Source organism: Kaistella polysaccharea, from assembly GCF_020410745.1.
Lineage (GTDB): Bacteria > Bacteroidota > Bacteroidia > Flavobacteriales > Weeksellaceae > Kaistella > Kaistella polysaccharea.
Genome location: NZ_CP084528.1, coordinates 2595215 through 2652885 on the forward strand (window position 1 = coordinate 2595215; position 57671 = coordinate 2652885).

The window sequence follows — 57671 nt, forward strand, 5'->3', positions numbered from 1 at the left end:
ATACCACCTCCTATAGTACAAACCCATAAATTTAATTTAGTGGTCGGAGAAGTTGGACTAATTCCTCCTCTTTTTGAGTTTTTCATGGTATCTCTTGTGCCCCAAGATGTTTTTGTGGTAGATTTTCGTACTACATCATCTAGTACAAACCTAATTCCTACATTGGCTTTAGTGGTAGAAAATATGGTAGGCACTTGATTGTAATCAGAATTTTGCGCATTGAAATCATTGTTTAGAACATCAATTTGCGATTGAATTTGAGCTTCAGAAATATTTTCCGCAGCGGTATTGTACAATACGTTTACTACTACTGGAATTTCAATGACGCCATTCACCAATCTACTAGCAAAACCCTCTTTAATCTGTTGCTGAGTAAAATTTTCGATCTCCATCATTTTGATGGCAAGTGCAGGATTTTCTTTAATCTGTTCTTTTAACACATCATCTGCCGCACAATTTCTTTTAACGAGACTCGAAGAAGTGGAAGAAAGATCTGCCACATTGTCTGCTGGAAGATCACGCTCGTTGGTACATCCAACAAGTGCTAAAGAGAAAAAAATCCCTGATAGAATGATTTTTGTTTTCATATATTTTTTTAAAAATTAATTTTGTAAATATATAATTATTTACAATATGTCGTTAATTAAATTTAATCTTTTTACAAAAGATGTTTTGAAACTACAATAATATAGTATGAAAAGTCCTTTTTCTATAAAATATTGATAAAATATAAAGTGTTATTAATAGGCGATTTCATTGAATATTTCTATATAAAAGAGGGTTATTGAAGCAAAAAATGAAAACTAATAATCAGAATAATATTTCAAAGCGACTTTTTTTAGTAGAACGGAGTTGCATTTTGAAAGATGTGTTAGATTTTGTTAAATTATAAAGAGTGTAATTATTTTAAGAAATGGCAGGTATCATCACTTTAGAAATAAAAGGAGAAAATAATGAAAGTATAGGAAATTTTTTTTCGCCGACGAAAAACTCAGGATGATAATAAAAAACGCCGAAAATTAAAATTTTTGCATTTTCCGAATGATCGTTTTTCTTCCGATTTATAAAGAGCAAAAAAAGAGAATTTCCATAAAATTGGAAATTCTCTTTTTTTTGATAAAAATTGATATTAGAAATTAATGGTTGACTTTTATACGCGCCCACATACTTCCATTCTTGGTCTTTGTTTGAATTAGTTTTCCTTCAGCGGTCACTTTTTCTAAGAGGGCTTCACTCTCAATTTTTGTCAAACCGGATAATTCCGCAAATTCTGTTTTTGTCAAAGTGGGATATTTTGCAAATAAAGAGGTCCATGAAGAATCGTATTCTTTTTTAACTGCTTTTGGAAAGGTTTTCAAAATGGCATTTTCATAATCCTGATACGGGCGGAAACCGTAAACAATTTCCTGATTATTTTGGCTGTCTGTAAAAAACAAGGTAGGAAAACCTCTCACCCTCATGTTTTGCGCTAGGGCTAAATCTGACTGAAACAGATCTTTCGCCCGGCTTTCGTAATCTTTTTTAAGTTTTATCGCATCCAGCCCATTTACCGTTGCGGCCTCACTCATGTGTTCCCACTTCGTAATATTTTTCTTTTCCAGAAAAACCATTTCTCTTAAAGTTCGCATAAAGGCAATCGCTTTGTCGTCATCCTGCATTTGCGCTGCCTTAAAAGCGATCGACGGCGGATAGGAAGAATTCAACGGATCTTCCAGCCACAGATCACCATCAATCGGCATATCATAATATTCACTTACTTCGTCCCAATGATGGGCCACATCAGAAGGTTTGCTGATGCCGCCACTGTTGTATTTCCAGTCTGGTAAAAGACCACCCATGCGGTAATCGATTTCAATTTGATCGCCGTATTCGAGTTTTAATTTTCGCAATTGAGGTTCAATTCCCCAACAGGAAGAACAGATCGGATCGGTAAAGTAAATGATTGTTACAGGCTTTGTTTGACTTAAAATGAATTCGGTTTCTGCAGAACCTTCTGCGGTTGGTATTTCACAAACCCCTGTTTCTGGATCACATAAGAGTGGATTATTAAATGTATTTTCCATAATTAAATTTTTTTGACAAGGACAATCGTTTGCTGTTAAAAATTTTAAAAGGAAAACAGCGTGGTTGATTTTATCAGGTTTAATATAGTAACTAACTTTGTTACACTTCCGTATAATATCTTTCGGTCCCAATCCGGGCAAGCACTTTTACACTCATAATCGATTAAGTTTTATTTTTTTGAATTATCAGGAAATAGGGTGAAAAAGAGTTGCTTTTTAAATTAGTTTTTTTTCAATCCTTTTGTCAGGGATCAACCACATTAGAGCGACTATAAAATAGAGACTGACACTGATTACCGGAAAGAAAAAGGATAACACGATTCCTGAAATATACAGAACCGTAGAAATAATTTCCTTTGTTTGATTTTTCATCGCCTGACCGATTTTTGAATTTTTCCCTTCCAGTTGAATCGAAATTTTAGATAGCACCGTCCAAGACAAGGCACACATTAAAAGATTAAAACCATAAAGCGCGACAGGATTTTTATCAAAATCATTCTCGCCCATCCAGGCACTCGTAAAGGGAATTAAGGATAAAAAGAAAAGCAGCATCAAATTACTCCACAAGGTTTTACCGTTCACTTTTTCTATGGCCTGAAACAAATGATGATGATTATTCCAGTAAATCGCCACATAAATAAAACTCATGATGTAAGACAAAAATTTGAAAATCAACGGTTTCAGGGTTTCAAAATCGGAACCTGTCGGAACTTTTAAATCCAGCACCATAATGGTGATGATAATGGCGATAACCCCGTCGCTGAAGGCTTCTAATCTTCCGGAATTCATGATAAACCTTTTTTAAAGTCGGAAATTTTCTGATCCAATTCCGCCTTGAACTCGGCGTTGAGGATTTCTGTGTTTTCAATATCAAAATTTTCTATAAATTTCGGTAATGAAAAAGTATCACGGATATCCGCGCCAAATTGTGGGAAGAATTTGTGAGCCGTCGCCATCACATTTCCACCTCCATAACCACCTGGAGAAGTTGACATCAACAACATCTGTTTATCATGAAAAACTTTTACATTAATTCTGGAAGCCCAGTCGAAAACATTTTTAAAAGCAGCGGTGTAACTGCGGTTGTGTTCGGCCATGGAGCAAATGATTGCATCACATTCTTCAATCGCTGTTAGGAACTGGTAAGCCTCCTGCGGATACCCATCTTTTTCGCGGTCCACCGAAAAAATCGGCATATCAAAATCTTTAAGATCCAAAAGATTGATGTCGTGTTCAGTAAACCGTTTCAGGACATATTTTACAAGTTCTTTGTTTCGTGAGGTCGAGGAGGAACTTCCTGCGAAGGCTAATATTTTCATAGATTTGGTTATAATAATTTACTTTTGGTGGCTTCGTCGTCTTTGTTACGATCATATATGGATCTTGGCAGCGGTACATATTCCTGATCATCTTCCGGGACTAATGGAAAGGCGACATGATTTTGCTCGTACCAGTTTTTCTTTGCTTTTTCGAGCATTTCTTTATCAGAATTCACAAAATTCCAGAACATAAAACGTTCTTCGGAAAATGGTTCGCCACCGAAAATATAAACGGAAGTTTCGCCCGTCGTCTCAAATTCACAAAGCGTTGCATTTTTCGCAATCAGCAATTGTTTCGTACCGAATTCCTGACCGTCAATTTTTACGGTTCCGTCCATCACATACATTCCGACTTCGCCAAAAAGATGTTCGCCAATATTTATTTTTTGCGCATTTTTAGTTTTAATTTCTAAAAAATATAACGGACTGTGCACGGGAACAGGCGATTTCTTACCAATAATTTCACCGGCGATCAGTTTATATTCAACACCGTTTTCCTCCCATTCCGGAATTTCAGATTTACCGATATGAAAAAAGGTGGGTTCGCTTTGTTCCAATTCTTTCGGAAGTCCGATCCAGATTTGAAAACCATGCAAAAACATAGACGATTCTCGCAAATATTCCGGAGTTCTTTCAGAATGAACGACTCCTTTTCCCGCCGTCATCCAGTTCACTTCCCCAGGTTTAATTTCGATGGCATTTCCCATACTGTCGCGGTGAAAGATCGATCCCGACAAAAGGTAGGTGAGCGTAGAAAGGCCGATATGCGGATGCGGCAGCACGTCGAGATTCTGATATTCTTTCAGACAGGTCGGTCCCATGTGATCAATAAACACAAAGGGTCCAACCGCTCTTTTTTCGCGGAACGGCAACAGTCTTCCAACTAAAAAATTGCCGATATCTGCCGCTTTTTCTTCTATAATAAGTCCTACGTTTGATTGCATTTTCTTTATTTTAATTTAAAATTAAATCGTGTCGTAACCGTTAAAATGAGGATCTACAATCCTTTTCCATTCCGGATGTCTTTTGATATAGGCGAAAACGTAAGGACAGAACGGAAGTAACAACTTGCCTTCCTTTTCAATGGAGTCCAAAGTTTTCTCTACGACGGCAGCGGCCGCTCCTGTTCCGGCTAATTTCGGTTCTGCTTCGGTATGGACCAGAGCAATCTGGTTTCCAAAATCGCCATAATTGATAAAGGCTAAATGACCGTTGATTTCAATTTCAAAACGTTTTTTTTTTTTCGTTTTTTACGAGCGGGATATTTTCAAATTCTGTTTTCATAATTTTTCATTGTGTAGTTGATTTGAAAACAAAAATACAAAAATAGCATCCAGTCATCCATTACCCTATGATAAATAAATCGGATACAAAAAGGTATAATCGATAATGCTCATAGATTGCATTTTAATTAATGGATATGATCTTTGTAGCCGGTCTTCATCTAATAAAAATGAGCTTTTTGAAAAAATCCTGAAGTTTTAATTTCAGGATTTTTTCTTTTTTTATGGGTGGAAGATTTTAAATTTCTTTTTGGAAATCAGATTGTCGAAAGATTTCCATTATCATTCAAATATTGGTACTCAAAATTACGGTGTTTTAAGCATTCTATAAATTGCTTGAAATCAGTTTTTAAGGATCTGAATGAGTGTTTTACTGGTACAAAGGTTAGTTGAGTAATTCAAATCATTCTTGATCTAATCACTTTAAAATCGCGATAAAATTTATTTTTTTTAAATCTGATTGGCTGCATCGTAACCAGTTTTTATGGCTTTTGAGATATTAGAAACTTTATGATGATCACCTACTTTATATACAGAAATTCCGTTATCTGTTAAAATTGTTGTGTCGAACTCCACAGATCGAGAGCCACTTGCCATAACAACATAGTCGTACAGAACACTTACAGATTGCCCATCTTTATTTTCACAAAGTACGTGGTCCTTTTCAATAGCAACTACTTTGTGGGAAGTAAGCAATTGAACGTCATAAGTTTGGAAAAACTCCATCATTGTAGGTAAAATTGTAAGGCTTACATCTTCTGCAACTTTATCTCGCATATCTACTATTGAAATTTTACAGCCTTGCTCCGCAAGAAATTCCGCAGTTTCACAACCAACCATGCCGCCACCCACGATGACAACTTTACCAGAAACATTTTGCTCTCCGGCAAGTATTTTCCAGGCATCACGAACATTTGGGCCGTCGATTCCCTTGATTGGAGGAATAAAATTAGATGCTCCTACAGCAACTATTACTGCATCTGGTTTTAATGCCAGTATATTCTCCACACTTGCTTCTTCTCCTAGTCTTAGGGAAACACCTTCATCTTGAATTGCATTCGAAAGATCTTCAGTCGCTCGGTCTAATTCTATTTTTCGAGGCGGTACATCTGCTATATTTATTTGGCCACCAAGTATTTTTTCTTTTTCAAACAAAGTTACGTGATGTCCTTTTTTTGCCGCCACTCTCGCAGCTTCCAGACCGGCTACACCAGCACCTATTACCACGACGTTTTTTTTAGCAACAGTAGGAATGATGATTCGTGATTGCTCATAACCGGTTTCTGCATTTACTGCGCAGATCATAAATTTACGATTCATGACAGAATCTACACATTCATTACAACTGATACATCTTCTAATACTTCTGCTATTTCCATCGGCTGCTTTATTGATCCAATCAGGATCTGCAATCAATGCGCGACCAAGACCAATCATATCCGCTTTATTATCTTGAAGTAAGCCTTCCGCCATTTCTGGATCTATGATTCTGCCGGAAGTACTTACAGGTATTGATACTGCCTGTTTTACCTTTCCGGTGATATCAGCAAAAAAAGAATAAGGTTGTATTCCCATTGGTGGAATAGTATCTGCCAAATTACCGGTATGATTAGCCTGCGCAACGTGGAGCATATGAACGCCGGCCTCTTCCAGCCATTTTGCAAATAGTGGCGCGTCGGCTTCATCTATACCACCTTTTCCACGCTCTGGTGTTACGACCGCTAATTTAAATTCGATAATCATTTTGGGCACTGCTTTTTTCAGAGCATCAACAACCATCAGAGCAAAGCGGGTACGATTTTCAAGCGAACCACCGAATTGGTCTGTTCTCGAATTCATTTTTGTACTGCACAGCGAACCCACTAGTCTATCACCATGAATCTGAATAACATCTACGCCAGCTTTTTCTGCACGAATCGCGCAGTCACACATTTTATCTATAATTTCCTGCAATTTTTCTTCGGATACTTCATTTACAAAATGCTCCATATCATGATGCAATCGCGCGCGTACCTGATCTTGTTCGCCATTAGCAAACATTTGATTAATAACATCTACATCATACTCTGGATGAAATATTTGAACTCCGATTTTCGTATCATATTCATGTACGCTCTCACAAAGGCTTCTGAAACTTTCAATCTGGCTGTCATCATAAAGTTTTGGGGTTGGTGCAAAACTACGGATGGGCGCTACGTCCCCAAGAACAATGTAGCCCACACCGCCTTTCGCCAGGCGTGTATAAAAAGCTTTACTTTGAGAACTAATACTTCCATCTTTTTCTTCATAGCTTGTAGTTAGTGGTGGAAGCAGAAGGCGATTTTTAAATTTCACACCAGCGATTGTGATCGGTTCTAATATTTTCATCATGATTTTTATTTCTTTTGTATTAATCATAAAAGTCAGGTAATGCACTGACTTTCATCTAATTATTTAAATTTCTAAATTGGCTATTTGATTCTATTGACTTTCCCTAATTTAGATATATCAGTTTTTACTTCTGCGGGGTTGCCATAATAATTGATGTTGCCTAACCCTTTCATTGTAATATCGATGCTTTCTTGAGCATAAACAGATAAATTCTCCACTCCTTCGCTTACAACTTTTACCTTTTTTGATTTAAATTCTGAAGCATCTATTTCACCTAATCCTACCGAATTAATAGAAGTCATATTTGAGGTTCCTTTTATTTTAATGGAGCCAATAGACTTAGAAATTAAGTTGAATTTTTCTACCTGGCAATCGTCTATTATAATTTCCCCAACCCCTTTATTATTAATGCTTAATTCATCACCAATAAATTTATTCTTAAAGCGAAGGGTGCCAATACTTTCAAAGTTTACTTTCGATAAGTGAGGAGAACCTACTTTTACAACAAGTTTCTTTTTGCCGGTAAACTTTTGCTTATTTCTTAATTTTATAGAAAGCACTCCATTGTCATCTGATACTTGTAGGCCATCAATTAAAATGGAGCTGCCTGAAATATTTAAATAAGCGCTATCGGATTGTTCATAAAAGACTTCACCGATAAGTTCTAAATTCAAACTTGTAAATTCGGAAATCTCATAAGTCTTTGAAGTATTCGAATCTGACGTCAAATCATTGCATGACACCAGGGAGAATAGTATAAAAACCGCTGTAAATAAAATAATTGCTTTTTTCATGTTTTGTAGTTATTGTTTTTTTAATATAGATTTTTTCTTCTGTCAATTATTTTATCTAAAGCATACCATTAGTATTATTTAGTTTCGAACTTTCAGAACCAACCGAATAAAAAAATTAAGATTTATTCCATTTGTCTATTGTTTTCCTAATTTCATCAGATAAATGTGTTTGAAATTCATGCAAGTGTCTTAAGTCATCGTTGAACTCTTTGCTCTTGGACTCCGTTCTAAATTCTAATACATCTTCCAAAAGCAGATTGAAGGAGCTCATGCTTTTTTCAAATCCTTTTTTCCAACCATCAACATCGATCATAAAATATCGTTTCCGATCACCACTGAAAGTTCGGTAAGTGAGCGTACCTTCTTTCAAATACATATTCAGGGCATTACTAACCGAGCTTTTTCCAGCACTTAAAAATTCTACGATATCATCGAAACTACGATAGGGAGGATCTGATAATAACAAGTAGGCAAATACCCTCCCTTCAATGCGTGTCCTACCATACTTTTCTATGGATACACCTAACTTTTCTACCTTATCTTTTAGTACTGCTTCATTATTCATTACACAAATATAGTAAATATTGTTTAGTTCTGAAAATACAGAACTAATAAAGAATTTAAAGTGTCGAAATGAGATTTAAATATTAAATAACTTTTTTGATACTTGTCACGTAAATGTCACAATATAATGCTTTATTCTGAAAATTTAGCTGCAGCCAAATAAAATAATAATTGGGGTTTTGGAAATAAAAAAAATAGACTATTAAGACTATTTATAAATATATCAGTTGTTTGTTAAAAGTTATCCCTTGGTTAAAAAAACAAATAAAGATTATATTTTAATTAATCAAAGAGGAGAAGAATTCCAAGTTGGAGCTATACAATGTGCTTAGGAAAATCTGTGGTACGAATGCAACCAAAATAATGTCTGGTTTGGTAGGTTGGAAGATGGTAAAATTTTAAACGTGAAATGACAATTGTAGTATAACTAATTTATAAAAGGTTCGTCGTATCGAAATTTGAGCTAGGGAAGAAATTTTTAATTCTTTCCAATAAAACAAGGTAAAAGTAAAGTATACAGCTTTACCACAAACTATTATAACCAAAAAACAGGGCGTTTAATCCCTGTTCTAAGTCTTTTAAAATTGTAAAAATCTGATCTACAGACTTTTTTTGTAGAGAGGATGGGATTCTCATCTATAATATTTCTAAATTTACTAAACTATCATTTTCTTTTATTAATAAGGGTTATAGGGGTTTATGAATTTTAAAATGTTTCTTAAATATCATTGCATATCATAAAAAATGGCTGTAGATTTGGCTGTAAATATTTTTTTATGATTAACATTAAAAGAAAAATAACAGTTGATATTGAAAGAAGAAAAAAGAAAGGTGTAGTTGTTAATGAAAACGCACCAATATTTATTCGTCTAACCTTTTTATCTAATAGAATAAATTTTTATAGCGGTTTCAGAATAAATATTTCTGACTGGGATTCTGAAAAAAAGGAAGTCATTTCTGGTCGGACAAATTCTAGTGAACAAACTGCTGAAGAAATAAACATAAAAATTGACAACTACAAATCTGCAATTCAGTCGTTCTTTTACGAATGTCAAATCAAAAATCAGATACCAACTATTGAGGAGGTCAAGGATGCTTATGAAAAGATAAAAAATGATGGTGTAGAAGTAAAAAGAATAAAAAAGTTAAAGGTTGAATTAATACAAGTTGAACCTAAAAAAGAAATATCATTTTTTAAAGTATTTGACGAATTCACTTCCTATAATGGAAAAATTAATAATTGGACAACTGATACTTATGCAAAGTTAAAAACTCTTAAAACTCACTTGGAGGCGTTTAATCCAGAACTTAGATTTGAGGATTTAACTTTAGAAGGATTAAGCAATGTTCTAACTTTTTTTAGCAAAACATTAAAACTTCGAAATACAACTACCAAAAAATATATCGAAAATATTAAGTGGTTCTTGAGATATGCAGTGAAAAAGGGATATACAGAAATTAAATCATTTGAAGATTTTCAACCAAAACTTAAAATCGCAAAGAAGAAACTCATTTTTTTAACGGAATCTGAAATTTTACAAATAAAAAACTATAAGATACCTGAATCTAAATTATATTTAGATCGAGTTCGCGATGTTCTTCTTTTCCTTTGCTATTCTGGTTTGCGCCATTCAGATGCTTACAAATTAAAGAAATCAGACATTAAAGACGGTAGATTTGATGTTACAACTCTAAAAACAAACGATAGCCTTGTAATTGAACTTAATAAAACATCTCAGGATATTATTGATAAATATAAAGATATTCCTTTCCAAAATGATAAAGCACTTCCGGTTATTTCTAATCAGAATATGAACGAATATTTGAAGGAACTTGGACAGTTAGCAGAAATAAATGAATCAATTACAGAAACATATTTCATAGGTAATGAAAGACACGATGAAACTAAACCCAAGTATGAACTTTTAAGTAGTCATGTTGGAAGGCGTTCTTTCGTGTGTTTATGCATTGCTAAAGGTATTGGTTTACAAATTATAATGAAGTGGACAGGGCATGCCGATTATAAATCAATGAAGCCATATATTGAAGTTGCAGATTCAACAAAAGCGATTGAGATGCAAAAATTAAATTTTTAGGAAATGAAAACAAGTGAACATTTAGCCTTCCTACAAAGAATAGCAACTGGTTTTAATACAGTTCGAAATACAAGTGATGTGACAAAGGGTTTATTAGACCATATCATATTTTTCTGTAAAATAGATGATGCTCTAGTTTATGAAGATTTGCTGCGAAGCGAAAATATTCCACTTCTTTTAAGTGAATATAAAGTACTGATATCAGAGATTAAGAAGAAATTTAACGATAGTCAAAGTTTAATACAAGAGTTTTCTGTAAGTGTCTTCTTTGAACAATTACTGCTTCCTTATGATTACAAAATTGAGATTGAAAGCAAACGACTTGAGTCATACAGAAATGAAAATAGATTGCTGAAAAGTCAATTAGAATCGTGGAGTGTGAAATATTCCGAAGAATCTGTTGAGATGAAAAATTTAACCAGAGATTTCGAAATTGCTAATAGTGAATACAATTTTCAGAAGCAAAAACTTGAGATTGTTCAAAAAGAAAGAGATGAGTTTTTTGAAAATAATTCTAATATTCTTTATTTCAGTTTCAGTCCATTTCTAGAAAAAATGGACATTATAGAAAAATGGATACTGCGACTTTCCAACTCAAATACTTTTTCACAAATTATATTTAAGGATGAGGATTCCATAGAATTAGCCTATTCGATTTTAGTTAAAATGAGTCTATTGAAAACTGTTTCACTGCCAGAATTTTATAATCAGATTACATTAAATAAGGTGCTTAGTCTCGAAAAAAACCCGAGTAAGGATAAATATATTGCTTATTCAATAAACAAATTGAAAGCATTTATTGTTGACAATAAAAAAGAAATATGGGAGAAGACGATTGTAGAATATTTTCAAATCCAAAATTTTGATAAAATAAAGACTGTTAACCAAGATCACCTAAAAACTAAAGATCATGAAGAAATTGATTTAAAAATAAGCAATTATTTTGAAAGTCTCAAGAGTTAAAATAGTCGCAGAGAGTCTTGAAATTTATTATTCTCTAATAAAATAGATGCAAATGACCTCATAAAGTCCTATTACATTTTTTTGCATTTTATTTTTATTTTTTATTTTATAACGCATTGAATATCAGTATTAAATTATTGATATTTTTTTTATTTCCATTTTTCTCCATTTCGAATTTTATGTCTATTTGCAATATTTAGAACAGGCATATTAATTATTAAACTTTAAATAAAATTCAAAATGAAAATCGAAAATCTTTTAGAGAAGCCAATCTGGCAAATGACAGGTCAAGAATTTTTGGCATTAAATGAACAGTGTAGAAGTACGGTTCAAGATCACCAAATTGTTTCTATTTCTGAAAACCCCTTAAGTAAAAAGTATGTTTACGGAATTCGTGGAATTGCAAATCTTCTCAATTGCAGCATTGCAAAAGCAAATCGTATAAAAAAAAGAGGAATTATTGATGACGCTATAATTCAGGAGGGACGTTCTATCATGGTTGATGTCGAATTGGCTTTAAGTCTAATTAAAAACAATATGTAAGATGGCGCAAATGGAAAACGCCCGGTTACCCGACGAAAATCACAAAGGCGCATCATTTTTTGACACAAAGAATGATATTGAAAACTTTCATATTTTCAACGGATTAAAAGAAGATTTCAAACTTGTTTCAGGAAAAAACATATTTCCAGGAGGTATATTCCCGCCGATAATGCAAAAACTAATAAGAGAATTAGAAAGTACCTTAAACTTTTCTCCAGATTATACATCGGCTTCAATTCTTTATGCTGTTTCAGTTTCGATCGGCAATCGAATCCAACTGAAAGTAAAAAATAGTTGGCTGGAAAAATCAAATTTATACTTGGTTCTTGTCGGTAGAACGGGCGATGTAAAAAGCCATTCGGTTTCATTTTGTCTTAATCCTTTAATGAAATTGGATAAGGAGAATTTTGAACAATATCTCCATAAAAAGAAAGAATATGAACAACTGCCAGTAGAAGAAAAATCTAAAACTACAGTTCCTTTTCTTCGTCAATTATTGCTTAATGATTTTACACCAGAAGCATTTGTAAAAGCCCATTATTTTAATCCGCGAGGAATTGGTTTATATACCGATGAAATTGCAGGCTTCTTTAATTCTTTCAATCAATATCGGAAAGGAAGTGAGGAAGAATCCTATTTGTCCGCTTGGAGTGGAAAACCCATTATTAAAAATAGGATTTCAGGCGAGGAAATGAGAGTTGATAATACAAAAGTAGATATTATCGGAACCATGCAGGAAGCGATTTTATCGAGTGTTTTTCAGTCAAATAAAATGAAAAATGGTTTTATTGATCGTCTTCTCTTTGTGTTGCCATATAAATATGTTGACAATAAATGGAATGATCTCGATTTAGATGAGAAATATATTGAATGGTATTCAGAATTTATCAATGAAATTTATAACCTGGCCGAGAATTCAGAAGTGATACTGGAATTTCATCCCGAAGCAAAGGATTATTTATACAAATGGCAGAACTGCCAAAAAAATGATTTTGATTTTGAATACCAGAGAGGCGTTTCCGTGAAACTCCAACAATATGTTTTGAGATTTTCAATTTTAATCGAAGTGGTTCATGCGGTTTGTAATGATGAAAAACTTCAGTTGATCTCTTTAAAAACCTTAAAATCTGCAATTAAATTAAGAGATTATTTTTTTGAAAATGCAGTCCGTGTTTTTGAAATCATCGACAATACTTACTATGACTCACTCACAGAAATACAAAAAAATGTATTTGATAAACTTCCGCAACAATTCAAAACAGGAGAAGGAATTGAAATAATTTCTAACGATGATTTGATGAAGGAAAGAAGTTTTAAAAATTTCCTAAAAGATGAAAAACTTTTTAAAAAAATTACCCATGGAATTTACGAAAAGCAAGTTTTTTAGAATCAACTATAAATTCTGAACTGCACTCTTTGCATTTTTGCATTTTGAGTTATAATGTATTGATTGTCAGCATTGTGAGGACGCATTAAAGTGCAACAAAGTGTAGGAAGTGCAAAATGCAACTATTTGAAAGTGCAGCAAAATGCAACGAAAGTGCAATGAAAAACACAGCTCAATCAGCCATGAATAAAGGATAGTGCAAAAAATGTAAATAGTGCAGGCATGAAAAGATACCGGTATATTTTAGACCCAAGTTCAAAGAAATATAAATGTCCCAGTTGTGAGAAGTTTTCGTTTGTGGTTTTCATTGATACGGAAACAACTGAAATCATGGAAAATTACGGAAGATGTGATAGAGAAACAAAGTGTGCATTTTTTTATCATCCTACGAAAGATGGATTTCAAAATTGTAAATATTCAGAGGTTATGGATAGTCATTTTTATGAAGTCTCACCTTCGTTTCATAAAAATGATTTGGTTGAATTATCAATGAGCAATCATAATAATTTCTTGAAATATTTAAAATTTTTATTTGGGAGCTCAATAGCAAATTCAGTTCAAAAAAAATACAAAATTGGAACACTCTGCGAGTTTAATAATGGAACAATTTTCTGGCAAATTGATGAGCGAAAAAAAGTAAGAGCAGGAAAAGTAATCCAATATTTTGAAACCGGCAAAAGAACAAAAAATATTACATGGATGCATCAATTTTTGAGGACGAAAAATGAAATTTCAGATTTTAATTTATCTCAATGTTTGTATGGTTTGCATTTAACCCAGAATGATAAAACAAGCATAATTGCTCTAGTAGAATCAGAAAAAACCGCTTGTATTATGAGTGTAATATTTCCAGGTTTTTTATGGTTGTCCTGTGGTGCAAAAGGAGAATTTAAATTGAAGAAATTAGAACCCATAAAGCACCGAAAGATTATTGCGTATCCTGACTGTGAAATTCAAAAAAATGGATCAACCACTTATCAAGAATGGAAAAGAAAAGCAGACGGTTTTAATGCAACTGGATTTGATATTTATGTATCCGATTTGCTTGAAAAAGAAGTTGCAGATGAACAGAAAAATGAAGGGATTGATATTTCAGATTTTTTCATGAAGAAATTATACAAAAAGATATAAAAACAGTTTATATATCGAGATGTGCTGTTTGCGCTACAAATCGTGCCGACTTTGCATCTTATCAGCATCCCGCTTTTTCTCCCGATGGTCAAAAAAGGAAAAATTGCTTTGCAATTTTAAAATAAAAAGTACAAAAATTAAATATGAAAAATAAAGAATTTAGGTTCAGAGTTTCGCCTCTTGAACATCAAATTATCAAAAACAAAATCTCGAAAACTGGACTATCAATTTCCGAATTTACGAGACGACTTGCTTTGGGTTTAGAACTCAAAAATAAGTTGACAGATGATGAAATGATATGCTATAAAAACTTGTCAAAATATACTGATAATTTCCGAAGAATTTCAAATTTATTTAAACTTGGCGATGTTACCGGATTGAAAAATGAAACGTTGGAAACATCAAGAATAGTTAAAAAACATCTGGAAAAATTTAGATAAAATGATAGGTAAAGCAAAATCTTGTGTCGGTGGTTTTTCGATTTTTAATTATGTAATTGATGACGCAAAAGGAATCGAAATATTACGAAATAATCTGTGTGGAGAAACTCCAATTGAACTTTTTCAAGAGATGAAAATCATGCAGAATCTGAATCAAAAAGCCACCAATAAATTAATTTCAATGATTCTTTCTCCGCACGTAGAAGATGGAGAAAAATTAAGTCTAACACAGCTGCAAACCATGACAAACGAATTTTTGAAAGAGTTAGAAATTGATGTGGAAAATTCTCAATTCATTGCCTTTTTCCACACAGAGAAAAGACATCGGCACATTCATATACTTTTCAACAGAGTAGCTGAAAATGGGAAATTGTTGAAAGATAATCATATCGGTAAATTGGCACAATGGGCTGCACACAGGGTTGCTAAAAAAAATGGATTGATTTCAGCAAAACAAATAAGAATTGATAAAATAGTAGAAACAGAACAAATTCAATCTGGTTTTAAAAGTTTACGAAAGGAACTTTATCTAAAGCATCTTAATGTAATGGCAGCAAAACCAAAAACGATGGAAAAATATTTATCTGAAATGCTTAAACAGGGTGTGAGCTTTATTCCCACAATTAATAAGCAAGGCATACTACAGGGTTTTAGAGTTCGAGATATGGAAAGTCACACTGAAATGAAAGCGAGCGAAGCCCACCGCAATATGGGACTTAAAATCCTCTTAGATTCTGGGTTGTTTTTTCAGGATAAAAATTTTGATTTAAGTAATGCAATGGTGGAAATAAATAAATTTAACATTCAAAAAGTTCAAGAGGAAACAATTATTGCTGAAAAAAGAAACACCAATTTTCCTTCACAAAATATTTTTGCATTTAGTCCCAATATTGTTGATCACACTGAAGATGAATTAAAAAGAAAACGTAAGAAAAAATTTAGAAGATAATATGGCACAAAAACTAAAATCACAAGATCTGATGGAGCTATTCAATGCGAAACTTGATGTAGCAATTGAGAAATTCGATATGAATGAAAAAATAATTACCACAGTTAATAAAAAGTTGGAAGAAATTAATAATTCATCTCTGAAAGTTGACTATGAACCCCTAGGTACAGTAGTTCAAGAAAACGATAAAATGTTTAAAGAGCACAGAAGTGAATTATTAAATCTATTTGAAAAGCAGATTTCCACAATGAAAGTTGTTGCTAAAGAAAAAGAGAAATATCAATTGTACTTTTATGGTGCTTTAACCATTCTTTTGTTTTTGTGTACCGGTTTTCTCTCCTATGGTATCGATCAGTATCATAAAAAAGAAGATGCTGAAAGAAAACTAAAATTCTATGCAAGAGAATCATACCGAATGAATACGTATTTGAAAGAAAAGAATCTTACAGAAAAATATGAAAATTGGCTTGAGAGTAAACAAAAATAACAATCTGTAGAAGACCAATCTATTAAAATCTGGAAAATTAGCAACATCAAAGCAACTGAGCAGAATTAATTTAAAGAGACTTTTTTAATCACCAAAATCTTCATTTTCTTCCTGTTTTACAGAAAGAGCAAAGGTATCGCCAGCGAGCCCATTATATCGCCCATCCCAAATAAAACTGAATTTTTAGTGTTTAATTCGGAAATCAGTTGCAGCTTTTCTTTCAGTAAAACAGCAAGCACTTCGGCTTTTGAGGAATAGGTTTTAAGACTTTATCAAAGGAATTTTCTAAGTAGTGAAAACTCTTTGTTTTCAGAGAATCCGGAATTTTGAAATGTTCTGTACTTTGAGAAAAGCAAAAGTTTAAGGAAAGGCTTAATAGAAGGAATAGAATTTCTTCATCGTTGTTTTACGCTGCTAATCCGTAAAGATAGAAAATTATCTTTTTGGGAGGATGACCTCGCTGCAGGAATCCTTTCGTGTGGGAACCTGATCCGCATAAAATTTGTACTGCGCATCTTTTGGTGCAAAGCAACAGAGGTCAGCCAGCAACTCCAAATGAATATTCTTAAAAGATAAAAATTAATTAACACGTGCAATTTGCGCAGCTTACTAAGGTAATCTGCGTGTTTCGGAACGGGGCTGACGGGGGGGGCAACAAAAAGGATTGGTGATGAAGCGAGGTTTATTATTTGAAGGCGCCAATTGGGGAAACTTCGGGCAGCGGAGCCTGACGAACAGTTGAGCTGTTCTTTTACTTCCGCGGAACGCAGCCAAATTTTGTGTTCTGTGGTTCTGATGTGGAATAGATTTTTGATGTCTTCCAATAATTCTGTTTTGAATTTCTGAAGATCCTCTTTGGTTAGAACTTCGAGTGCCATACTGATTAAAAATTAATGAAGCGACAAACTCACTGGGCGGATTATCACCTGTGATTTGGAAAAGTGGATAGCAAGCCAACGCTAAGGCCAGCGCTTTTCCTGACCACTTTCCAACATCCGACAACGACAGCACCAAATTATCATGACCTTCTCCCAAAAAACAGTATCAATTAAAAGTAGAGATTTTTCGATAAAATAATTAATTTTAAACAAAGAAAAATCAGATGAAAAAGAGCAGATTTACAGAAAGCCAAATTGTTTTCGCATTGAAGCAGTCCGAGACGGGAGTAAAAGTAGAAGAAGTATGTCGAAAAATGGGCATCAGTGAGGCAACTTTTTACAATTGGAAGAAAAAATTCGGAGGCTTGGGCATAACGGAACTTCGCCGTTTACGTCAACGGGAGGAAGAGAATAGCCAACTTAAAAAGCTGGTAGCGGATTTAAGTTTGGATAAGCAGATTCTTCAGGATGTTCTGAAAAAAAAATTCTAAAGCCAGTTCAGAGGCGTGAACTGGCGAAAGGGATACAGCAGGATTATCGGGTTTCTCAGCGAAGAAGCTGCCGTTTGGTATTTTTACAGTCCAGTGTTTACTATTACCATCCGCACCGGAGAGATGATACGGCACTTAGGATGCGCCTTATAGACTTTCCAACATTCGTGTACGGTATGGCGTGCAGCGTTTACATATTCTTCTTAGGCGAGAAGGCTGGAACGACAATCACAAAAGGATCTACAGAATCTATTGTGAAGAAGGTTTGAATCTGAGGAGAAAACCAAACAAAAGAATAAAATCTGCACGCTCCCGGGTTCCTACCAATGGCATTGCTTCTAGTTTACACGAGTGCTGGAGCATGGACTTTATGAGCGATGCCCTGTTTGACGGCAAGAAATTTAGGATCTTAACTTTAGTGGATAATTATAGCCGTAAATCTTTGATTCTTCATTCCGGAATTTCCATTAAAGGAGAGGATGTTGCTTAAATATTAAAAATTATTACCTTTGAGCAGCAAGCCTATCCCAAGCGTATTAAGATTGATAATGGACCAGAGTTTATCAACAAAGCATTCGACAGATGGGCTTATGAAAGAAAACTAGAATTGGAGTTTTCCAGACCGGGAAAGCCTACGGATAATGCATTTATAGAGAGCTTTAACGGATCATTAAGGGATGAATGCCTTAATGTGAGTTGGTTCTTATCGCTGGAGGATGCACAGCAAAAGCTGGATGTTTGGAAAGAGGATTACAACAGGTATAAGACCTCATAGTTCACTTGGGAATTTAACGCCAAACGAGTTCATTAAAAACAGTCAAAAAATACAAATTTCTCTACTTTAGACTGTTCCATATATCGGGGGGAGGTCAGTGAACGATTTTTTTTAACAAAAAAACCCTAAAAAGCAATATTAAAATTACTTTTTAGGGTTTAAAAACTGTGTAATTTGCAAATCACAAGTTACACAGACTTGTGCAAAAAATTACTTAATGTTCAAAGGAATAATTTCTAGTCATCAAATCTACCTTCGGTAATTATTATATAATTACTTGGGTTATCTTCACTATATAACTTTAATTCGAAACTACCTTTAATATCGGTATCCGTTTTATGGGTAATAATAATTTGTCCAGATGCATTATCTTTTGATAAAAATTTCTGTCCATTATAAATAAGTGTAGCTTGAGTTGTTTGGTTATTCAATGGAAATAAATTACCATTACTTTGAAAAAGGTCAAAAGTCCCTATCGCATAATCTTTGACATATAAGATAACTTTAGTTTGCGTATCCGAATTTTGGGCTATGATTAATAAATCTTTCCAATTATTTATACCTTTATCAATATAAAGACCCTTATTCGTTGGTGATGAGTTTAAATCTGAATATTTAGGAGTGAATAAATTTCCATTTATTTTACAACTAAAAGTTTTGTTTCCTGCAGGCACATCTGCTCTGTCACCACAATTAATGAGAAAACCTAAAACCAATACTAAAAAGATATTTTTCATAATACTAATTTAATCAATTATTATTTTTTTTGTAATCACTTTATCACCCGCTTTGACTTTTAAGATTTGAACTGACCCTTTTAATGCTTTACCGTTGAGGTTAATTTTATTAGAGTTAAACACCACATCTTTACCTTGTCCATACATATCAAATAATTGTACATTTTCAACTCTTTGCACAGGAGTTAATTCACAAGGCTGAACAATTTGATATTCATTAGTTGCTATTTTGTTTACTTGTAAACAAGGATCTGTATTTTCGGGATAAGCTGTAAAAAATACTTCACTTATACCACACGAATTAGTTATCGTCGCTTTGCCCTCCACATACCAAGAATACTCATAACCTGACGCAGTTGCATGAAGACTATTATTAGTGAAATTTAAATTTCCATCTCCTCCAATTTTTTCCCAAGCAATATTTGTTACATTTTGAGTATTAATATTTATTTGTGCACCAATTAAATTGACTTTGACAAAATTAGAATAATTCACTAATTCAACAGAAACAGAAGGAACGGTAACCAAATCTTTAGTAATAATTTCGCCATTGCTTAAATATGCTTTAATCCATCCCGATGAATTGTGGTTATCTATATTTGACTTTACTTTTATTTCGTCATTTGTTGAAGACAACACTTGCAAGTTACTTGAAACTGTCCAACTGTTAGTTAAATTATAACATGAAGATTTAGCTTTATATGTGCCTTCTGTCCCATAACAAAGGGTATTTTCACCATCGATACTCAATTTGGTTAATCCACAATCATTATAAACTGATGGAAGTTGTTGATTACCCAACACCTCATTCATCAACCAATTAACACCTTCCGTATGGAGAGAGGCATGCTCTTGATTTGAGACTGGCGCATAGTAACTATCAAATGGGGTTTCGCCAGTACACACTAAATTTCTACATCCAATTTTTTATTTATATAGAGGATTTCCTCTAAAGGCGAGGGCACTTTTGGTTGGAACAAAAGTATTATCTCCAGTTAGATTAAGGTAAATATGATCAATAAATATATCTGCTACAAATAGTGCTAAAGGAGCAAAAATACCAATTTTGGTTTGTAAAATAGATTGAAATTGATAAATACTCGTGATTGGAAAAGTTGTTTGGATGGTTTCTTCAATTCTTCCCTTTAAACGTAAATAACCACCGGGAGAATTATCTAAGCTTCCGACATTCGCATCTGTATTTGTAAACTTTTCAATTTCATCTTGTACATTGGCTCCCCACCAATTCAATTTTAAATATCTAAATACTCCTTTACTGCCATAATCTGGGGTATAATTTACATAGCCAATTCTTCGCAGAAAACCTATAAATCCTGTCAAGTCAGCATGCATCATATTCTCGCCAGCTTGGGATTTTGGCTCACCTAAAACACTTCCATTTATACAAGCAATATTTCTACTGTTTTTCGGGAATCCCATATTGTTTAACTCCCTTTGAAATCTGTCCCTAAAATTAGGAGCACCAAATGCAAAACCATCAGAATTAGACAAATAATGATTTATTAACATTTGTTTAGCTGATGGACTTTCTAAAGCCTGTTTCGCCATGCCTATATTAAAGTATTGCAATGCTTTTTGCGCTCCTATAGGAGCGTTTGCACCGTTATGCGGACCATCAAATGAAATAAATAAATCGGTGTTGTGTATCTCATTATTTTATTCCATTTCTCTCAATGCATATTGCACTATAAGGGCGCCCATACTCGGACCAGCTATTTTTATTTTATTAGAACTACCATTTGCACTTAGTTCCACATTTAACTTATTCAAAAGCGATTCGACCACTTTCGCATTTCTTTCAATATAATCAGTACCACCATCACGATAATTATCAATATATGATCCTATTGGAACATAGTTTCCATATTCGTCATAATCATAATATTCATAATAGTAAGTCCCTGAAATATATTTCGGAAAATTTACCACTATAACGTCAAATCCTTGGTTCAGCAAAGTAGTATGTAAACTGGTTCCGTCATATTGCATTTGTGATAATATATCAGGTATCTTTCGTGAATCATTTGGATCAAAACCATCAACAATGATAAATGGTTTCATTAATTTTGTATTTGAAGAAAAAATTTGATATTCACCTTCTCCAAAACAATTACCTCCACAATCAGCTAATTCATCATACCCTTGGAATGGTTTGGTTGCCTTGACAGGAATAATTGGGGATTGAGAATTTATAGACACTATTTCTTTGAGTTGAGTTGAAGTGTCAATTAAGAAATCAGCATATGTTGTATTTGTAGCACCATCTTTATATGTTGCTTCGAATTTTATTTTTTTATTTCCAGGGCTTAAAAAGTTCACTCGAAAAATTTCCTTATTGATTTTACCATTTTTTACTAGGTTAACTTTTTGGTTTCCTTCAAAAGTTGCAACCATTTCCTTAATTTTATTTTTTGAATTATTAAGGAAAATTTTTCCAAATTCAAATTGTAAGTTAAGACTATCGACTTTACTAGAATTTAATGCACTGATCACTAATGATTTATTATCAATATAAGCATTATTACCCTTTATATGATGAAGCTTACCATTTTTCAATTCCATTAAAGGTTTTTTGGGAGAAAGAGCAGTGCTATCAATTGTTGTAAACTCTATATTTATAGCACCTATAACTATAACACCTTGCATTTCCTTTGCCAAAGCATATTTATTTATTGACGATATATTTTGAAAATCTGGTTTTATAGAAGCTTGATAACGTTCTTCCCAAGATCTTAAAAAGTGATTGTAATTCGAAATATTATCTCCCGTATTGAATTTATCCAATTTAGCTAAGTGAGGCACCCTATCATATAAAATCCCATTCTTAAAGATATCTTTATCATTTTTAATTATTTCATCAAGGATCTTATCCATATACTCTTGGTAAGTTCGTTCATTTTGATGACGAGGCAAATTTTGAGAATTTACAATTATTGAGTAAAATGTCAGTAGAAAAATAAACCATTTTTTAGATTGTAGTGCTGTTTTCATAAGTTATAATTATTAAATAATAAATTGGTTTTAAAAAAATTAACTTTATAATATTAGCCTTCATCCGCATTGGTCTGCCCCCCTATAAATCGGACTATTTATTTTTAGGTATTGCTAATTTACATTTTTCTGAATTACCTTTGCATTGCAAGGAACAACCGACGGAGATTTTTTATACCGTATGTTGTGAGAAGTATTCGGCGCCGTCCCTCTTTTTATAAATTTTTACGTGCTCATTTTGTGGCAAGGAACTGCCCTCTGGCTCATTATTACCCGTATGTTTAGCCACTTCGTGGTAGGGGATTTTTAACTTGAATTTTTTTTTTCTATTTACTTCATCTACTGTTTTTTCTATTAAATTTTTCTCGTGCAGATCCCAAAATGCCATCGGTGGAAGATCTGCCACAGAACTATGCAAACGCCTGGTGTTGTACTTTTCATAAAATAATTCCAGATTATTTTCCAGTTCCTGCAGATCCCAAAACAGATAAGGTTGTAAATGTCTGCCCAGAATATTATGAAAACTCTTTATATGTCCGCTCTCCTGTGGGGTATAAGGGTGTGTGAAGACCTGATTTAAATGGTTTTCTTTAAAATATTCTTGTATCAAAGTGGCAGAGAATCTTTTATCATTATCATTACGAACTTCTATTTGTATCTTCTCTTTCAAACAGTTATGAGCCTGTAGATATTCCTGAATCACATGATCCCAAAACAGTTTTACATCATTCTTTTTTATGGAGTATTTGGTAATTCTATGCAAAATAACTCTGGTGTAAGTGTCTATTAAGGTAAGGGTATAAGCATGTTTTTGTACAGATTCTATCCATGTCATTTTAATGTCCATTTCCAGTAATCTTAAAGGTCCTTCTGGCAAAAGTTTGCGGTATTTGGCAAAAGTTTTCTGCGGCCTTTTCGCTTTTTCCTGGAGCAATAGATGCTTTTTCATCAAACGATAGGTTTTCTCTTTGTTAATAAGATAGCCTTTCATTTTAAGTGCTGTGGTTGTCTTTTTATAACCATAAATGGTGTCTGGATCTTCTTGGAGAAGGATGATCTCGTCTACAACTTTTTCGTTCAGCACTTTTTCTCCATCTATATTTTCAGTGACTAAACTTGGTTTTCTGCCTTGTTTTGTCTTTTTAGGTTGATAATAATATTGATGTTTAGAAATTTTTGTAATTGCAAGTGCTACATCTCTTTTTAGACCTTGTGAGTTGTAGCGCATTACGAGTGCTTTTTTTTCTCCAAGGCAAACTTCTTTTTTAGCAAATCATCTTTAAGTTTTCCTGCCAGATCCTTTTCTACAATGATCTCCTTGAGCATCTTATTCTCTTTCTCAAGTTCCCGGATCCGTTTGAGCTGCCCCGGCGTCATACCATGTACAAAGTGTAAAGTTCGGTGTAATTGACCACCTAGATTCGGTTTAAAGTGACCATGTAAATTCGGCTAAAATTAACATCTCTTTTTTTTGCGGTAAAAACGACTGTTTTTCATGTGCTAATTTGTATTCAAATATAATTAATTTTCCTCTGTGTTTATTCCTCTTTTTTTGCGCATCGATTCACCCTTTAATTCGAGGCGGTGAGATTGGTGCATTAGTCGGTCTAAAATAGCATCGGCTATGGTTTTTTCACCGATAATATCATACCAACCCTGAACCGGGATTTGCGAAGTTACAATTACAGAACCATTGTTATGACGGTCTTCAATGAGTTCTAGAAGAGTTATTCTGTTTTGACTGTCCAGTGTCTGGAGTCCAAAGTCATCCAATATAATCACCTCTTGGCGTTGTATTTTGGTCAATTCCCGAAGATAAGAGCCATCTGCTTTTGCCATTTTTAATTTAGCAAACAATTTATTGGTGTTAAAATAACTGACCTTAAAACCCTCTATACATGCCTGATAACCCAATGCGGTGCCTAAATAACTTTTGCCCACACCCGTACTTCTGGTGATTAAAATGTTCTCATTCTTTTCTACAAATTCGCATCCAGCTACGCGCAGCACCAGGTTGCGGTCCAAGTTTCGGGACTGCTCGAAGTTGATACTTTCAATATTCGATTTATAATGGAATCGCGAGTTCTTGATGCTTCTTTCGATGCGCCTGTTGTGCCGTTCATCCCATTCTGCATCGATCAGCATCGAGATAAACTGATCGAGCGTATAATGATCTGTTTTACCACTTTCTATAGCGGTTTTAAACGCATGATGCATGCCGTAAAGTTTCATTTGCTTCATTTTGGTAACGGTAGGTTCGTTCATGATTTTTAAAATTTAATTTTGTTAATGTGTAATTGCTAGTTATAATACTGTTTCTCCCGGATATTCCCATGGATTGGAAGTTGCTGTTCAGACTCTGATTTTTGCTCAAAATCAATCTGGTCTAAATTGTTTTCTAAAATTTTCTGGATGGTTTTATAGCTGTAAATTTTAAAGTCAAGGGCACATTTGCAGGCATTGATCAATCGCTCTCTGCCTACCTTTTTTTCGAAGTTTAATATTCCCATACAACTTTTATAGGCTTGTTCAGGATGATTTCTACTCTCAATAATTTGGATAATATATTGCCCAACAACGGAATCAATTTCACAGGCCCAATCGATAAACCGCGAAGGACTCCAATCAGACACAAACTGATGCGTACTGGCTAAATGTTCAGCATTGGTGGTATATATGTAAGGTTTGTAATTGCGCCTATGAATGGCAATTCTGTTGTATTTGTGAAAGATTTCTACGGCGGAGGAAGTGTATAAAAGTTTTACTTTTTTCTTGAGATATTGATACGGAACGCTGTAATAGTTTTTGTCCTGACTCAACAGAACGTGCCCATTCTGCATCACCGTTGCATGCGACTGGTATTTGAGTTCAAACCGCGCTTTTGGAAGTGGATGAAGGCTTTGCTTTTCATCCTCTAAAAACAACTCTTTGCGGGAGTAAGGACGTGCAGTGAGTTTGCTATCGTTGTGTATCTTTAACAGATCCCAAATTTGTTGGTTTAATTCTGCTAATGAATAGAATGGGGTTTCTTTTAAATGGGCATAGATCCTTCGGTACAAGATCTTCACGGCGCCTTCCACCAAAGATTTATCTCTAGGCTTATAGGCTCTGGCAGGTAAAACGGTGGTCCCATAATGATCTGCAAGATCGGCGAAGGTTTCATTAATGGTGGGTTCAAAACGGCTGCTTTTGATGACCGCAGATTTTAAATTATCAGGAACAATGGCCGAGGGAACGCCTTGAAAATAGTGCATCGCATTTTCTACCGAACGTACAAAATCTTCCTTTTGCTGGCTCATTGAGGCTTCTGCATACGTATACTGGCTCGCTCCCAAGATGGCCACAAAAAACTGAACGCTTTTGATCTCGCCACTCTTTTTATCAGTAATAGAGAGGGTTTTGCCGGCGTAATCCACATACATTTTATAAACCAGCTTTGCGATTCATGTGCATCACAGGATTCACCCGCTTTGCCCATACTTTGTAGTGATGCCGGAATTGGGTGATCTGAAAACCATCGGGATACAAAGCGATATACTGCTCCCAAGTACGATAAATAGTGACTCCTACCTTTTTTAATTCCCGTTCCATCACCGGAAAATAATCCTGCAAAGTCTGTAATTTGGGACTCACCGATTCCTCAGTAGTATGACAAAACAAAAGTTCAAGTTCTGCGTCTGTCTTTTCGTTAATGATTTCAAAACTTAACACAAGGACTTCAAATAACGAAATATACTTCTTTACGGTGTTTCTGGAAAGCGATAAGTAATTGCTGATAAACAACTTACTCTTTCCGTTGCTATAAAATTTAAGGACTTTTCTAATTTTACTCATGTCGGTTGTTTTATTGGCCATAATCCGTATTTTTTATACGAATTTATGACGCTAACAACATGAAAAAATCAATCGTTTTTAACTGAAAAAATCACCCAAAATCCAGGTGGTCAATTTGCTCCGAATCCAGGTGGTCAGTTTGCTCCGAATATGGGTGGTCAATTTACTCCGAATCTGGGTGGTCAATTTGACCGTTTTTTTCACCAAACAATATATCATCATCTTTAGACAAGTAAAACCTAATGATTTATAAAGCGGAAGTAACCCAATAAGAAGATAGGTCTGCAGTGATATTTTGAATTCCATTTCTTTCGCTTTATCAATTACAAATCTGAGCAAAATTTTAGCATACCTCTTATTAACTGTATTTTCGCAAATATCTAATATTTTTATTTTAGACTTACCCAAATTTAGGATGTTTATGCTGGAGTCATTTGTAGGATGATTTCCATTCAAGATAAATGCAATTTTTGATAGCAGTTTACAACGCTACGCTTTGAAACGGTTGCCAAAATAAGGTTTTCGACTGCAAAATATATTTTTCAAATCTAAGTTGAAATTTAATATCTATTCAATCTTATCTAATGTAATATCAAAAGGTATCATACAAAACAAACAGCCAAAACTCAACAAGTTTTGGCTGTATTTTTGGCTGTAATAATCATAAGTAACTGATAACCAAATGAAATTGTAGAGAGGATGGGATTCGAACCCACGGTACAGTTGCCCGTACACTAGCTTTCCAGGCTAGCTCCTTCAACCACTCGGACACCTCTCTGTTTGAAGACTGCAAAAATAGCGTAATTAATTGAATTCTAAAAATCGAATTCTAAAAATTATACAAAGAAAAGCCCCCTATTCTTTGGAGCGGGTTGGGGTGAGGATTATTCAGATACTTCACCACACAAATTCTTCACGAAATTCTCCCCAAAACTTCCCTCGTAATTCGGGTTGTCTAAAAGATGCATCGCTTTCGTAATCGCACTTTCCGCCGTAATATCGTTTCCGCTAATTGCGCCGATTTCTCTAAAAATATTAGAATTTGTATATTTTCCAAAACTAATTCCACCCGACACACATTGCGAAATCACAACGATTTCAGTTCCATTTTGTCGCAGCGCCTGCAAAAGTTTCTTCGTTTTTGCAGTATTGAAAATCGTACCCGACCCGAAAACCTGCAATACCAAAACTTTCACTTGCGGAATCTCTGTGAAATGATTCAAATGCATTCCCGGGAAAATTCGCCAAAATAAAACATCCTGGGAAATATGCGTGTCCACCGTAAATGGTTCGTCTGTTTTACAACGCCATAAGAAATCTTTTTCAATATTTAAATGAACTCCAGACTGCCCCAAAGTCGGGTAATTCGGAGTTTGATACGCATCAAAAAACTCTGCAGAATATTTCAAAGTTCGGTTTCCGCGGAGGAGCTTATATTCAAAATAAACCACCACTTCCTGAACCACTGCTTCATCTTGGTCATATAAACTGGCGTAATACAAACTGGTCAAAAGATTCTCTTTCGCGTCAGTCCGCAGATCTCCAATCGGTAATTGTGAACCTGTCAAAATAACGGGTTTACGCAAATTTTTCAACATAAAACTTAAGGCAGAAGCGCTGTAAGACATCGTATCCGTTCCGTGAAGAATTAAAAAGCCATCGTATTTTTCGTAATTTTTACCGATATAATTGGCGATCATCTTCCATTCTTTCGGACCCATATCCGACGAATCCAAAGGTTTTTCAAACGGGTACACTTCAACTTCACACTCAATCAATTTCATTTCCGGAATCTTCTGAAAAATATTTCCAAAATCGAAGGCCATCAAGCTCCCGGTTTCGTAATCTTTTTCCATACCGATGGTTCCGCCGGTATAAATCAGGAGCACTTTTCTTTTCATGTTCCAAAAATACAGCATTTCACAGAATAACAAAAATACCTTTTTGGGCGATTTTTTTAGATTTCCCTCTGCTGAATCCTTTGCTGAAAATCTAAAAAACCGGGCTCTACGCTGCAATTCCTCATGCAGCCGCGTACAAAAAGATCGCTTATTTTGCCGGCGCTTATTCCGGGATTTCCACTGCGATCCCTATCGCGACGATTCGACTGCAAGAGCGCTGTTAGAACTCGAAGCTCTAACAGCGCTAAAAAACATACTGCTACAATTCAACTTTTCGGCGCTCGCTCCGCTCGCGCCTCTTCATTCTATTTTCTAAAATAATCCTTATTTTTGAACCCATGAATAATCAGAAAATCTTCGAATATCTCCAGCAATTTCTTACCGACGAACGGCTGCAAAAAATCAATCATCTAGCACCCGAGAGTTCCGATTGTGTTTTGCCCGTAATTGAAGATGTTTTTCAGTTTAGAAATGCAGCGGCAATCGTCCGGTCTGTCGAAGCCTGTGGATTTCATAAAATTGTGGCGATGGAAAGTGAGAATGAATTCAACCCCAATCTTCGCGTAACCAAAGGCGCGGAAACCTGGGTAGAAGTAGAAAAACTTCCGCACCATTTAGATTCTATTAAGGAAATTAAAAATCGCGGATATAAAATCGTGGCTGTTTCACCAGAAAAAAATGCAACATTACTTTCTGATTTTCAAATCACCGAATCTGTAGCGTTGGTTTTCGGAACCGAAGCAGCTGGAGTTACTGAGGAGATTTTAGATTTCGCAGATGAAACTTTAGCCATTCCGATGTATGGATTTACCCGAAGTTTTAATGTTTCTGTAGCAGCGGCAATTTGCGTGTATGAATTAAAACAGAAATTAATGAAATCAAATCTTGATTATAAACTATCGGAAGAGAAGCTGTGGGAAATGAAAGTTCGTTGGGCCGTAAATTCTTTGCAAAGTGGCGAACAAATTTTAGAGAAATATTTAAAAGAGAATTTTTAAAACTTATGGATTATGTATGATCAACTGGTAGAAAATCCTTTATTTAATATCACTTTTTTTGGCGGACTCATCTTTATGCTAGCTGGATTTATACAATTTCAATTTCCTCCGAAAAAGATTAATTCACTTTATGGATATCGTACGAATAGTTCCATGAAAAATCAGGAAAGATGGGATTTCTCGCAAAAATTTTCCGCAAAAGAATTAATGAAGTTGGGTGGTTTATTAGCAGGAAGTTCATTACTTGCTTTAATCACCAATTTTAATGATTCCATCAATTTAATCATTGGATTATTTTTGATGGTTGCAATGGTAATCATTCTATTTTTCCGAGTTGAAAAGGCAGTAAAAACAAAATTTAGAAATTAAATTTTTCAAATTAGCACATCATCACATCATCACATCATCACATCATCATCTCATAATTCCAGGCTGCAACAAAAACTCCCGCCGTTTCCGTGCGTAATCTTTGTCTTCCCAGCGAAACTGCTTTCACGCCTTTTTCGGCTAACAATGAAATTTCTTTATCAGAAAAATCACCTTCCGGCCCAATTAAAAAAGTAATTTTTTCATTCTTGGCATGCTGAGGTTGCCGAAGCATTTTCAAATCAATTCGTTCTAAATTTTCATTACAATGTGCGACATATGTGTTTTCTGAATCGACCTCTTTAATAAAATCAGAAAATTTAGTCAAGTCATTAACCACTGGAAAATGAAATCGCAAACTTTGCTTCGACGCAGCAATACTTTGTTTCCGAAGTTTTTCGATATTGATATTTTTCCGCTCAGTTTGTTCAGTTTGCAAAAAAGTGATTTCAGCAATTCCCATTTCCGTAGCTTTCTCTACAAAAAATTCGATGCGGTCAATATTTTTTGTTGGCGCAATTGCAATATGAAGTTTTGTGGAAAAATTGGGCAGATTTTCTTTAATTTCTAAAACATCAAGTGAAACTTTTTTACCTTCGAAAACAAGATTTCCTTTGGCGAGATTTCCTTTTCCATCGGTCACGAAAATTTCTTCACCTGAGCGCATTCGCAAAACTTTTACGATGTGCGTTTGTTCTTCAGTATCGATCATAACCTGACCATCGTCTATTTTCCCGTAAAATAATTTCATTTGAAGTAATTTATTTCTTTGAAACCCAATGTAATCACACGCTTTTTAAAGGATGAATGCGCTGAAAATAAATGCGATTTCACACAATATTATCGCTTAAAAATGCGACGCCTGTTTTTATAGTTGTATAGATATCGGTATCACATTCTCTGTAGCTGCAACTGTAAATTTCTTCGATCCACCTATCGTTGATGAAAATTAAATTTAAATATTCAGTCTTTCTTAAATTATTTTTAAGCGATAAATAATCTCCCTCTTTTGGGGTAAAGGGAAAGCTGAAAATATTTTCGGTATTAATTTTTTCCAAGATTTCATCTTTGATATCTTGAAGGTAGCCGTTTTCAGAACTTGCGCTTAAGAATTCTCCCTGGTCTACGGAAGCTGCAGTTTTACCCGTCACAGTTTCTAAAACCCAATAATATCGGGAGTTTTTTTTGGAGTGCGACACCAGAATTTTTTCTTCTAATAATATTTTCATCTGAAGGCTTGTGATCTATTAATTTTTTAAATTTCTTTTTTAAACTCTTCCTCGATATCATATCTCGCTGTTGCAGACACAGAAAGATCCGCAAATTCGCCGCGGTCAAATTTTAGTTTCGCAACCATTGCAATCATCGCCGCATTGTCGGTCGTATATTCAAATTTTGGAATGTAAATATTCCATCCCAATTTTTCAGCATTTTTTTGCATGGCTTCGCGCAAACCAGAATTTGCGGAAACTCCACCTGCAATGGCAACTTCATTGATGTTAAAATCCAACGATGCTTTCTCCAATTTATCCATTAAAATTTCAACAAGAGTTTTCTGAACAGACGCGCATAAATCATTGAGATTTTCTAAAATAAAATCAGGATTTTTTTTCACTTCTTTTTGTATGAAATACAAGACTGAAGTTTTAATGCCGCTGAAGGAGTAATTGTATTCGTCGAGTTTTGGTTTATTAAATTTAAAAATGCTGCCGTCGCCAACTTTAGATATTTTATCGATAATAGGTCCGGCGGGATAATCCAAGCCAAATATTTTTCCAATTTTATCGAAAGCTTCGCCAGCTGCATCATCAATTGTTTTCCCGATGATTTCCATATCGAAATAATCTTTTACAATTACAATCATCGTATGTCCGCCAGAAACCGTTAAGCATAGAAATGGAAATTTGGGCGGTTTTGGATTTGCGTCATCAATAAAATGAGCCAATATGTGGGCTTGCAAATGGTTAACTTCAATCAAAGGAACCGCTAAACTCATCGCCAACGATTTGGCAAAAGAAGTGCCGACAAGCAGCGAACCTAAAAGTCCTGGTCCGCGTGTAAAACCAATCGCACAAATGTCTTTTTGTTGTATATTTGCTTTGATGATTGCTTGATTTACGACCGGAATAATGTTCTGCTGATGCGCTCGGGAAGCCAACTCCGGAACTACGCCACCATATTGTTGGTGGATTTCCTGATTGGCTGCAATATTGGAGAGTATTTTATTACCTTTGAGAACAGCTGCGGAAGTATCGTCGCAAGAAGATTCTATACCTAAAATTATTGAGTCACTCATAACAATGGCAAATTTAGAGAATAATAACGATAACGAAGATAAAAAATCGCTGGCCGAAAACATTGGTGACTCTGTGCAAAAGGGCGTTGAAAACGTACAGGATTCTGTAAAAGAAACCGTAAAAGGCGCAACCAATCTTGCTTCCGATGCGATTAATAATCCCGTAGAAACTGCGGGCGATTTTGTACATCAGGCTGCAAAAGATGTGACCAGTTATACCTGGTGGGCAAAATTATTGCTGATCGTCTTTTGGGTTGCACTTTTTCTTGTGGCCTCATTTTTCGTCATCGTAAGTTTGCCAGCAACCAAAAACTGGGCAGCGCAAAAAGTAATTACAAAACTCAATACGGACTTAAATGCACAAATGTCTTTTGAAAGTGTAGATGTAAGTTATTTCGGAGATATTAATATTCACAACGTCGCAATTAAAGATCACAAAGGCTTCAAGTTTTTAAAAGCGGAAGAGCTTTATGCGGATTCTGACTGGTTTTCTATCATCAGTAATTCCCGGAATTTGCAGTTCCAGTCGCTTTCTCTAAAGAAAATGGATCTGAAAGTCATAACTTATAAGAATGACAGTATTTCAAATTTTGTTCGGTTTGTTGATCTTTTTAATACACCTTCGCCAACCACACCAACAGAGCCTTTTCAGCTAAAATCACGTATATATATCTCCGATTCAAAAGTTTCCATCTTCTCGGAAAATCATGAAAATAAAGAAGATGGTCAATGGTTGAATGCGACTGATGTCAATCTCGTTATTCCCGAACTTCGGGTAAATGGGTCCAATGTTTTTGCGCAAATTAACAATTTACGTTTTGTTGCAGAACGCTGGGGCAAGAAACATGTTGTGGATACCTTTTCTGCCGATTTTTCTCTCACGAAACAATTTCTTTCTCTGAAGGATATGACCTTTAATACCGATCATTCGCTATTGCAGGGAGATTTAAAATTAATATTAAATAAAGGTTCATTTACAGACTTTGCCGACAAAGTCCGATGGGATATGAATCTGCAACAAGGCAGCCAGCTGAGCGGTTATGATATTAGTTATTTTGTCACAGATTGGGATAATTATAAACCATTTAATATTTCCGGTAAGATGACCGGTCCGCTCAACAAGTTTTATCTGGATAACTTTTTGGTGAGAAACCCGACGGTTAACATCAGGACCAAAACGATGAAAGTTTCCAATGTTTTAAAAGGTAATTTTCAGATCGAAACCAATACGCTTTCTACCGATTTCACTTATATCGATTTAAAAGCGATGATGCCGACTTTTATTTCTTCAAAAATGAAAAACTTTGCGGATGATTTCGGACGAATAAAATTCGACGGAGCAGCACGAGTAAATCCAAAACAGGTTTATATTCCCAATGCACGCCTTATCACGGGAATCGGGCAGGCAAAAATTAATAATTTTTATTTGGATGATTACAGTTCGAATATGCCAAAGTATCGTGGTTATGCGGAAGTGAACGACCTCAATACAACGGTAATTACTAAAAATAAAGAAGTAGGTTTAATCAGCGGAAAATTCAATGTTCAAGGTCAAAGTTTCGACGTGAATACGATGACAATCCGTACGAAATCGCAAATTTCTAAAATTGAAATTACCGATAAAGTAGTTCATAATGTGTATTTGGAAGGGCTATTGGATCATAAGAAATACAACGGTATCATCAATGTAAATGATGAGCAGGTAAAAGCTCGAGTTAAGGGACTTATTGATTTCAGTACTTCTAAACTTTATGCAGATGTTAAGGCAAATGTCGAATACCTCAATCTAAACTTTTTTACGGGCGCAAAAGGAACACAGGCTGTAAGTGGAATAGTAGACGGAAAAATTTCGATGACCGATATTAATGATCTTACTTTAGATGCTGATTTATCTGAGGTAAATTTCGCTACAAATACTCAGAAATTTTATATTCCAAATGCGAAGGTAAAAGCCTTTTTCGAAAATGGAAATCGTGTCGTTTCTGTTGATGCGGCTGGCGCTGTGAATGGTAAAATAGCGGGGAAATTTAATTTGGGCGATTTGGCTGGAATGGTCGAAAATGGCTTAGGTAAAATTTTGGTGGGACCGCCACCCCGAAAGATTTATCGTGGTCAGCATTTCACTATGCAGTTTGATGTGCAACAAGATTTGGTGAATTATTTTATGCCTGAACTTCACATTCCAAAAGGCGCGACGGTTGATGGATCTTACGACGGTAACTCTAATAATTTAGTTTTAAATATTGACGCTTCGCAGCTGAAATATCTGATGACTAAAAAAGAAGACATTACCCAAGCTGATCAGGCACTTGCCCGTGCAAATCCCGCTTATAAAATTACAGCAAGAGACAAAGTCTCGCGGGACAGCGCAATGATTGATGAGCTGATGGTGCGCATCAACACCGCTAATCTTGATGAGCAGATTTTTGCTAAAATAAACCGGATTGAATACAATACGAATATTCTGAAAGATATTACGCTTAGTGGTCGCAACGAAAATAACAAGATTTTACATATCGCGGCTAATTTTAAACATGGTACACCAGAAGAAGAAATAAAACAGACCATGAAAGAGTACGCGGTTAATATTAACCAAAGTACCGATGCGGCCGGTGATTTTGTGTTCCGTTTTGAACCTACAATGGTGAAGTTTAATGATGTTGCCTGGACTGTAGATACCGATCCGGCACTAAACCATTCCATCACTTACAGAAAGAAGACGGCTGATTTTCTTATCCAGAATTTACGGGTTTATTCAGATACGAGTGAGCTGTTTTTAGAAAAGTCAATCTTTAAATCCGCAAAAGATTTTTCTGCAGAAGGCGAGGTGAGAAATTTAGATATTTCAAAGGTTTTGGCGCTGATGAAAAATGAAAATACCTTCGATTTAAAAGGTATTGCCAATGGTACTTTTAATATTAAAATGGATAAAAATAATCTCGAACCTTTAATTAATGTTAATATCACTGATATTTTCATGAACGGTAAAGAGATGGGAAAAATTCAAATTGAGACCAAAAACAGCTTAATTCCGAATGTTTTTGATGTAGATGTAAAAGTAGTTTCGGCAAGTGGAAGTTTAATTGGTGACAACGATTTGCATCTTACCGGAACGATCAATAATAATACAGCGTCGCCTTCTCTAGATTTAGTGGCGAAGATGAATGATTTTGATCTTGCTTTTGCTCAGCAGTTTGTCACAGGCATTTTTTCTAATTTACGCGGTAAAGCATTTGGAGATTTGAAGATTAGCGGTCAGCTGAACGATATCGATTACAGTGGTGATATTGCTTTAAAGAAATTTGGGCTAAAACTAGATTTTACGGGTGTTGATTATTCACTCGATGATACAGTTGTTTCCCTTTCCCGCGGTTTGGCGATTTTAAATGATATTGGAATTAGTGATGGTCGTAGCAATTCAGAAGGATCAATCTCCGGTGCGATCCAGTTTGAAACCTTGTCTTCGATGGGGGTCAACTTAGTATTGCGGGCAGATAATCTGATGCTTTTAAATACGACTCAAAAAGACTACGATTTGTTTTGGGGACGTGTTTACGGAACAGGAACACTTTACGTTGATGGTCCTGTTTCCGCCTTAAATATTTCTACACCGGAAATGCGCGCACTCAATAATTCCGTATTTACATTTAACTCGAATTCGACCTCTAATGTTGAAGAATTTAAAATGCTTCGCTTTTTAAAACGAGATGACAATGGTGGAATTACGGTTGAGAAAAAGAAAAAAACCAGCGCCAATATGAATGTTGATTTCAGTTTGGCAGTTGATAAAGGAACAACGGTAAACGTTTTAGTTGGTGATGATATTGGTGATATCAGCGTTCGTGGGACATCTGAAAGATTGCGTTTTATCATGAGCCGAACTGGTGCTATTTCAATGAACGGGAATTATTTCGTGGATAGCGGAACGTTTGTCTCCAAAGCAATTCTTAACCGAACTTTCCATATTACGAAAGGAAGTTCAATCCGTTGGGACGGCGATCCGATTGCACCACAGTTGGATATTGATGCAACTTATTTAAGAACAGTGACCAATGCAGGACAATATTTAAATATGGGAAGTCTGCAACCGATTAATGTTTTGTTGACGACGAAGATTACCCAAACCTTAAATAATCCGAAAATTGTATTGGGAGTTTCCGCGCAAGATGTTTCCTCTAATTTAAAAGAAACGCTCGCTGAAAAGATGAGCAACGAAGATGAAAAAATTATTCAGTTCGGTTCCGTTCTGGTGATGAACAGTTTTAATGTAGGCAATTCTGCCTTTGATATAAATCTGGGAAATACGCTGGAAACTTCTGGATATAATATGCTATTCAAACAGTTGGGTTCTGTATTAAATACCATCAGCAATGAATTTCAGGTTGATTTAAATTATCTAAAAGGTGATGCCGGATCCAATTCCGGTGACCGCGCGAATGCCAGCGTTAGTTTTGCGCTCTCACCTCGTGTTACTGTGAAAACGGGCTTGGGAATTCCGATTTCTAAATCAGAAAATACAGGATCTGATTATCTGTCGGGCGAAGGTATTGTAGAATATGATTGGTCTAAAAATAATGATGGCACCCGATTACTTCGTGCGTACTCTAAACCAACCAATATCGGTCTGAACGGAACTGCTGCCGCAAACGCTGGAGCCAATCAAAGTTACGGGGTCGGAGTCGTGTACAGCAAAAGCTTTAATACTATCTTTAAAAGGAAGAAAAAAGAGAAATCTACTCAGTCTGAAAAAACGAGTGGTAAAACAGAATCCGTGAAAATCGACACAATTAAATAAGGATATACAGGCAAATAATCAATTTTTAGTTAAAATTTATTAATATTTCAATTAATTTTTTCTGTTTCATATTTTTTCGTAAATTTGCAGAACTTTTATAATAGTACTTCTAAAATTATCAATACAAAAATATGAATTATCAACTGGACGAAATAGATAAGAAAATCCTAGATTTCTTAGTGGAAAATACCAGAATGCCTTTTACAGAAATTGCGAAACAAATGGATGTTTCTGCAGGAACAATTCACGTGAGAGTGAAAAAGATGGAAGACGCCGGTATTATTTTAGGTTCTTCACTGAACATCGATTACGGAAAATTGGATTACCATTTTACTGCTTTTATCGGTATTCTTTTAACAAAATCAAACCGTACGCAGGAAGTTTTGAAAGAACTTACGACCATTCCAAATGTTACGGAAGCCAGCGTAATTTCCGGAAAATATAATATTTTCTGTAAAATTCGTGCGAAAAATACAGAGGACGCCAAAAGAATCATTTATCAGATCGATGACATTACGGATGTTATGAGAACTGAAAGTATGATTTCTATGGAAGAATTTCTCTCTGACAAAAACAGATTGATCGAAGCGGTTTCTATCTAATCGCTGATTTTAATCAACAATACCCAAAACTTTTGATTTCTTATCAAAAGTTTTTTTATTTTTACCACTATGAATGATAATTTTGCGGATGAATCTCCGAAAAAAGATGTCGCTTTTATTGCAGCTTTAGGCGCGCTTTTACTTTTTACCTTAATGGGATTTGGGATTGATTTCGATGAATTCTCCCAACATCAGGAAATTAATATTCCATCAACGTATTTCTATTTTATATTTCTGGTCGATGCGCTAATGGTGCTCGCCGTAATCTTTATCTTTTTTTACAGAAAGTTTGCCGTATATTTATTTCCCGCGGTTTTGATTACTCATTTCCTGGCGCACAATTATTTTCTGTCTACCTTTTTGTATACTGATGTTACGAATATGTTTTTGTTTTGTACTTTGGGACTATTCGTAATTATACCAAAATGGCAGTTTTTCAAATAATTAAAATTAAAAACTCATGTTTTCTAAAGCTTGCGAATATGCCATTAAAGCCACCATTTATATTGCACAGAAAAGTCACCAAGGCGGACGTGTAAATGTAAAGGAAGTTGCAAAATCGGTGAATGCGCCAGAAGCATTTACCGCAAAAATTCTGCAACAGCTTTGTCGTGAAAATATTCTGGCTTCTATAAGAGGAAAACAGGGTGGATTTACCTTTGATATCGAGCGGCAGAAAGAAATTAAAATTTATGATGTCGTTCGGCTCATCGATGGTGACGGAATTTTTACCAATTGTGGATTGGGATTGCATAAATGTTCCTCTGAGAATCCGTGCCCAGTTCATGATGACTTCAAGCCTGTGCGCGATAATCTTATTGCCATGACACAGAAATACTCTTTCTATGACTTGGCGCTCCGTACAGAAAATGGACTTGCATGGCTTAAATAACTACCTAAATATTTAATGAAATTCAAACTTTAAAAAAGAAATAAAAAACTTTTAATTTTAAATAAGATAAATTTGTCCGAATTAAAAATATTGTTTACATTTGTACCATAATATTAAACAAGACATCATGTTAACGAAAGAACAAACGATTGGCGAAATGGTTGCACAAGATTTCAGAGCAGCTCAAGTTTTTAGAAAATATAAAATAGATTTTTGCTGTAAAGGAAACAGAACCATTGATGAAGCCTGTGAAAATAAAAAATTTCAGGCAGAAGATATTTATAATGATTTGCAAAAAATTTCAGCAGAAAAATCAGGTGATATTGATTTTAATTCTTGGCCCCTGGATTTACTCGCAGATTATGTTGAAAAAACGCATCACCGCTATGTAGAAGAAAATTCCACAGTACTCGTTCAGTATTTGAATAAATTATGTAAGGTTCACGGCGACAGACATCCTGAATTGTTTGAAATTAAAAGCATATTTACAGAAATCTCCGGAGAACTTGCAGCACACATGAAGAAAGAAGAATTGATACTTTTCCCTTTCATCAAAAGAATGGTTAACGCCAAAGAAAAAGGAGAGGAATTAGTTACGCCACATTTTGGAACTGTAGAAAGTCCTGTTGCGATGATGAAACATGAGCATACCGTTGTCGGCGATCTGTTTGTGAAGATTGAAAACTTAACCAATAACTATCAGTTCCCCGATGATGCATGTGGAACTTATCAGGTGACCTATAAAATGCTTGAAGATTTCGAAAAAGATCTGCATACACATATTCACTTAGAAAACAATATACTTTTCCCGAAAGCGATCGCTTTGGAAAAAACCTTCTAACTAAATTTTCTGTTTTTTTTCTGAAATCCATTTCATATTTTTTGAAGTGGATTTCTTTTTTTAAGGAGAAGTTTTAGAACTTAAGTAGAAATCGTAGGTGTATACGTTGTAAGGCAGAATCAGTTTTGCGACGATATAAGAAATAAAACAACACGCCAAAATAGGAAGAAATAATTGATAGCCGCTGGGAAGAAGATTACAGATCAAAACCACCGAAGTAAAAGGCGCATACAAAGACGCAGACAAAGTTGCCGCTGCACCAATAAGCGCAAAATTTACGGGGATTAAATCAGTATTGAAATAGGTGTTTCCGAGGAACGCAACCATTAATCCAAGAAAAGCACCTGCAACAATGCTTGGCGCAAATACACCACCGTCGCCACCCGCTCCTAAAGTTAGAGAGGCGGCGAGCGGTTTCAAAATAGATACCGCCAAGAGAAAAAATAACGAAATACTGGGCACGACCAGAGGTTTACTGAGAATTTCCCGCAAACCGTGATAACTATCTCCATATAAAGTAGGGAAAAAATAAATCATTGTTCCCACTGCAATTGCTCCCAGATTTACGCGGATAAAATTATTTGAAATATTGCTGAATAATTTTTTCATTCGGGTAACCAAAAGCGTGAAATAGACCGATAGCGTGCCACCCAAAATACTTAAGATGATAAAGCAGGGAATTGCAGCGTACGTCCAATCCTGTACCGGGCGATGAAGAATTGTTTCCGAATCGAATAGTTCTATAAAACCCCAACTCATCAACGCGGATGCAGTACAGGAAATAATAAGCGATTTTCGCATTTTTCGTGCGATAACTTCCAGTGCAAACAGCCATCCAGCCAAAGGACTTGTGAATAATATGGCGACTCCGGCGACCACTCCAGCACAAATTAATTCCCGTTTGTACATTCGCGCCGAAAACTCTTTTTCGTAGGCGTAATTCCCAATTGTGGCGGTCGCAACAACGGTAGAAACTTCAACACCTGTGGAGCCACCAAAAATTACGGTGAGAAAACCATTAATAAAGTGAGAGGGAATTTTGAAGAGCGGCAAATGGTCTTTCCGCTGATCCAGCGTTTTATAAATTTCTGTAATTCCTTTATTTCGCCGGTTTTGAAAAACATATTTTCGTAGGAAATAGATAGCGGTAATTCCTATGGTCGGCAACAGAATAAAAGCTGGAGTGTACCAGTTACTGACAGTTTTAAAGAGAAGATGCTCAAAATATTCTGTCAAATGCTTTAGGGTAAAAGCCAATAAAGCACTGCTTAAACCAACCAGGAGGGAAGCGGCAATTAATTTAAAATAGTGCTGGGAAACGATTTTATTTCTTTCCAAAGGAATTTTCTTTAAGATGTTGCAAACGAAAGATGATTTCTTAAATCTTACTTAAACAGTAAACTAGAAAATACTTTCTGCGAAATGCAAATTTAATAAAAGTTTAGAAATTCATTTAGGACACGCGTAACTTATTATCAATCCTCATTATTTCAAAATCATTAATAAACTTCCGACACTGATAATCACCCATAAAACTACTGCAAGAAATAAGGGTTTCCAACTGATGGTTTTTAAAGTTTGAATAGAGATTGTAGAACCGATAAAAAATAAGGTCAAATTCAATCCTGATTTTGCAACGGTTGTTGCGATTTTACTGAAGCCGTCGAAAATAGGAAAATAGGTGTGAAGCAAAATGGCAATTACAAAATATAAGATAAACCACGGGATTTTTACTTTTGCACCTTTTGTTTTGAAAAACACCATCGTTAAAAGTGACATTGGAATAATCCACAAAGCCCGAGAAAGTTTTACCGTTGTAGCAACTTTTAAAGCGATATCACCATATTTATTGGCGGCACCGACAACAGAACTTGTGTCGTGAATTCCGATGGCGCACCACAATCCAAACTGTTCCTGGGTCATGTTCAACAAATGACCGACGGGCGGATAAATAAATAAAGCAACAGAATTTAGAGTGAAAACGATGGCCAAAGCCAGAGAAATTTGTTTCGTGCTTGGTTTGATGATTGGAGTTACGGCAGCAATGGCGCTCCCACCACAAATCGCTGTACCAACAGAGATTAAGTAGGATAGAGGTCTTTCTATTTTCAGAAATTTTCCAAGGAAATAACCGAGAATCATCACCGTTGTGATACTCATAATTGTTAAAGTTATTCCTTCTTTTCCTGCTTTTAAAGCTTCACTTAACTGCAAACCGAAACCCAAACCAACGATGGAGATTTGTAATAAAAGGTGAATATATTTGTGAACTTTTTGCTCGTAAGGATTTCCGATAATAATAGTGAACGCGATTCCTAAAGCCAAAGCAACAGGTGAAGATGCAAAAGGAGAAACACAAAAAATAACCAGGAGGAAAAAATGTATTTTTTGGAAAAGGTCTTTTGATAAGGTAGTTTGCATGTTGATGAATTTATTTTGAGGGTACAAATTTCGGTTATTTGTTATTCAAAATATAATTACAATTTGTTCTTGGGTATAACTATTAGTTATAATTAATGAATTTCATAAAAAGATCGATAAGGTCAGAATGTTCTCCTTTTAAAGTAATAAAGTGAAAATTTCTTTCAATACTAAAGTTTTTAATGTCGATTACGCTGAGTTGATTATTTTTTAGTTCCTGTAAAACAGTGCTGATGGATAAAAAAGCCAGCGCTTCCGAATGAAGTAAATAATTTTTAATGCTTTCACTGCTGCCCAATTGCATGATGATATTCAATTTCTGAACATCAATTCTGGATTTTTTTAATTGATTTTGAATAAATTCCTGCGTGCCTGAACCTTGCTCTCTTACAATCAAATCGATATCATAAAGATCTTTTATTTTAAAATTTTTAATCGCCAAAGGATGTTCGGCTTTACAAACCAAAACAATTTCATCCCGTTTAAATTTTTGATATTCGAAGTAAGAAGACTTCGATTCGCCTACTACAATACCCAAATCGATTTCGCCTTTCTTCAAAAGATTAGAGATGTCTTCGGAATTTTTCGTAATTAATTCAATGCTTATTTCTTTGTGGGAAGAATTAAACTGGGCCAGGATTTCGGGTAAAATATATTGCGCAATCGTTGTACTGGCGCCGATTTTTCAACTTTCCTTTTTCCTGTTTGTTTAGTTGGGAAAGTTCGAATTCCAGATCGCGATACAGATTTCGAATTTTTTCCGCGTAAACCAGTAAAATTTTTCCACTTTCGGTGAGTTGAATGGTCGTTCCGTTCCGGTTGAATAATTTGGTGTTCAACTGATTCTCAATTTCCTTGATATGTTTGGTGACTGCAGGTTGAGAGATGCTGAGTTCATTCGCTGCTTTGGTAAAACTCAAACGATTGGCAAAGGTGTGAAAGACTTTTAGGCGGTAATCGAACATTGTACAAACGTAGATTCATGATTTTTATTCTTTGGTCAAAGCCGAACCTTTGTGCGCCGCAATATGATCGGTTTTGCTGCTTTTAATTTCGTATTGCGGATCGTCTTCTTTGGCGTGATGAGTATAGCCTTTGTAATCGAAATCCTTCGTGTGAACTTTTATAATTGTTCCAGAAACTCTTCCCGCTTCAGAATTCCAACTTACTTTATCGCCAACTTTAAATTTTGTTTTCATGATATATTTTTAAAATGGTTGTTGAACTTTGTCAAATCGAAGATTCGGCGGGGCAAAAGTTAACATCTTGACCATGTTATATTTAAAATCCTTTTGAGAACCTTGTCAAGGTTCCAAACCTTGACAATGTTAATGCGGATCTTCTTCCGCAGAATAAAAAACCTGATCTCCCACAACTTTCGCCGGCGCAGTATATGGATGTTCCGTTGCTTTGCCCAGCGCCATAATATGCAGAACTTCCCAGCCTTTCGCTTTGAAATAATCCGAAACCATGGAACGGTGACACCGCCACCAAACCGCTTCCGAACACATCATCGCTGTAGGTTTTTCCAATGCATACTTTGAGAGTTCTGTAGCACCATCTGCAAATGATTCAGTTTCCATATAATCTGCATAACCTTGAAAAGATTTATTTCGCCAGGTCGTATTTTTTGAATCTGGAGCAACTTTTCTTCTGCCACCTAAATCTTCGATATAAACATACTCGATTCCGTTTTCTTCTAAAGATTTTTTCAAAGCATCCTGATCGAATTGCGGAAATTTCCGGGAACCAGGCAACCGTCGAATGTCTGCCAAAACTTTAATACTAAATGAATTCAACATTTCCAGAAATTCCCCAATCGTTCTGGTAGAATGACCGATGGTGTAAATGGTGAGTTTTTCTGGTAAGATCATTTTAAATATTATAAATAATTCTCTTTTCTATTATCAAAATTAGAAATTTTAAATCGCAATCTTATTCGTAAAACTGAAATTTTATTTTTTACTTAAATGTAATTCTCTTTTTTTAGAAACTTGTCAAGATTTCAAATCTTGTGAATTTTAAAGTAAGAGTCAATCAAGATCCCACTGAAACTTAAAACAGGAAGCTACTATTTTTAAGTTTTCATAGCAAACACCATCCCTAAATTGACATTATATAAAAGCTTGAAACAATCCAAGAATTGATATCCATCCACAGCTGTCGCACGAATCCTTTCGTGCGGTCATTATTAAAAATCAAAGATTAATAGAGTAGTATAAAAATTTTGTGTTCAATAAACCACACGATACAATCGTGCGGCAGCGAAGGAGAAAATCTTTTTAAAATTAGTTGACCGCGATTGATCGAACGAATATTTCAAAGTTTTCTTCTTTTTTATTACCAATCATTAACTGCATTTCCACCACATTTTCTCCATTATAGTTCGGGACGTTTACAACTTCGCCTCTGTAAGTGGCATGCATCGATTTAAATGGAATCGTGATAGTTTCCCAATCTCCGTTATTGTTTGTTGAAAATGTAGAAGCATAAGAATGTCTGCCTTTCGGGGTTCTTACCCTAAAATTGTAATCTTTGCCGTCTCCCTTTAAATTTAGTATAAAAGCATCAGATTCTTCCTTAATGATAAAAGGCTCTTTCTCGGAAGTTTGATGAATCGAGCAGAAACCGCCGTTATTTTCCAGGGACACGCGGCCGGTAAAAAGTGCGTAATTTTCGTCAGTCATTTTTAGTTGACTTTCAGATCTCCCACCCATCACCACATCATTTTGTATCCGCCATTTTCCTTTGCCCTGTTTTGTGAAATCATAAAGCATCTGGCTGTTTTTTTCGGATTTCGCTGCAGTTTTATTGGTCGTTTCGTCAGCTGGATTTTTATTTGAATTTGACATACAGGAAATTGTTAAAAGTGATAGAATGATTAGGAGTCGCATTTTGCTTTTATTGAATCTAAAAATACAAAATATAAAAGAATTTTTTTGATGGGTTTTTAGTTTATTCACGTCTACAGGCGCGGATTTTATTCTTTGGCTTTTTACACAGTGAAATAGGAAAAAAATTTGATGATTATTTTTTATTAAACGTTTGTAATTAATTTTATAGAAAACGGCGAAGAATAGTGGTTACGGCTTGTAAATTCGCGCCATCGAGTATTTTCTAGATCAGAAAGTCTTCGAATATCTGCTAAAATTTTAATTTCGAATGAAAAGGACGATTGCAGAAATTCTTCGATTGTTTTGGTGGAATGACCGACGGTGTAATTGGTTTGTTTATTTGTTTCTGACATTCGCTCATGTATTGAGAGAATATAATAACAAACTAAATCTAAAACAATTATCGATTGCCTGACTTTGCTTTAAAGCTAAAAAGGACAACTTTTACATTTTGATCACTTAAGACAATTAAATTTCTGATAAAACTTTTAATGGAAACTTTTAAAGAATAAGTGCTTTTAATTGTAGGAGGAATATCCAGAATCCACGTGATTATTGTAGTGTTTGGAAATTTCTCTTTCAAAAAATTGTAATCATTAACATCCGAGGAGATGTAATCGATCTTTCCTGAATTTATTAATTTATTAATAATAGTAGACTCGATAATGAACTCCTCCTCTTTCATATTTGCGATATCGGGAGGTAAATAATAAGATACTTTGAAACCTTTTTTAACATATGCGTCGAGAAAAATAGGTTTCCTGGATTCAACAATTATATTTTTATTATTTATATTTAATTTTTTAACTATCGAATCTAATTTGATTGAAGATTGGTGGTAATTAGATTCATTCAAATTTTTGAAATCTAGCCAGAGACCGAAATTATTGTATTCTTTTTTAGATTTCAAAAAATCAAATAATTTTAAATTAATTGATTCCGCAGGTGGATGATTGACATCAAAACTATTGTTTAAATCGTTAAAAACAAGATCAAGCTCTACTCCTGAGAATAAATCACGAGCTTCTTCGTATTTCTCAATACTATTAACTCTATGAGCCCATATTTTAGAAGAAAAGAAAAACTTGAAGAAATAAATTTGAAAATTTAAAATTAGAAAGCAGAGAAACATAAAAATTATTACTGATAACAATTTTATTTTATTATTTTTTACTATTGAATAAAATGTCATAATCTATATTCTTTTTTTTTGATATTTTCCTCTGTTTAAAAACAAAATTTTTATTAACTAGACTTTTCGTAGAATCAAATTCTTTAAAAGATAAACTTGAGAGATCACTTAAGGTATATAATAAATTATCAGTTACATATTTACGGTCCGTGTCAAAGATAAATTTATTTTCTTCCATTTTAAATTTTTCTGAACGCCAAAGAATAAATGGTATGTCATACATCGGTTTGGTGCCTTTTTCATTTGAATGACTAGACATATCAATCGTTTCGTAAACATCTTCACCATGATCAGAAAAGTATAACACATACGATTTTGACTTTGTTTTTTCAACTTCCTTAATTATTTCACTTATGATAAAATCATTATATAAGATCGCATTATCATAATTATTTATGGCTTCGTACGCGTTGCGATGATTAAATTTGGTTACAGGTTGTGATATATATTTTTGAAAAGAGGCAGGATACCTATTCTCGTATTCACCATGGGTTCCCATAAGGTGAATAATAACTAGTTTTTTATTATTCTCCTGTTTTAATATATCTTTTAAAGGATCTAAGACCTTATTATCTAATGACTTATCTGTTGTGTTAACAAATATTTGTTCATCGCAATTTTTTGACAATATTGTCGTAGTGGTTTCAAAAATACCCATTGGCATCTGATTAGATAGCCAATACGTTTTAAAACCAGCCTTGTTAAATAGTTGAATTACTGATCCGTCAAATTTTCTATCTGGAAATTCTTGCGAGGCTAAAGTCAAAACTTTTTCTAAAGAGGAAATAGTATTTGTGTGGGGTGAAATAATATCCTTAAAGATAATCAAGTTCTCTTTTATTTTATACAGGACGGGATTATTTTCTCTATAATAACCATATAGTTGCATATGATGTCTGGTGGTAGACTCACCGATAATTAAAACCGAAATTTCATCTTTGCTACTACTGTTATATCTTACTTGAGAAAAATCTCCTCCAAATTTATCTTCTGTAACTTCATTAAACATTTTTTTATCGTGCTGATAATTACTTAGGGCCGTATAAAATAAATGAGGGAATGTATTTGCTCTTATGTTGTTATTTATGAGTAAACCAAAAATTATTAATAAGGCAGAAAAACTATATTTTAATTTTATTTTGCTGTTTGAATTGTATACTTTTAAAAAAACACTAATAAATGCGGCTACCATTAATACTATAAAGATGACTGTTATGGTAAAGTCAATATACATTGATAAAAACTCAGTTGTTTCGCTGGTGTTTGATTCAAAAATAATAAAGAAAGTAGATGACATAATATCATCATTAAAAAGATAGAAGTGCGTGATCTGAATAAACATTACAATATTAAAAAAAATAACACCTATTGACTCTAAGAATAGATTTAATTTTCTGTTCGTAAAAAGATTGGCGGCAAAAATAATTATTAAGGCTAAAATAATATTTCCAAATATTTTATTAAAATCAAGATCATTAATTTTAAAAATAATTAACAAGAGGATAGGAAACCAAAATCCTATCCTCAGAAGTATAATCTTAAAAATTTTATTATTAAATAATGGTGATTGCAGTAGTTTCAAGCGTTCATAGTTTTTGCGTTAAAATCCAAATTTTAAATTTTTAAATGCTAAAAGTGGTCTAAGTAGTTAAACCTTTTGAGACGATTTAGATATATGTTTTAATAAATTTTAATCACAAATGATTGCGTCTTTTGTGTATCATAAATGTATTAAATTATTCCCAAACTAAAATAATTAATTTTTTCTCGAAAAGAATTCATCAGTTTTTAAGTGTAAAAAAAATCCACTGAATTAATCAGTGGATTGGTCTTTTATCTAGAAGCGAAGCGATCTATCATCTCTTCGTCTTTTTGAAATTATCTCTTCATAATTCTCTTCACAGCTGCCTGTACCGCGTCAGAATCAATTCTATATTTTTTCATTAATTCTGCTGGGGTTGCAGATTCTCCGAAAGTGTCATTTACGGCTACGAATTCTTGGATAGTTGGTCTTTTTCTGGACAACATTCCGGCTACGGATTCTCCTAAACCACCGATGTAGTTGTGTTCTTCGGCAGTTACGATTCTTCCTGTTTTTTCTACCGATTTTAAGATAATTTCTTCGTCTAAAGGTTTGATCGTGTGAATGTTGATGACTTCACAAGAGATTCCTTCTTTCTCTAAAGCATCTGCAGCCAATAAAGATTCCCAAACTAAATGTCCGGTTGCTACGATGGTGACGTCGGTTCCTTCCTGAAGCATAATTCCTTTTCCGATTTCGAAAGGCATATCTTCCGGAATGAATACTGGAACAACTGGTCGTCCGAATCTTAAATAAACCGGTCCTTCGAAATCTGCGATGGCAAGAGTTGCTGCTTTGGTTTGGTTATAATCACAAGTGTTGATTACGGTCATTCCCGGAAGCATTTTCATCATTCCGATGTCTTCTAAAACCTGGTGTGTTGCGCCATCTTCACCCAAAGTTAATCCTGCGTGAGAGGCACAAATTTTTACGTTTTTATTGGAGTAAGCGATCGACTGACGAATCTGGTCATAAACTCTGGACGTAGAGAAGTTGGCGAAAGTTCCCGTGAACGGAATTTTTCCGTTGATGGTTAAGCCGGCTGCGATTCCCATCATATTGGCTTCTGCAATCCCGACCTGGAAAAAACGTTCTGGTGCTTTTTCAATGAATTTCTCCATCTTCAAAGATCCGATAAGGTCGGCACAAAGTGCTACGACATTTGGGTTTTTATCTGCCAATTCTGCTAATCCAGCGCCGAATCCGCTTCTGGTATCTTTTTGTTCTGTGTATGTATATTTCATGAGGATTTTACATTTTTTTTAATGGACTCATGGAACCTTGCGGTTTCATGACTTTTTTAGTGTTTTGGTTTCTCGAATTACTTCGAATTTTGATTGATGTTCCGTAATTAAATTACTAAAATTTTTTTAACGCAAAGGGCGCAAGGTTTTTTTATAAATATGTTTTTAATTACGTTCGCAAAGGCGTTTGACTTCGTCGAATCTTCGATTTCACTTAGCAAAGTTCTCAAAGAGTTTTATTTATTGCGAACCATTATAATTACTTTTTAATAAGGAGTTTTCTAATCTTAAATAATCTGCAGCCCGGCCTGAGTGGAGCTCTTTTTAATTGGTGGCTGAGCTTGTCGAAGCCAGCAATTAAAAAAGCGGGAACGGAGGACGGAAATGTCTGCCATAAATCTCACTGCATTAGACATTCGACGTAGTCAAATGTCTGCCCAAATTATTTTAGTAATCAGCCGGCGCTTCTAAATACAATTGTTTGAAAGCGTTATCCAGTTGCTCATCGCTAGGCGCTTTTCCGTGCCATGCGTGAGTTCCCATCATAAAATCTACACCATGTCCCATTTCGGTATGCAATAGAATACACACGGGTTTTCCCTGACCGGTTTCTGCTTTTGCTCTTTCCAGAATCGCGATTACGGCTTCTAAATCGTTTCCGTTTTTCTCGTTTAAAACGGTCCAGCCAAACGCTTCCATTTTAGCATGTAGGTTTCCTAAATCTAAAACATCATCGGTGTCGCCATCAATCTGACGTCCGTTGTAGTCAATGGTTGTAATTAAATTATCTACCTTTTTAGCAGCGGCAAACATAAATGCTTCCCAGTTTTGACCTTCCTGCAACTCGCCATCGCCTTGTAAAACATAGACCAAGCTTTCATCACCGTCTAATTTTTTACCTAAAGCGGCACCAATTGCAACCGACAATCCTTGACCCAAAGAACCTGAAGCGACTCTGATCCCCGGAAGATCGTCATGCGTGGTTGGATGTCCCTGCAATCTGGTTCCCAATTTTCTGAACGTTGCCAATTCTGCAACGGGGAAAAAATCGAATCTTGCTAAAGTGGAGTAGAATACGGGCGAAATGTGTCCGTTGGAAAGAAAGAAAAGATCTTCGTTTTTTCCTTCCATGGTGAAAGGACGTTTGTAGTTCATCACTTTCCCGTACAATGCGGTGAAGTATTCGGTACAGCCCAAACTTCCGCCGGGATGACCGGAATTCACGGCGTGAACCATTCTCAAAATGTCTCTTCTAATTTGTGTGGTCAGAGATTTCAGCTCTTCAATCGATTTACTCATTATATAGATTTATTTGGACGCGAATTTACAAATTTTTGATGGGTTTGGGAAATGAAAAAATCCGGCCTTTTGCGCCGGATTTTTGTTTTTAATTTAAATATTTAGCAGCCTTCATTGAAATAAATCATGACTTCGACCATGATATTGTCAACCAGTTTGAAGGAGAGTTCGGTACGCGCGTCCAGATCGCCGAGTTTAAAATAACTTGTTGTTTTGGATGGGCCCTTTTCGTTCCAGTCTTGATTCACAGAAAAATTCGCGTAATCTTTGTATGCGTTTATCAGTTCGTTTCTGGAGCTACCGACACCCATTCCACTTTTGGTTCGGAATTTTTTACTTTTTGTGCTTAAGACTTGAATCGTTTCCGTGTTTGCCTGATTTTCTCCGGCATAACCTTCATAGGCAGTAATGTCGACTTTTTCTCCATAATAATTTACCTGATTTCGCTGTTCATAATTGTCAGTTTTCTGGAATTTACTTTTCGACAATTTTTCCGCATCTTCTTTTTTCATAAAGATCTTGTACTCGCCAATTCTGAGCGTGGAGAGTTCGAAATTTTGGGCGAAAATGAAGGTTGAGAACAGAAACAGGATTAGGATCGCAATATTTTTAATAGTCTTGGTTTGGTTTTAGTTGCCTTGCTAAATTATGATTTTTGAGGGTCTTAAGGATCGAAAAAAATGTGGATCTTTAGCGAGAATTATTTGTTTTCTCAGAACCTTGTCAAGGTTTTAAACCTTGACAAGGTTAATTCAGTCTGTATTACAAAATTTAAGATTGACTTCAATTTATAGTGAACATCAATGACTTATGTTTCTATAAAAATAGAAAAATCGGTTGAAATATCAACCGATTTAAAATATTTAGTTTTCAATAATTTCTATTTCTTCCGAATCAACCACAACCCAATAAAAGTCAGCAAACCATTAATAATAATTAATTCTACGCCGATTTTATAATCGCTGTTGTGCGTCACAAAATAATTGATTAGCCAAGTTAAAACCGGCGAAACTAAAGTCACAGCCAGAATTCCGTATTTTTTAACAATCTGATATTTCGTTAAAATCCCAAAAGCAAAAAGTCCCAACAGTGGTCCGTACGTGTAGCCCGCAATTTCCATGATCAAATACACGATCGACTTATCATTGATGGCTTTGAAAACCATGATCAACACAAAGAAAATAACGGTGAAAATCAAGTGGATGGTCATTCTGGTTTTCTTCTTTTGCTTTTCTGTTTTCTCTTTATTTTCGTTCATGTTTAATAAATCAACACAGTATGAACTGGTAACTGCAGTCAACGCGCCGTCCGCAGAAGGGAAAAGCGCCGATATTAAACCGATAATAAAAATGACGGAAATAAAGAGTGGAAAGTAGCCTTGCAGTGAAAGTGCGGGAAACAAATCATCTCCCATTATATTATTAATTACTCCTGTTGAAGCATCTTTAAAACCAAAAGCATTGGTAACACTTTCCTGTCCGTTCACAACGTTTACAATCTCGCCATAAACCGCCCCATTTTCCATGGAGAAAAGATACAGTAGTCCACCCAAAAATAAGAAAGCAAGATTCACGATTAATAAGGTTACGGCGAAAGTCAGCATGTTCTTTTTCGAATTATGCAGATTGTCAACCGAAATGTTTTTCTGCATCATTTCCTGATCCAAACCTGTCATGGCAATGGTAATAAACATTCCACCCAAAATTGTTTTCAGGAAAAATGTTTTCGAATTGACATCAAAATTGATAAAATGCGTGTAATCTTTTTCGGCAAGAACAGTGTATGCTTCGCCCGCCGAAAGATTCAATTGCGATAAGATAAAGACGATACAACCGATTAAACTGATGATCATAAAGGAAGTTTGCAGCGTATCGGTAATTACAATGGTTTTCACACCACCTTCAAAAGTATAGAGCAAAACCATAATTAAAATCACTGCAGCGGTTACCCAAAAAGGAATCCCTAAACCTTCTAAAAGGAAGATCTGCAAAACATTTACCACCAAAAATAATCTTGCTGTTGCTCCGATTGAGCGGGAAATAATAAAAAATATAGAGCCAATTTTATGCGCTTCTACATTAAATCGCCGTCCGAGATAAGTATAAATCGACGTCAGGTTCATTTTGTAATAAAGCGGTAAAAGCACGAAGGCCACAATAAAGTAGCCAATAAAAAATCCAATAACGAGCATATAATATTCAAAGCCACCAAAGGCATAATCGCCGGAAGTCATCTTCCCGACCGTTCCTGGCACCGAAATAAACGTCACGCCACTCAAACTCGTCCCAATCATCCCGAAAGCCACCAACCACCATTTACTTTTTTTGTTTCCGATGAAAAAAGACTGGTTATCCGCATTCCTGCTCGTAATATAGGAGATCACTAAAAGCCCGATAAAATAGGCGAAAACAAATAAGAGTAAAATAGTTCCTGTGTTCATTTTTGAAAAATTATGAGCAAATATAGTTTTTTTTGGTAGGATTTAGGCGCCTGTTTGCCTACATCGAATAGGAAATTTTTATTTTCTGGAGCGCCTGTTTACGCCTTTCGTTCCCCCAGATTTTACATCGTGATCCACTCATACCAGAATGTGGTTCGCCGATTCAAATAAAAAAAATAAAAAAGTAGTGAGGCAAGTCGGAGCTCAGATTTTCGCTTCTTTCTTAGTGTTTCAACATAACAAAACCTTTCAGTATTTCCTGAAAGGTTGATTTTATAAATACAGATTCCAAAAGTTAAAAAGAAGGTCTTTTTGCTTCTTTTATAATGAGCTTATGCAATTTGGAAAACAGTTTATCAAGTAATATTACGCTAAAACATCTTGAAATTCCGGTGTTTTATCAATCGTTTTCTTCGCATACGAACAGCTGGGAATTACTTTGTAATTGTTTTTTCTGGCATATTCTACAGCTGCCTTTACGAGTTCTTTTCCCAAACCTTTGCCCCCAAATTCTTCATCAACTTCGGTGTGAATTATTTCAATCGTAGAGTCATCTGTTTTTTGGAAATTTAATAATCCTGCTTTTTTACCGTCTTCTGAAATTTCGAAATTATTTTCGTTTTGTTTTATTTCTGTCATATTTTTTATTTTTTAATTAATTTACTTTCGATTCACAATTTTATCTCAATTCGATCTTTAATGTATTTACTAGTTTTTCTCGTAAACATCATTATAACTCGCATCATTTTCGAATACATCTTTCGCAAAACTACAGGTTGCACTTATCTTTTTCTGATGGTCTCTTGCATATTTTACAGCGGTATTCAACAAGTCGGTGGCGTACCCTTTGTCTTCAAATTCTTTCTTCACTTCAGTACTGAAGATGTTAAATTTTGATTCATTTAACCAGTAATATTGCATTTTTCCAATTTCTTCTCCATCTTCTGTTAAAGTCCATCTGCCATTTAACTCTTTTTCGGTTCTTTCAATATTTGCCATAATTCTATAATTTTTTAGATTAATTAATGTTGGTTTTAGATTCGGATAATTTTCTAAAGATTGTTATTCTTAAAATATAAAGTTAGAAAAATTATTATTGATGAGAAAAAAACGCAGTTACGATTGCGCAAAAACGTCGAAAAAATAAATCATTTGGATTTGTTTATTGTCAATTTAAATATTCAAATATTTAAAATTTATTCACACAGCTGTCTTTTTAAATGAGAGAACTAAAGGATAAACTCGTGTCTTAAGAAGCATTTATTTGCTGGTTTTTTTGTAATATTCATCTTATTTAATGAAAAGTGGAAAGATTTAAAAAAAAACCTTTCCACTTCTAATAACTGTTAGTTAATACTACATTGATTTCGTCGGCGTCCACTGATCGTATGGCGTCATATCAAAACTATTGACTTCATCCATACTTAGTCCTAAAGCTTTTGCCACACCTTGTCCGTATTCCGGATCGGCTTGGTAGCAATTTCTAATGTGACGGACCTGAACAAATTTTTCAGCTCCACCAACATTTGCTGCGGTATTGTTAAAGAGTTGCTCTTCTTTTCCATCCGCTTTAATAATGCGGAATAAATCTCCTGGTTGGGTGAAATAATCATCGTCATCATCTCTGAAATTATGCGCGTAAGCATCGCCCGATAATTCTAAAGGAGGTTCTTTCGCAGAAGGTTGTTCCTGCCATTCACCGTAACTGTTTGGTTCGTAATGGAGTTTTCCGCCATAATTTCCATCCACGCGCATTTGCCCGTCCCGATGGTAAGCGTTGTAAGGACATCTCGGTTTATTTACAGGGATTTGATAATGATTAACACCCAATCGGTACCGTTGTGCATCACCGTAGGAGAACAATCTTCCCTGTAACATTTTGTCTGGTGAAAAGCCAATTCCCGGAACAATATTCGTTGGATTAAATGCGGCCTGTTCTACATCAGCAAAATAATTCTCTGCATTTTTATTCAGTTCAAATTCGCCTACTTCAATTAATGGAAAATCTTTTTTAGACCAAACTTTCGTTAAATCAAACGGATGAAAACGGTATGTTTTCGCTTCTTCTTCCGTCATAATCTGAACAAACATTTTCCATTTCGGGAAGTTGCCGTTTTCTATATTATCAAATAAATCACGTTGAGCAGATTCCCGATCCATTCCTACTAATTTGCTGGCTTCTTCGTCGGTTAAATTTTCAATTCCCTGTTGTGTTCTGAAATGGAATTTTACCCAATGGCGAACATTATTATCATTAATGAAACTGTACGTATGACTTCCAAAACCGTGCATGTGGCGATACCCATTTGGTAATCCTCGGTCACTCATTACAATGGTCACCTGATGTAAAGATTCTGGTAATAAAGTCCAGAAATCCCAGTTGTTCTGAGCGCTCCGCATATTTGTTTTAGGATCGCGCTTAACAGCGTGATTCAGATCTGGAAATTTCATTGGATCGCGGAAAAAGAAAACTGGTGTGTTATTTCCGACCATGTCCCAAATTCCTTCGTCGGTATAAAATTTTAAAGCAAAACCACGAATATCTCTTTCTGCATCGGCAGCGCCTCTTTCTCCAGCAACAGTTGAAAACCTCGCGAACATTTCTGTTTGCTTTCCTATTTCACTAAAAATATCGGCTTTGGTATATTGCGAAATATCATGCGTCACTGTGAAAGTTCCAAAAGCGCCAGAGCCCTTTGCGTGCATTCTCCGTTCCGGGATAACTTCTCGGTCGAAGTTCGCCATTTTTTCTAAAAACCAGTAATCCTGCATTAACATCGGACCTCTTGGTCCTGCAGTCTGGGTATTTTGATTATCCGGAACCGGTGCTCCAGTTTGTCTTGTCAGTTTTTTCTTTTCTTCCATGATCGAAATTATTTTTTTTGATGTATTAAAGTTAGGAATTAAAACTGACTCTTATTATTTATTCTGTCTAAAACGCTCATATGTTTTAAATCAAAGGACAAATAATTATGAATTTGATAATAAACTAAGGGTAAAAATTGGGAATTAAAAAATAGCCAATCTTTGACCGTTTTTTGTGCAGAATTTAAAGTGGTGAGAACCACTATTGAATTTATTTAATTCTTATCTCAAATGTTTTGAATTGCGTTCAATTTAAAATCGCTTTTTGGAAGTGGGGCACATTCTTCTTCATGGCCAATGAATTTTGGAAAAGCTTCCAAATTTGGATCGAACCAATTTTGTTTTGCTTGCTCGATTAATACTTTTAAAATTTAAATAAAATCTCTACTGTAAAAATCGGCAAAATTTATTTAAAGCAAATTTCGGTTTTAAATTATATCTGGCAAAACCCGCCCAAAATATTTTATTTAAAAGAAGCTATTCTGCAGATTTCATATTTTCGCCATCGCTGGAGTGAAGCCGTCTGAATACGATTCCCGTAAGAACGGTAAGTGATCCCACTAAGAAAAAAGTATATCGAAAAGCAAGATGAATAGCACCGTGCGTGAGTGCAGTGTTATTTTCAAATAATTTCAGCGTAATTAAGCCGATCGCAATACCAAATCCTACCGCGAGTTGCTGGTTGACTGCCAGCAAGGAGTTTCCGCTGCTCGTATGTGAGTCGCGTAAATCTGCTATTGCAATCGTATTCATAGCTGTAAACTGAATAGAGTTGAAAAATCCCAGAATTGCAATAATCGGAACAAACCAATAAATGGAATTGTTGATGCCCGGAATTCCTAAACATGCGATCAAAAATCCAATGATAAAGGTGTTGATCATCAATGTTCGGCGGTAGCCAAAATAATCAAGAATTTTTATAACGAAAGATTTCCCAATCATTGCAGTTAAGGCCATTGGTGCTACAATCCATCCCGAAATTACAGCGGTTTGTCCGTAGGCAATTTGAATCATTAATGGCAATAGAAGTGGAATAGCGCTGATTCCTAATCTCGTTGCAAGATTTCCCAAAATTCCTACCCGAAAAGTCCTCACCTGAAATAAATTTAAAGGGAAAATAGGGTTTTCGGTTTTTTTAGCGTGTACATAATAGTAATAGATCATCAAAAATCCTAAAGTGAAAATCAGCAAAACGGGCGTTGTGTTGGTGACGTTTCCGAACAATTCCAGCGAAATTGAAAGTAGGAGAGATGCGGAGGCGAAGATTAAAAAGCCCTTCAAATCAAAAGTGATTTTTGTAGAACGATAATCTGGCATATATTTTAAACTTAAGATTATTCCCAATAAACCGAAAGGAATATTAATTAGAAAAATCCAGTGCCAAGAAAGATAATCTACCATATAACCACCGACCAGTGGTCCTAAAATTGGTCCTATTAACGCCGGAATAATGGCGAAATTCATGGCTTTTACCAATTCATTTTTTTCAAATGTTTTGATGAGCGCTAATCGTCCGACTGGTGTCATCAAACTTCCACCGACACCTTGAATCACTCTGGATATTACAAGTTGATTCAAATCTTGAGATAAGGCACAAAATAAAGAACCGAGACTAAATATAATTAAAGAGGTGATGAAAATTTTGCGGGTTCCAAATTTATCAGCTAAAAATCCACTTACCGGCATAAAAAGCGCCAATGTCAACACGTAACTGATAATCGCGTTTTGCATGTTCAAAGGTGATTCATTCAGGTCTTTCGCGATTGAGGGTAAAGAAGTATTCAGAATCGTGGAATCCAACATCTGCATGAAAATGGACGTGGCGAGAATTAAGGGAAGAAATTTTTTGACAGAATTATCTTGGCTAAAAGGCATTTAACAAATTTAAGAATTCCTACAGCAAAGTAATTGCCACAAATCCACAAATTTTTAGAAAGTGGTGATTGATGAAATCTTTGAGATTCAAGAATCAAGAATCAAGAATCGAGAAGGGAGAATCAAGAAGGGAGAATCAAGAAGGAAGAACCAAGAATCGAGAATCAAGAACCAAGAACCGAGAGTCAAGAATTAAGAACCAAGAAAAAAGATTGGTGATTTAAGATTTAGGTTAGTGCTTAATTAATAAATATTTGAAATTTTTAATTTTAAATAATTTAGCGCATTTCTGTATTATTTTAGGTGCTGGCTAAAGCCAATTTTTAATGACAATAAAAACGGGCTAAAGCCCGCTTTTATTGAATATTTAATCAAAAAATAATTGATAAAACTTAAAATTGCTTTGTCAATTAAACCAAACTTAAGGAGCGTTAACTTGGCTCTTTTCCTTTTTCCTTTTTACTTTGCTCTTCTAGTAAGAATCATCGTGAACCGATAAAACTGCTCTTCCGCTTGGGTCATTTGCATTTTTGAAAGCTTCATCCCATTCTAAGGCAATTGGTGTGGAGCACGCCACGGAGGGCACGGATGGAACTGTTGCAGCTGCCGTTTCACTCGGGAAATGTTCTTCGAAAATTGTCCGGTATCTGTATTCTTCTTTATTTTGTGGTGTATTTAAAGGGAAACGAAATTTAGAATTCGTCATCATTTCATCAGTAACTTCCTGATGTGCAACTTCTTTCAAAGAATCAATCCAGGAATAGCCGACGCCGTCGGAGAATTGTTCTTTCTGGCGCCACGTGATGCTTTCGGGCAATAGATCCTCAAAAGCTTTTCTTAAAACCCACTTTTCGATTTTGGGTTCGTGGGCCGTTACCATTTTATCTTTTGGATTAATGCGCATCGCAACATCCATAAATTCTTTATCTAAAAAAGGAACGCGACCTTCAATTCCCCAACTCATCAAGGCTTTATTGGCACGCAGGCAATCATATAAATGAAGTTTGTTCAGTTTTCGCACATTTTCTTCATGGAATTCTTTCGCGTTTGGT

General features: G+C 35.0%; 54 protein-coding genes, 1 tRNA gene and 2 pseudogenes (2 of these 57 running past the window's edge). 16 read left to right on the plus strand and 41 right to left on the minus strand.

Annotated elements, in window-relative coordinates; translation table 11 throughout:
• The 9 genes and pseudogenes from LC814_RS12025 to LC814_RS12065 form a co-directional block, all read right to left on the minus strand.
• Positions 1 to 587, minus strand: the 5' portion of a protein-coding gene (locus LC814_RS12025; RefSeq protein WP_226064195.1) for a zinc metalloprotease. The gene continues 397 nt to the left of window position 1, outside the view; the window shows 587 of its 984 coding nt (coding positions 1-587); the start codon lies at positions 585 to 587; the stop codon falls past the left edge of the window.
• A 549-nt stretch (positions 588 to 1136) separates the two neighbouring features.
• On the minus strand, positions 1137 to 2063 hold the full coding sequence (locus tag LC814_RS12030; protein ID WP_226064196.1) for a ClpXP adapter SpxH family protein: 927 nt from the start codon (positions 2061 to 2063) through the stop codon (positions 1137 to 1139).
• Between the two features lie 216 nt (positions 2064 to 2279).
• Entirely contained in the window at positions 2280 to 2852 is a 573-nt protein-coding gene (locus LC814_RS12035) for a TMEM175 family protein (protein WP_226064197.1), read from the minus strand.
• Positions 2849 to 3382, minus strand: a complete 534-nt coding sequence (locus LC814_RS12040; protein ID WP_226064199.1) for an NADPH-dependent FMN reductase — start codon at positions 3380 to 3382, stop codon at positions 2849 to 2851. The genes LC814_RS12035 and LC814_RS12040 overlap by 4 nt, the downstream gene beginning before the upstream one ends.
• Positions 3383 to 3390: 8 nt before the next feature.
• Positions 3391 to 4326, minus strand: a complete 936-nt coding sequence (locus tag LC814_RS12045) for a pirin family protein (protein WP_226064201.1) — start codon at positions 4324 to 4326, stop codon at positions 3391 to 3393.
• A gap of 21 nt (positions 4327 to 4347) precedes the next feature.
• Positions 4348 to 4666 (minus strand): annotated as a pseudogene (locus tag LC814_RS12050) (GNAT family N-acetyltransferase).
• A gap of 449 nt (positions 4667 to 5115) precedes the next feature.
• A complete protein-coding gene (gene bilR / locus LC814_RS12055; protein ID WP_226064203.1) occupies positions 5116 to 7080 on the minus strand; it encodes a bilirubin reductase, long form in 1965 nt (654 codons plus the stop codon).
• Positions 7081 to 7115: 35 nt separating this feature from the next.
• Positions 7116 to 7829: a head GIN domain-containing protein gene (locus LC814_RS12060; RefSeq protein WP_226064205.1), complete on the minus strand. Its 714-nt coding sequence runs from the start codon at positions 7827 to 7829 to the stop codon at positions 7116 to 7118.
• Between the two features lie 115 nt (positions 7830 to 7944).
• Positions 7945 to 8394: a GbsR/MarR family transcriptional regulator gene (locus tag LC814_RS12065; RefSeq protein ID WP_226064207.1), complete on the minus strand. Its 450-nt coding sequence runs from the start codon at positions 8392 to 8394 to the stop codon at positions 7945 to 7947.
• A 775-nt stretch (positions 8395 to 9169) separates the two neighbouring features.
• Here LC814_RS12065 and LC814_RS12070 point away from each other — a divergent pair.
• From LC814_RS12070 to LC814_RS12110, 9 genes and pseudogenes are all read left to right on the plus strand, one after another.
• Positions 9170 to 10489, plus strand: coding sequence for a site-specific integrase (locus tag LC814_RS12070; protein WP_226064208.1), 1320 nt, complete (start codon positions 9170 to 9172; stop codon positions 10487 to 10489).
• 3 nt (positions 10490 to 10492) lie between these two features.
• Complete coding sequence (locus tag LC814_RS12075; protein WP_226064210.1) at positions 10493 to 11452, plus strand: hypothetical protein; 960 nt, start codon at positions 10493 to 10495, stop codon at positions 11450 to 11452.
• Positions 11453 to 11692: 240 nt separating this feature from the next.
• A complete protein-coding gene (locus LC814_RS12080) occupies positions 11693 to 11995 on the plus strand; it encodes a DUF3853 family protein (RefSeq protein WP_226064212.1) in 303 nt (100 codons plus the stop codon).
• Between the two features lie 10 nt (positions 11996 to 12005).
• On the plus strand, positions 12006 to 13382 hold the full coding sequence (locus LC814_RS12085; RefSeq protein WP_226064214.1) for a DUF3987 domain-containing protein: 1377 nt from the start codon (positions 12006 to 12008) through the stop codon (positions 13380 to 13382).
• Positions 13383 to 13604: 222 nt separating this feature from the next.
• On the plus strand, positions 13605 to 14513 hold the full coding sequence (locus LC814_RS12090; protein ID WP_226064216.1) for a DUF6371 domain-containing protein: 909 nt from the start codon (positions 13605 to 13607) through the stop codon (positions 14511 to 14513).
• 143 nt (positions 14514 to 14656) lie between these two features.
• Positions 14657 to 14953 carry a plasmid mobilization protein gene (locus LC814_RS12095; protein WP_226064218.1) on the plus strand — a complete coding sequence of 99 codons (297 nt, stop codon included), beginning with the start codon at positions 14657 to 14659 and terminating at the stop codon, positions 14951 to 14953.
• 1 nt (position 14954) lies between these two features.
• Positions 14955 to 15902, plus strand: coding sequence for a relaxase/mobilization nuclease domain-containing protein (locus LC814_RS12100; RefSeq protein ID WP_226064219.1), 948 nt, complete (start codon positions 14955 to 14957; stop codon positions 15900 to 15902).
• Between the two features lies 1 nt (position 15903).
• The gene (locus LC814_RS12105) at positions 15904 to 16389 is read left to right on the plus strand and encodes a hypothetical protein (RefSeq protein WP_226064220.1); all 486 of its coding nucleotides are present in this window, start codon (positions 15904 to 15906) and stop codon (positions 16387 to 16389) included.
• 1102 nt (positions 16390 to 17491) lie between these two features.
• Positions 17492 to 18603 (plus strand): annotated as a pseudogene (locus tag LC814_RS12110) (IS3 family transposase).
• Positions 18604 to 18769: 166 nt separating this feature from the next.
• On the opposite strand, the gene LC814_RS12115 reads toward LC814_RS12110, so the two are convergent.
• From LC814_RS12115 to LC814_RS12160, 10 genes are all read right to left on the minus strand, one after another.
• The gene (locus tag LC814_RS12115; RefSeq protein WP_226064222.1) at positions 18770 to 19270 is read right to left on the minus strand and encodes a Riean_0653 family protein; all 501 of its coding nucleotides are present in this window, start codon (positions 19268 to 19270) and stop codon (positions 18770 to 18772) included.
• Positions 19271 to 19279: 9 nt separating this feature from the next.
• Positions 19280 to 20176 (minus strand): hypothetical protein, encoded by an 897-nt coding sequence (locus LC814_RS12120; protein ID WP_226064224.1) that lies wholly within the window; start codon positions 20174 to 20176, stop codon positions 19280 to 19282.
• Between the two features lie 21 nt (positions 20177 to 20197).
• Positions 20198 to 20839 carry a hypothetical protein gene (locus LC814_RS12125; protein WP_226064225.1) on the minus strand — a complete coding sequence of 214 codons (642 nt, stop codon included), beginning with the start codon at positions 20837 to 20839 and terminating at the stop codon, positions 20198 to 20200.
• A 108-nt stretch (positions 20840 to 20947) separates the two neighbouring features.
• Positions 20948 to 22282 carry a hypothetical protein gene (locus LC814_RS12130; RefSeq protein WP_226064227.1) on the minus strand — a complete coding sequence of 445 codons (1335 nt, stop codon included), beginning with the start codon at positions 22280 to 22282 and terminating at the stop codon, positions 20948 to 20950.
• Between the two features lie 172 nt (positions 22283 to 22454).
• Positions 22455 to 23510: an integrase core domain-containing protein gene (locus LC814_RS12135; protein ID WP_226064228.1), complete on the minus strand. Its 1056-nt coding sequence runs from the start codon at positions 23508 to 23510 to the stop codon at positions 22455 to 22457.
• Positions 23511 to 23803: 293 nt separating this feature from the next.
• Entirely contained in the window at positions 23804 to 24547 is a 744-nt protein-coding gene (gene istB, locus LC814_RS12140; RefSeq protein WP_226064229.1) for an IS21-like element helper ATPase IstB, read from the minus strand.
• Positions 24548 to 24582: 35 nt separating this feature from the next.
• The gene (gene istA / locus LC814_RS12145; RefSeq protein ID WP_226064230.1) at positions 24583 to 25704 is read right to left on the minus strand and encodes an IS21 family transposase; all 1122 of its coding nucleotides are present in this window, start codon (positions 25702 to 25704) and stop codon (positions 24583 to 24585) included.
• A gap of 1 nt (position 25705) precedes the next feature.
• On the minus strand, positions 25706 to 26137 hold the full coding sequence (locus LC814_RS12150; protein WP_226064231.1) for a hypothetical protein: 432 nt from the start codon (positions 26135 to 26137) through the stop codon (positions 25706 to 25708).
• A gap of 670 nt (positions 26138 to 26807) precedes the next feature.
• Positions 26808 to 26894, minus strand: a tRNA-Ser gene (locus tag LC814_RS12155).
• Between the two features lie 106 nt (positions 26895 to 27000).
• Complete coding sequence (locus LC814_RS12160) at positions 27001 to 28017, minus strand: asparaginase (RefSeq protein ID WP_226064232.1); 1017 nt, start codon at positions 28015 to 28017, stop codon at positions 27001 to 27003.
• A 338-nt stretch (positions 28018 to 28355) separates the two neighbouring features.
• Between LC814_RS12160 and LC814_RS12165 the strand changes: the two genes are divergently transcribed.
• A complete protein-coding gene (locus LC814_RS12165; RefSeq protein WP_226064233.1) occupies positions 28356 to 29015 on the plus strand; it encodes a TrmH family RNA methyltransferase in 660 nt (219 codons plus the stop codon).
• Between the two features lie 12 nt (positions 29016 to 29027).
• Positions 29028 to 29384 carry an SdpI family protein gene (locus LC814_RS12170; RefSeq protein WP_226064235.1) on the plus strand — a complete coding sequence of 119 codons (357 nt, stop codon included), beginning with the start codon at positions 29028 to 29030 and terminating at the stop codon, positions 29382 to 29384.
• A gap of 37 nt (positions 29385 to 29421) precedes the next feature.
• Here the strand turns inward: LC814_RS12170 and LC814_RS12175 are convergent, their stop codons facing one another.
• The 3 genes from LC814_RS12175 to tsaD form a co-directional block, all read right to left on the minus strand.
• On the minus strand, positions 29422 to 30132 hold the full coding sequence (locus LC814_RS12175) for an RsmE family RNA methyltransferase (RefSeq protein ID WP_226064237.1): 711 nt from the start codon (positions 30130 to 30132) through the stop codon (positions 29422 to 29424).
• 79 nt (positions 30133 to 30211) lie between these two features.
• The gene (locus LC814_RS12180) at positions 30212 to 30610 is read right to left on the minus strand and encodes a hypothetical protein (protein ID WP_226064239.1); all 399 of its coding nucleotides are present in this window, start codon (positions 30608 to 30610) and stop codon (positions 30212 to 30214) included.
• A 26-nt stretch (positions 30611 to 30636) separates the two neighbouring features.
• Complete coding sequence (tsaD, locus tag LC814_RS12185; RefSeq protein ID WP_226064241.1) at positions 30637 to 31677, minus strand: tRNA (adenosine(37)-N6)-threonylcarbamoyltransferase complex transferase subunit TsaD; 1041 nt, start codon at positions 31675 to 31677, stop codon at positions 30637 to 30639.
• A gap of 4 nt (positions 31678 to 31681) precedes the next feature.
• On the opposite strand from tsaD, the gene LC814_RS12190 reads away from it, so the two are divergent.
• From LC814_RS12190 to ric, 5 genes are all read left to right on the plus strand, one after another.
• Complete coding sequence (locus tag LC814_RS12190; protein ID WP_226064242.1) at positions 31682 to 36472, plus strand: translocation/assembly module TamB domain-containing protein; 4791 nt, start codon at positions 31682 to 31684, stop codon at positions 36470 to 36472.
• Between the two features lie 131 nt (positions 36473 to 36603).
• The gene (locus LC814_RS12195) at positions 36604 to 37074 is read left to right on the plus strand and encodes an Lrp/AsnC family transcriptional regulator (RefSeq protein ID WP_226064244.1); all 471 of its coding nucleotides are present in this window, start codon (positions 36604 to 36606) and stop codon (positions 37072 to 37074) included.
• Between the two features lie 69 nt (positions 37075 to 37143).
• Positions 37144 to 37518, plus strand: a complete 375-nt coding sequence (locus LC814_RS12200) for a hypothetical protein (protein WP_226064246.1) — start codon at positions 37144 to 37146, stop codon at positions 37516 to 37518.
• A 16-nt stretch (positions 37519 to 37534) separates the two neighbouring features.
• Positions 37535 to 37966: an RrF2 family transcriptional regulator gene (locus LC814_RS12205; RefSeq protein WP_226064248.1), complete on the plus strand. Its 432-nt coding sequence runs from the start codon at positions 37535 to 37537 to the stop codon at positions 37964 to 37966.
• Positions 37967 to 38093: 127 nt separating this feature from the next.
• Entirely contained in the window at positions 38094 to 38807 is a 714-nt protein-coding gene (ric, locus tag LC814_RS12210) for an iron-sulfur cluster repair di-iron protein (RefSeq protein ID WP_226064249.1), read from the plus strand.
• A gap of 60 nt (positions 38808 to 38867) precedes the next feature.
• On the opposite strand, the gene LC814_RS12215 is transcribed toward ric, so the two are convergent.
• The 19 genes from LC814_RS12215 to asnB form a co-directional block, all read right to left on the minus strand.
• The gene (locus LC814_RS12215; RefSeq protein WP_226064250.1) at positions 38868 to 40145 is read right to left on the minus strand and encodes a chloride channel protein; all 1278 of its coding nucleotides are present in this window, start codon (positions 40143 to 40145) and stop codon (positions 38868 to 38870) included.
• A 147-nt stretch (positions 40146 to 40292) separates the two neighbouring features.
• Complete coding sequence (locus tag LC814_RS12220; RefSeq protein WP_226064251.1) at positions 40293 to 41228, minus strand: YeiH family protein; 936 nt, start codon at positions 41226 to 41228, stop codon at positions 40293 to 40295.
• A gap of 82 nt (positions 41229 to 41310) precedes the next feature.
• A complete protein-coding gene (locus LC814_RS12225) occupies positions 41311 to 41910 on the minus strand; it encodes a LysR substrate-binding domain-containing protein (protein WP_226065827.1) in 600 nt (199 codons plus the stop codon).
• Positions 41852 to 42193, minus strand: a complete 342-nt coding sequence (locus tag LC814_RS12230; RefSeq protein WP_226064252.1) for a LysR family transcriptional regulator — start codon at positions 42191 to 42193, stop codon at positions 41852 to 41854. The genes LC814_RS12225 and LC814_RS12230 overlap by 59 nt, the downstream gene beginning before the upstream one ends.
• Before the next feature lie 24 nt (positions 42194 to 42217).
• Entirely contained in the window at positions 42218 to 42427 is a 210-nt protein-coding gene (locus LC814_RS12235) for a hypervirulence associated TUDOR domain-containing protein (protein WP_226064253.1), read from the minus strand.
• 129 nt (positions 42428 to 42556) lie between these two features.
• Entirely contained in the window at positions 42557 to 43102 is a 546-nt protein-coding gene (locus LC814_RS12240; RefSeq protein ID WP_226064254.1) for a DUF488 domain-containing protein, read from the minus strand.
• A gap of 414 nt (positions 43103 to 43516) precedes the next feature.
• The gene (locus LC814_RS12245; protein ID WP_226064255.1) at positions 43517 to 44080 is read right to left on the minus strand and encodes a CIA30 family protein; all 564 of its coding nucleotides are present in this window, start codon (positions 44078 to 44080) and stop codon (positions 43517 to 43519) included.
• A gap of 185 nt (positions 44081 to 44265) precedes the next feature.
• Positions 44266 to 44475: a hypothetical protein gene (locus tag LC814_RS12250; RefSeq protein ID WP_226064256.1), complete on the minus strand. Its 210-nt coding sequence runs from the start codon at positions 44473 to 44475 to the stop codon at positions 44266 to 44268.
• Positions 44476 to 44522: 47 nt separating this feature from the next.
• Positions 44523 to 45314 carry an FAM151 family protein gene (locus LC814_RS12255; RefSeq protein ID WP_226064257.1) on the minus strand — a complete coding sequence of 264 codons (792 nt, stop codon included), beginning with the start codon at positions 45312 to 45314 and terminating at the stop codon, positions 44523 to 44525.
• Positions 45286 to 46896: a sulfatase-like hydrolase/transferase gene (locus LC814_RS12260; protein ID WP_226064259.1), complete on the minus strand. Its 1611-nt coding sequence runs from the start codon at positions 46894 to 46896 to the stop codon at positions 45286 to 45288. Before LC814_RS12260 ends, LC814_RS12255 begins: the two co-directional genes overlap by 29 nt.
• Before the next feature lie 296 nt (positions 46897 to 47192).
• Entirely contained in the window at positions 47193 to 48140 is a 948-nt protein-coding gene (locus tag LC814_RS12265) for a transketolase family protein (protein WP_226064261.1), read from the minus strand.
• 447 nt (positions 48141 to 48587) lie between these two features.
• The gene (locus LC814_RS12270; protein WP_226064263.1) at positions 48588 to 49439 is read right to left on the minus strand and encodes a transketolase; all 852 of its coding nucleotides are present in this window, start codon (positions 49437 to 49439) and stop codon (positions 48588 to 48590) included.
• Positions 49440 to 49540: 101 nt separating this feature from the next.
• Positions 49541 to 49951, minus strand: a complete 411-nt coding sequence (locus LC814_RS12275) for a hypothetical protein (RefSeq protein ID WP_226064264.1) — start codon at positions 49949 to 49951, stop codon at positions 49541 to 49543.
• A gap of 368 nt (positions 49952 to 50319) precedes the next feature.
• Positions 50320 to 51879 (minus strand): sodium:solute symporter, encoded by a 1560-nt coding sequence (locus LC814_RS12280; RefSeq protein WP_226064265.1) that lies wholly within the window; start codon positions 51877 to 51879, stop codon positions 50320 to 50322.
• Positions 51880 to 52245: 366 nt separating this feature from the next.
• The gene (locus tag LC814_RS12285; RefSeq protein WP_226064266.1) at positions 52246 to 52518 is read right to left on the minus strand and encodes a GNAT family N-acetyltransferase; all 273 of its coding nucleotides are present in this window, start codon (positions 52516 to 52518) and stop codon (positions 52246 to 52248) included.
• Positions 52519 to 52587: 69 nt separating this feature from the next.
• A complete protein-coding gene (locus tag LC814_RS12290) occupies positions 52588 to 52878 on the minus strand; it encodes a GNAT family N-acetyltransferase (RefSeq protein WP_226064267.1) in 291 nt (96 codons plus the stop codon).
• 357 nt (positions 52879 to 53235) lie between these two features.
• The gene (locus LC814_RS12295) at positions 53236 to 54744 is read right to left on the minus strand and encodes a catalase (RefSeq protein WP_226064268.1); all 1509 of its coding nucleotides are present in this window, start codon (positions 54742 to 54744) and stop codon (positions 53236 to 53238) included.
• A gap of 477 nt (positions 54745 to 55221) precedes the next feature.
• Positions 55222 to 56619 (minus strand): MFS transporter, encoded by a 1398-nt coding sequence (locus tag LC814_RS12300; RefSeq protein ID WP_226064269.1) that lies wholly within the window; start codon positions 56617 to 56619, stop codon positions 55222 to 55224.
• A gap of 472 nt (positions 56620 to 57091) precedes the next feature.
• On the minus strand, positions 57092 to 57671 hold the 3' portion of the coding sequence (gene asnB / locus LC814_RS12305; RefSeq protein WP_226064270.1) for an asparagine synthase B. The gene runs 1091 nt beyond the window's last position; only the last 580 of its 1671 coding nucleotides appear in the window; the start codon falls outside the window, past its right edge; its stop codon occupies positions 57092 to 57094.

Bases quoted from the DNA above. Each gene is read 5' to 3' on its own strand.
- LC814_RS12040 (WP_226064199.1), bottom strand. From the start codon at position 3,382: ATGAAAATATTAGCCTTCGCAGGAAGTTCCTCCTCGACCTCACGAAAC.
- LC814_RS12190 (WP_226064242.1), top strand. From the start codon at position 31,682: ATGGCAAATTTAGAGAATAATAACGATAACGAAGATAAAAAATCGCTG.
- LC814_RS12195 (WP_226064244.1), top strand. From the start codon at position 36,604: ATGAATTATCAACTGGACGAAATAGATAAGAAAATCCTAGATTTCTTA.
- LC814_RS12100 (WP_226064219.1), top strand. From the start codon at position 14,955: ATGATAGGTAAAGCAAAATCTTGTGTCGGTGGTTTTTCGATTTTTAAT.
- LC814_RS12230 (WP_226064252.1), bottom strand. From the start codon at position 42,193: ATGTTCGATTACCGCCTAAAAGTCTTTCACACCTTTGCCAATCGTTTG.
- LC814_RS12255 (WP_226064257.1), bottom strand. From the start codon at position 45,314: ATGACATTTTATTCAATAGTAAAAAATAATAAAATAAAATTGTTATCA.
- LC814_RS12115 (WP_226064222.1), bottom strand. From the start codon at position 19,270: ATGAAAAATATCTTTTTAGTATTGGTTTTAGGTTTTCTCATTAATTGT.
- LC814_RS12030 (WP_226064196.1), bottom strand. From the start codon at position 2,063: ATGGAAAATACATTTAATAATCCACTCTTATGTGATCCAGAAACAGGG.
- LC814_RS12200 (WP_226064246.1), top strand. From the start codon at position 37,144: ATGAATGATAATTTTGCGGATGAATCTCCGAAAAAAGATGTCGCTTTT.
- LC814_RS12135 (WP_226064228.1), bottom strand. From the start codon at position 23,510: ATGCGCTACAACTCACAAGGTCTAAAAAGAGATGTAGCACTTGCAATT.
- LC814_RS12285 (WP_226064266.1), bottom strand. From the start codon at position 52,518: ATGACAGAAATAAAACAAAACGAAAATAATTTCGAAATTTCAGAAGAC.
- LC814_RS12065 (WP_226064207.1), bottom strand. From the start codon at position 8,394: ATGAATAATGAAGCAGTACTAAAAGATAAGGTAGAAAAGTTAGGTGTA.
- LC814_RS12105 (WP_226064220.1), top strand. From the start codon at position 15,904: ATGGCACAAAAACTAAAATCACAAGATCTGATGGAGCTATTCAATGCG.
- LC814_RS12220 (WP_226064251.1), bottom strand. From the start codon at position 41,228: ATGCAAACTACCTTATCAAAAGACCTTTTCCAAAAAATACATTTTTTC.
- LC814_RS12160 (WP_226064232.1), bottom strand. From the start codon at position 28,017: ATGAAAAGAAAAGTGCTCCTGATTTATACCGGCGGAACCATCGGTATG.
- LC814_RS12095 (WP_226064218.1), top strand. From the start codon at position 14,657: ATGAAAAATAAAGAATTTAGGTTCAGAGTTTCGCCTCTTGAACATCAA.
- ric (WP_226064249.1), top strand. From the start codon at position 38,094: ATGTTAACGAAAGAACAAACGATTGGCGAAATGGTTGCACAAGATTTC.
- istA (WP_226064230.1), bottom strand. From the start codon at position 25,704: ATGTATGTGGATTACGCCGGCAAAACCCTCTCTATTACTGATAAAAAG.
- LC814_RS12295 (WP_226064268.1), bottom strand. From the start codon at position 54,744: ATGGAAGAAAAGAAAAAACTGACAAGACAAACTGGAGCACCGGTTCCG.
- LC814_RS12090 (WP_226064216.1), top strand. From the start codon at position 13,605: ATGAAAAGATACCGGTATATTTTAGACCCAAGTTCAAAGAAATATAAA.
- LC814_RS12075 (WP_226064210.1), top strand. From the start codon at position 10,493: ATGAAAACAAGTGAACATTTAGCCTTCCTACAAAGAATAGCAACTGGT.
- LC814_RS12180 (WP_226064239.1), bottom strand. From the start codon at position 30,610: ATGAAAATATTATTAGAAGAAAAAATTCTGGTGTCGCACTCCAAAAAA.
- LC814_RS12070 (WP_226064208.1), top strand. From the start codon at position 9,170: ATGATTAACATTAAAAGAAAAATAACAGTTGATATTGAAAGAAGAAAA.
- LC814_RS12245 (WP_226064255.1), bottom strand. From the start codon at position 44,080: ATGTCAAATTCAAATAAAAATCCAGCTGACGAAACGACCAATAAAACT.
- LC814_RS12175 (WP_226064237.1), bottom strand. From the start codon at position 30,132: ATGAAATTATTTTACGGGAAAATAGACGATGGTCAGGTTATGATCGAT.
- LC814_RS12035 (WP_226064197.1), bottom strand. From the start codon at position 2,852: ATGAATTCCGGAAGATTAGAAGCCTTCAGCGACGGGGTTATCGCCATT.
- LC814_RS12265 (WP_226064261.1), bottom strand. From the start codon at position 48,140: ATGAAATATACATACACAGAACAAAAAGATACCAGAAGCGGATTCGGC.
- LC814_RS12085 (WP_226064214.1), top strand. From the start codon at position 12,006: ATGGAAAACGCCCGGTTACCCGACGAAAATCACAAAGGCGCATCATTT.
- LC814_RS12235 (WP_226064253.1), bottom strand. From the start codon at position 42,427: ATGAAAACAAAATTTAAAGTTGGCGATAAAGTAAGTTGGAATTCTGAA.
- LC814_RS12045 (WP_226064201.1), bottom strand. From the start codon at position 4,326: ATGCAATCAAACGTAGGACTTATTATAGAAGAAAAAGCGGCAGATATC.
- LC814_RS12080 (WP_226064212.1), top strand. From the start codon at position 11,693: ATGAAAATCGAAAATCTTTTAGAGAAGCCAATCTGGCAAATGACAGGT.
- LC814_RS12150 (WP_226064231.1), bottom strand. From the start codon at position 26,137: ATGGCCAATAAAACAACCGACATGAGTAAAATTAGAAAAGTCCTTAAA.
- LC814_RS12250 (WP_226064256.1), bottom strand. From the start codon at position 44,475: ATGTCAGAAACAAATAAACAAACCAATTACACCGTCGGTCATTCCACC.
- LC814_RS12240 (WP_226064254.1), bottom strand. From the start codon at position 43,102: ATGATCTTACCAGAAAAACTCACCATTTACACCATCGGTCATTCTACC.
- LC814_RS12125 (WP_226064225.1), bottom strand. From the start codon at position 20,839: ATGGCGAAACAGGCTTTAGAAAGTCCATCAGCTAAACAAATGTTAATA.
- LC814_RS12165 (WP_226064233.1), top strand. From the start codon at position 28,356: ATGAATAATCAGAAAATCTTCGAATATCTCCAGCAATTTCTTACCGAC.
- LC814_RS12270 (WP_226064263.1), bottom strand. From the start codon at position 49,439: ATGAGTAAATCGATTGAAGAGCTGAAATCTCTGACCACACAAATTAGA.
- LC814_RS12290 (WP_226064267.1), bottom strand. From the start codon at position 52,878: ATGGCAAATATTGAAAGAACCGAAAAAGAGTTAAATGGCAGATGGACT.
- LC814_RS12205 (WP_226064248.1), top strand. From the start codon at position 37,535: ATGTTTTCTAAAGCTTGCGAATATGCCATTAAAGCCACCATTTATATT.
- LC814_RS12275 (WP_226064264.1), bottom strand. From the start codon at position 49,951: ATGAAAAAAGAAGATGCGGAAAAATTGTCGAAAAGTAAATTCCAGAAA.
- tsaD (WP_226064241.1), bottom strand. From the start codon at position 31,677: ATGAGTGACTCAATAATTTTAGGTATAGAATCTTCTTGCGACGATACT.
- LC814_RS12280 (WP_226064265.1), bottom strand. From the start codon at position 51,879: ATGAACACAGGAACTATTTTACTCTTATTTGTTTTCGCCTATTTTATC.
- LC814_RS12170 (WP_226064235.1), top strand. From the start codon at position 29,028: ATGTATGATCAACTGGTAGAAAATCCTTTATTTAATATCACTTTTTTT.
- LC814_RS12130 (WP_226064227.1), bottom strand. From the start codon at position 22,282: ATGAAAACAGCACTACAATCTAAAAAATGGTTTATTTTTCTACTGACA.
- LC814_RS12060 (WP_226064205.1), bottom strand. From the start codon at position 7,829: ATGAAAAAAGCAATTATTTTATTTACAGCGGTTTTTATACTATTCTCC.
- LC814_RS12300 (WP_226064269.1), bottom strand. From the start codon at position 56,619: ATGCCTTTTAGCCAAGATAATTCTGTCAAAAAATTTCTTCCCTTAATT.
- istB (WP_226064229.1), bottom strand. From the start codon at position 24,547: ATGAACGAACCTACCGTTACCAAAATGAAGCAAATGAAACTTTACGGC.